Origin of the sequence: Rheinheimera sp. 4Y26, from assembly GCF_025245835.1 — a bacterium.
Taxonomy (GTDB): Bacteria; Pseudomonadota; Gammaproteobacteria; order Enterobacterales; family Alteromonadaceae; genus Pararheinheimera.
The window spans coordinates 288,357-331,060 of the sequence record NZ_JAOBWS010000003.1 but is presented as its reverse complement, the minus strand read 5'-3'; the positions used below and the strand labels follow the sequence as shown (position 1 = coordinate 331,060).

Genomic DNA, 42,704 nt, shown 5'->3' with positions numbered 1-42,704 from the left:
CATTTTGAGATCTCCATTGGTTCCATTTTATTGGAAATCTCATCAATGTCATGGTCTTAAATTTGGGGGAAAGGTCAGAGGTAATGGAAGCCCGTATCGAAATTCACAATCCTTCTTTCCTATTAAGAGAGTTACTTGAGAGATTCCGTGAATTTAAGTTCGCCGAAAATTTCGATATGAAGGCGGCTCTTACTTCAGAGATCGAATTTGTCTTTGGCCCGCCGGGAACAGGTAAGACGACCCATCTTGCTGATAAGGTGCTAATTCCTAGAATGATTGGGAACGATAAGCAAAGAATTATCGTGTTAACTCCAACCAACAAAGCGGCTGATGTACTGACAACCCGCATAATAGATTGCATGGGTGATAATACAAGTTATGTGAATTGGCTGGTTCGATTTGGAACATCTGCTGACGAACGAATCGAATCCGCAGGAGTTTGGCGCGACAGATCGTTCGATATAAGAGCTTTAGACCGTTCAATAACTGTCACGACGATTGCTCGTTTTTCCTATGATGGTTTTTCCGGCGAAAACGGCTGTAAGCTTTATGACTTGGATTGGGATGTTATTGTTATAGATGAGGCTTCTATGATTTCACTAGCAAGCATCATCTATCCTCTATACCGGCAGAAACCTAATAAATTCATAATTGCCGGGGATCCGTTTCAAATTGAACCTATTGTTTCTGTTGAGCAATGGAGAGATGAAAATATCTATACTCTCGTTGGTCTGAACAAGGTAGGATCTTTTTCGAGACCACATACAGAACCTCACGATTATCTGATAACAAATCTTGAGACACAGTACCGGAGTATCCCAGCTATCGGGGAGTTATTCAGTCGTTTCACTTATAATGGTGTTCTGAAGCATCATCGTGATTCCAAGTCCCAGCGACAGCTAAGCTTCAAGGGCTTCAATTTAAAACCTATCAATCTAATCAAATTTCCAGTAAGTAAGTATGAGAGCATCTATCGACCAAAGAGGCTGGAAAGTGGCACTCCTTATCAGACATATTCGGCGTTGTTTACATTTGAGTTTGTTCGTTGGTTAGCAGATCAAATCGAAACAAATAGTACTGGAACGGTTCGAATCGGCATCATAGCTCCCTATCGTGCCCAAGCAAGCCTCCTAAGTAGACTTAATGACTCATGGATTAAAAAGCCAGATGTTGTGGATGTTCACGTTGGAACGATCCACGGGTTTCAAGGGGATGAATGCGACATTATCATCTCTGTTTTTAATCCTCCACCGACAATCTCAAAAGACTCTCGGATGTTCCTAAACAAACAGAATATCCTAAACGTAGCTATAAGCCGGGCGCGAGATTATTTGTTTATTGTTATGCCAGATTCGCAAACCGAGAATGTTGAAAATTTGCATATGATCAATGAGATAGAGAAACTCGCGATGCAAGGCGGTGAGTTCAGTGACTACTTGACCCATGAGATTGAGGAGATTATTTGGGGCAATCAGAAACACCTCGAAGATAATACTTTCTCGACTGGTCATCAGATGGTGAATGTTTATCGGAAACCCGAATACTACTACGAGGTACGAAGTGACGAGTCGGCGATTGATGTCCAAATACATGAGAGGATAGGTGATTAAAATGGCCGCTCTGCGTCATTCGCTTAGTTGATACATTCCAAAGTTATATTCAAGACATGCCGATTGATGTGGGTATATTTAGCGCATTTTCAAAGGTCATTGATTAATGTGTCGGTTTAAATATCTCTATTAATCAATGTCTTATGATTTCTTTTGAGGTTAACCAACCTATTTAAAATTCTAACGTTCGTCAATGCTAGTGAATGCTAAAAATTAACCAACTTCATTAAAAAGAGATGGTCTTGAAACCCTTTAATTGCTGACGTGTCCTTAACCAACTTATTAATAGATTCACAGGAGTCAGAGCCAATACCTTACAGCGGTTTTGCTCTGACTCTTCATTCCTATTGCTCACTGGTATTTACCCTCCGCCGCTAATAACTTTGGTAAGTAAATGTGATATAACCTAATATAAAGATTTTTTGTTCGCCTATTAACTACAAACTAAATCTTAAAAAACTAACCGCTGCTATTACATCAATTTATTGATAAAACTAAGCTTCAATTTTTAAAACAAATTCCTTCACAAATTCTACAAACTTTTTTGTAGGTTCTGAGGTAAGCAAAACTTGTTCTGTAAATAAATTCGATTGCCCAAGTACTACATTTAAAGAAGAGCCAGGCTTATCCCTCTGTCCCATAACAGTAATAATTGCTTTCTGCTTTTTAGCTTTTTCCGCAACTGCACGTTGTGGAGAATTATTTTCGGTGTCCCATTGAAAAACTTCGCTAAGATGTTGATCTGCTTGTGAAACTTTTTCTGGGTAGTTGCTCTGAAGCATAGGTATCAGCAAATCCTCTAGTGTTCCGACATTTTGTTCGTTGCCCCAAACATAGAGAGACTTATCTTCAATTACTCTTCCTGAAATATATCCGCTGTCTGCCCAATCTGAACTCATGAAATTACCATCAGAAATATCAGATAATTCCTGTCGTAATTTTGTTGCTATTTGTTCAACTGTCTGAATATCTGCATCATATAGAAAAAGATATTTAATTGAACTCGTAATACTTGTGGCATCATCATAGAATACATTAGCTACATTGACTAACGGAACTAAGCGTCGAATAAATTGTTTAATTTTCTCATATTCATCTTTACCTCCAGAATTGAAAATAAATACATAATGATTCTCTTTTGACATTACTGTGTCGGGAAGAAAAAATTTATGAGCCATACTAAGTGAAAAATCATCAGCTGCATGGCTGTTAATTATATTTTTAAATAATTTTCCAAATGGGTAAGGCATTTCTGAAAGTTTAATATTCTCGTTTTTAAAAGCTAACAGGCGACTAAATACTAATTTAACAAATGCAGAATCGTGAGGTCCCTCACAAAAAAGTACTAAGATATCCTTTTCCATACTTATTTTGCCTTCCTTAAATCAACATCACCTGCCTCTAATATTTTTCTATACATCTCTCCACTAAACTCTCGTACAATAGTGTTACCGCTGTCTTTTCTTACAAAAGCGTGAAAGCTAAAGTCGCCATCACATTCATTTGGAATGTTTGTTATAAATGAATCAATACATTCCTTACTGTGAGATGTAAGAAACACTTGGACGTTGAATTTTGTGGCCAAAGAATGAATAAATGGGACAAATGTAGATAGCAAATCTGTGTGGATCGCGTTTTCAAATTCGTCGATTAAAATTACTCCATTTTCGCAAGAAGCGAATAGCAACGAAGTGAAAAATATCCTTTGCAAGCCTTCTCCATACGAAGTTAAATCTATAGATGTGTCAAAGCTATCATCCGTTACTAAAAAACGTTGAAACTCGTCTACCAATCTAATGTCCTTTATGCTTGGTATTATCTTCTCTCTTATAAATTTGAATATTTCTGGTAAAAGTTTCGACTGAACACTTTTATGGTAGTAGGCCGTATAATGATGCGCCTCATTCAAAAAGAATGGGCTGCTAAACGCTACTTTTGCTAACAATTTTATTGAGTCAGCTTGAGTTTCTCTGTCTCTACCTTGGTAGATGCGCACCATTGCTTCTTGTTGCACAGATTCATATGAAGAAAGCATTTCAATTGATTTTAGATATCTTGTTCTATCAACATCTCTGCTTTCTTCGTAAAGAGGGCGAATCTCAATTGAACTTTGCTTCTGATCAAAAACACCTTCGACGTGTATGTTATTGGTTATTTGATCTGCTAGCCATTTCGCTGGTATGTGGTTTTCAGTGATTTTAGCTCGTCTTCGAATTACGTCGATAAGACCGTTAAAATCATTTTGTTTACAAAGTAAGTATACGGCTTCTAGAAAAGTTGTTTTTCCTGAATTGTTTAATCCTGCGAACAAGTTTATTTTAGAAATTTTATTAACTGACACGCCTGATAATGATTTGTAATTTATTATTTTAATTGAAGAAAAATGGCTGTCAATTTTATCGTAAAAAACAGATTTTTGTTCCACTCCAATAATGTTACTATTTCTTGATTTTTCGACAATTGTTCTTAATTTTCCTAAGGCCTCTTCTAAAACAATAGTTTGATCTGAGGATATAGATAGCTGGCTTAGTGTGTCTACATCACTTACTACAGATGATATTGCATCTTTTATTTTTTCTTTAAAAATAAGATCACTTGTTCGGAATGCTTCATTAAGGTTTCTATATTGTTTTAGTTTATCCAGCGCGCTAGGATCTTTTATAATCTTCGATAGGGTTACAATATCATCTCGCCTAGTTATTACAGGATCTAAATAGTTCAATGATTTACCAGAGTACTCACTGTCTGAATCTTCTAAATCTTCGTCAGTTTCTCGAGACATCCAACTGAAGAATAGTTCTGCATTCTCAGAGCTTTTTGCTATGCCATTAGTTTCGTCCCATCCAATCCAATCTTTTAAAGCTGTATTTCTTGCAGCCTCCCTAAATATTGGAAACATGGACTCATTAAACTGATCTCCATAATCAGAGCTTATATATTGATTAGCAATTGCAAGGGCTCTAATACTGCGTCTAAGTTCCATTTTGCTAATAGCTATTCGTTTACAGATTTCGTCCTCTGGCATGCCATGCTTTAAAGCTAGTGCTTCAAGTAATTTGGCTTGGTTCCATTCACCCCATTTTCTATTTCCACTAATGTGTTTTAATCCCATTAATGTTAAATGGTGAACTTCGTCAGCATCATCATACAAGACGACAGGTACAGAACTGAATAATGAAGGGTCAAGTTTTCCAAGATCAATACTTTTTGTTTCATGCTCGTTCTGTAGTATCTTTAAGGCGGCGATACGTCTATTACCTTCTACAACAACGTAACCATTGTCGATTCGTCTTACTTGAATTTGATCTACAGGTAAATAACCATTTGATTTAAAGCTATCAATTAAGTCCTGCACATTTTGATTTTTTTCACCAATGACTAGACGTAAAGTTCGGCCCGCAACATCTTTATCTTTCACTTTGTCGTCAGTGACATCTACCTGCTCTTGTTCATGAATTAACCTAAAATTATTGGGGTCTAAATAAAGATTTTTAAGGCTAACCTTCCGTGAATTGGAGGCAGAAATAGCAGCTTCATCTGACATTTTAAAACTCCAGAATGCGTAACATTTAATGTCTGTCAATACCTATTTTATATCAGAAGCATATTGTATTTGATGTTGAAATCATAGTCTTGCAGTTAAGAATTACCGCCTAGCATTGACTGTAGTGACACGCTGAATTCTGCAACCTAATTAAAGGTGTTATGAACTACTTGGTCAGCAATTGGCACAAACCAGACAACCAAATCCACAAGCCCGCGCTTTTCCTCCCCGTGCAGTGAGCCGTGGTTTTGGCCGGTTTTGAGGTTTTAAGCCGACAACTTTTTGAGCGGGGTGACGTTAGCAGCCGCTGCCCCGTGGTTTTAAAAAGCAGGCGGCGCCTCAAAAGCGAGTCAAAACCACGGGCTTTCGAACGATCCCGGGGTCGTTTTTTATGTCACTTTTTGTCGATACAAAAAGTGACTCGCCCGCGGAGGCGAGTCTCCGCTGCTACAGCGCCCTCAGCTGCAAGCTGAAAATCAAAGCCAAACCGCAGGCCAAACCTTCCACACAATAACTGGTTACAACTCAATAATTGCCCGCACCATCACCCTCACCCTATAGTGGTTAAAACTTATATTCAGTGGCCTTTCCCAAAATTTAAAACCATGTACAGCGTTGGTAATATTCTCATTTGTAACACTTATTTGTGAAAAAATGGCGATGGTGTTGCATGGCGCAAAGGTTAAATATGGCAAACCCTGGCATCAGGATAAATTATCACTGCGATAAAACCAGCCCCAGCTTTGGGGTGTTCGCAGTCTGCAAACAGGAGTATTGACGTGATAAAACTGCTAAACCTTGCCCTGGCTGGTGTTGTTGCCGGCACTATTTTTATGGCCAATGCCGATGCTAAGCAAGCGCCCAAGCCGGAAGCAGCAGCTGAGCCCAATCAGCTGTACAACACTGTGGCCGAACTCGACACTTTGGTGTTTGCTGCATTTAACCGCTGTGCTGAGCCGGGGCAACTTGATAAACATGCTGGTTTTTTTGCACCGGACGTGGAGTTTTACCATGACAACGGCGGTGTTACCTGGACCAGGGACGAGATGATTGCTGGCACCCGCAACAATGTGTGCGGCAAGTTTAGTCGTGAGCTGGTGGCAGGTAGTCTGAAGGTGTATCCCATTAAAGGTTTTGGCGCCATAGCACAGGGTTCACACCGTTTTTGCCAGTTCGCAAGCGGTAAATGTGAAGGGCTGGCAGATTTTACGATGATCTGGCGCGAGCAAGAAGGCAAATGGCAGCTTACCCGGGTACTGAGTTATGGTCACAGGCCTGCGCCTTAGCTGTTCGCTGAAAGTGGTTCGCTGAAAGTGGTTTGTTGAAAGTTGTTTTGTGACAGTTGATGTTGATGTTGATCCGGCATCAGTGCGCAGGGGCATTTTTTGTTTGCCAACAAAAGCTCTTCACAGCAGATATACAGCAGATATAAAGGAGGCTGAATTTTGAGACTCAAAGGAAAAATTGCTTTAGTGACAGGCGCTGCAAGGGGCATAGGCGAGTCTATTGCACTGCATTTTGCTGGCGAAGGCGCTTTTGTTTATGTCACTGATATTGACGAGGAGAATGGCGAAAAAGTTGCCCTGGCCATAGGGCAGTGTGCCAGATTCCGCTTGCTGGATGTGCGGGATGAGCATGGCTGGCAAAAACTGACAGCGGACATTCTTCAGGAGCACGGCCGGCTTGATATTGTGGTCAATAACGCAGGTATTACCGGTTTTGAAGAAGGTTTTGTGCCGCATGACCCTGAACATACCAGCTTAGCTGCCTGGCGCAAGGTGCACGAAACCAACCTGGATGGCGTGTTTTTAGGTTGTAAGTATGCAATTAAAGCCATGCGCGCCACGGGGCAGGGTTCCATTATTAATATTTCTTCGCGCTCTGGTATTGTCGGTATTCCAACAGCTGCTGCTTATGCATCCAGTAAAGCGGCGGTGCGCAATCATACAAAAAGTGTGGCTTTGTATTGTGCCCAGCAAAATTTAACAGTGCGTTGTAACTCCATTCACCCTGCGGCAATTCTCACCCCAATGTGGGAGCCCATGCTCGGCAATGGCCCGGACAGAGCAGCTAATATGGCGGCTTTTGTGCAAGACACGCCATTGCGGCGTTTTGGTTTACCAGCGGAAGTTGCTTGTGTTGCTGTGATGTTGGCGTCTGATGAGTCCGCTTATCTGACAGGCACAGAAATTAATATTGATGGTGGTATTCTGGCAGGTTCAGCCGGAACGCCAGCCAAATAACGGCTGACAATCATCAGCTGCTGTTTTGTGTCTGCATCTATGCTTGTTTGCCGGTGAAAGCTGCCGAAGCCAAGTAGAACCTGCTTCGGGCTGATGGCAAAAAAACGCGAAGTTCGGATCCAACCTTCAGGGCACGCAAATAACAAAAGCACCATGCTTGTTATTGACAGCTTAATTTGTTATCTGTATGTAAATATTAGCTTTTTACCTGCCGGTAAATTCTGTTTAGCCAATTTAGCTAGACATGACCGCTGTTTGATAAATAAGGACATTCAATGAAACATTTATTTGTGCTGCTTTTTATGCTGCTGGCCTTGGGCTGTGCCAGCACAAAAAACAGCTTTGTATTTGACGGCACCACGGCAAAATCCACAGAGCAGGGGGTGGTTTATATGTCTAAGCGCTTAAAGCCAGCGCAGCACATCGAGTTTTTAATGGCATTGCTGGCCATCCAGTTTTCTGATGTAAATAGTGCCTATGACGTGATTGATGATCCAACCATGATCAACCAATTTAACTACGCGGTGATTGGTAAAAAAATTCACGGTTTAACCTATACCGAAGTATTGGCATTAGCCAAAACCTCGCCCACTAAAGTGTCGGTAGCGCAGTCAGCAATACAGGATAAATAACAGGCACTAAGCCGCTATAAACTCACGCTTTGGCCCACAAAAGTGCTGTGTTGATACTGTTTTGTTATCTGCACAGCCACAACGGCTTCACCCAACTGTAGTCGTTATGCTGGTTATACTGCTGTAGCTGCGGCTATCAAGGCTCTTCGGTTTTTTCAGTAGTTCAGACGTTTGGCCGCGCCCCCCAACTTTTCAGCATAAAGGAAACCATAATGAGCCAACGTATCATTGAAGTTGTGCCTTATGATGAGAACTGGGTGAAACTTTTTGCAACAGAAAAACAGTTGTTGCAACAAGCACTTGGCGCTAATCTGCTGTTGGTTGAACATATTGGCAGCACTGCTGTGCCTGGCCTTGCTGCCAAACCCATTATTGATATTCTGCTTGAGGTGGTGTCTGTTGCCGCATTGGATGGGCAGCTTGCGGCTATGCAGGCGCTGGGTTACCAGGCCAAAGGTGAGCATGGCATTGCCGGCCGGCGGTATTATCAAAAAGGGCAGAGCAGTCGCAGCCATCATGTACACGCTTTTCAAAGCGGTGATGAACATTTGTTACACCACAGAGCTTTTAAAGCCTATTTGCTGGCACATCCGGCTATTGCGGCTGAATATGCACAGCTCAAACAGCAGGCGGCCAGACAATGCCAGCATAACAGCGAACTTTATATGGCCTATAAACAGGATTTTGTGTTGTGGCACCAGCAGCTGGCACTGCTTTGGTACCACAGTTAATGGCGCTTTTTGCCATTAAAGCCGATAAAAAAGAAAAGGAAGTGTGATGAACTTTGCCCAAAACCCCAATTTTTATCTGCGTTTGGCAGGTGTGGCTTATCTTGCCAATATTGCCCTTGGTTTATTTGGTGAAACTGTGGTGCGTGGCACTTTAGTGGTGGCCGGGGATGCTGCGGCCACCGCCGCCAATATTGCCAACTCGCCCGGTTTATGGCGCGCCGGTATTGGTGGTGATTTGTTAATGCAGCTGCTCGATATCCCTTTGATTGTGCTGTTTTATCTGCTGTTAAAGCCGGTGCATCATGGCCTGGCCATCACCGCCACTTTATTTAATATTGTGCAAACTTCGGTGCTGGCGGTGAATAAACTGGCGTTAGTGGCACCTTTGCTACTGCTTGCCCCTGCTGCTCAGGCAGCGATGCCGGCCGAGCTGCTGGCGCAGCTAACGGCCTTTTGGGTGAAAATGCACAGCCATGGTTTTGGTATTGGCCTGATCTTTTTTGGTGTGACCTGCATCATTCGGGGTTATCTGATTGTTAAGTCTGAATTTTTGCCTGCATTTTTGGGTTATTTACTAATAGCAGCAGGTGGCAGTTATGTATTAAATAGCGCCGCCCAACTACTGGCGCCGGATCTTGCTACTTTGTTATTCCCCTGGGTGCTGGCACCTTCTTTATTGGGTGAGCTGGCTATTACTTTGTGGTTCTTATGCTGTGGCCTGAAGACAGCAGCCTGGCAAGCAAAGCTAAATAGTCCTGCAGCAGTGCTGGCTAAGTAACACAAAGCAGCGGAGGAACCAGAAAGCAAAGGCGGCAGTGGAGCAACCGCCATATATTGCTGGCCGGCTGAAGAAGCTTTTGGGCCAGCGGTGTTTTAAGTGTAGTATGTTGTTTTTTAAATGGATTTAACCGGAGGTTTTATGAAATTAGCCGCAGTAGTGATGCTGGCGTTATTGTCAGGCTGTGCTGCGATGCAGGGCAGCGCAGAGCGTACTCGGGCCAGCACTATGGATATTATTGCCGCTGCAGCAGCGGCAGCGCCTGAAGGGGTGGTGGGAGAGTATCAGCTCAGCATTCAGGCTGCCGGCACTGATGGCCGGGCAGTTTATTTAAATACCGAACTGGATTATCGCGACCAGCGCAATATTACTATTGCAATGAGCCCGGCAGTGGCTGCAGCTCTGGCCGGTACTGATGCAGCTTCGGCCCAACAATATTTTGTTGGCAAAAAGTTGTTGGTCAAAGGCCAGGCGCGGCGGATGAAAATTGACTTTATGTCGCAGGGTAAGCCAACGGGTTTGTATTATTACCAAACCCATATCAGGGTGAAAAAACCGGAGCAAATTAAGCTGTTATCTGACAAAGCAGCCTGATACCGGCACAGGCCTTCGCCAGAATATGGCTTTAGCCAACATAAAAAAAGGCATCGTTCAACGATGCCTTTTTGTTATTGAACGCTGCTGTTTGTTTACAGCAAAACGGTCGGCTCAACCCAATTGTTGCAGCTGTTGGGCTGCGGCTTTTTGGTCAAATACCCCTTTCACTACCTGCCAGCTCACTGCTAAAGCGCCGATAATAAAAATCACGTCGCCGAAAGTGCGGATCCAGCGCAGTGCATGCAAAATGTCACTTTGCATAAAGGCTTCACTGCGGGCGTACCATAAACCTTCGGTGGCGCTGGCATAAAACTGAATAAAACCAATTGGTAGCAGGCTGGTAAATAACATCAGCACCAGGCCGCCGTTCATCCACCAGAACGCGGTTTTCATCAGCTTTTCATCGAAGGCCAGCTGTGGCCGGATATAACGCAGGATCAATAAACAAAAACCCAGCGCCAGGAAACCATAAACCCCAAACAGCGCAGCATGAGCGTGGGTTGGCGTGGTGTTTAAACCCTGCAGGTAATATAAAGCGATTGGTGGGTTGATCATAAAACCCAATACACCGGCGCCGAGCATATTCCAAAACGCCACAGCAACAAAAAACATCAAAGGCCATTTAATATCAGCCATCCAGGGCGCTTTGTGTTGTAAACGCCAGTTGTCCCAGGCTTCATAACCCAGCACCACCAAAGGCACGACTTCCAGCGCACTAAAAGTGGCACCCACCGCCATGACAGGGGTGGTGGTACCGGAAAAATACAGATGGTGGAAAGTACCAGGAATACCACCGAGCATAAATAACGAAGCTGACGCCAGGCTGGCACTGGTGGCAACAGTGCGCGACACTAAGCCCATGCTGCTGAAAATAAATGCCAGCGACACAGTGGCAAACACTTCAAAAAAGCCTTCTACCCACAGATGTACCACCCACCAGCGCCAGTATTCCATCACAGATAAATGGGTGCGCTCGCCATAAAACAAACCAGCGCCATAAAACAGCCCCACACATATTACCGAAGCGGCAAAAAGTGCCAGCAGGTTTTTATCGCCCGGTGCTTTAAAGGCCGGTACCACAGCACGCAGCATCAGCACTAACCAGAACAATACCCCAACATATTTAATAATTTGCCAGAAGCGGCCAATGTCGATGTATTCATAACCCTGATGGCCAAACCAGAAACTTAAGTTCGCCGGCATGATCTGCATAATGGCAAAGTAGTTACCGGCAAAAGAGCCTGCCACCAGCACCACCAGAGCCCAGAACAGCACATCAACCCCAAGTTTCTGATATTTAGGATCTTTACCGCCGTTAATAATGGGCGCTAAAAATAAACCTGCCGCCAAAAAGCCGGTGGCAATCCAGAACATCGCCGCCTGAATATGCCAGGTACGGGCCAGGCTGTAGGGCAACCATTCGGTGGTATTTAAACCATAAAAACCATCACCTTCGACCGTGTAATGCGCGGTAAAACCACCCAACAGCACTTGTAGGGTAAATAACGCCACCACCACCAGAATATATTTGCCCAAAGCCCGTTGTGACGGTGTCAGTTTTAACCGGGCTATAGGGTCCAGTTTGGGCGCGGCTGGCTCTTCTTCATCATGCTGGCGTAAAAAGGCCCAGCCCCAAATCAAACCACCCACACCTGCGATCAGCAAAATAATACTGACCAGCGACCAAATCAGGTTTTCTGCTGTGGGTCTGTTATCAATCAGCGGCTCATGGGGCCAGTTATTGGTATAAGTGGCGCCTTTGGCAGTGCGTTCTGTGCTGGCGGCCCAGGCAGTCCAGAAGAAAAACTGCGTGAGCTCTTGCCGGCGTTCCAGCGAGGGCAGGGTATTGTTTTTCATTGCATAATTGGCGCGGGTTTGCGCAAGCGCCGCATCGTCGCCAAATAACGCCAGATAATGGGCGGCGGTTTGGGTGATGGCCTGCACCCGGCGATCACTGAGCAGCAGCGTATCGCTGTTTTTGTCATAAGTATTAGTGCGATAGGCCTGCTTTAACGCAAATTTCAGCTGATGTTGCTGCGCTTCATTCAGGCTGGCATAGCCGGTGCCAAATTCAGCCTGAGCGGCCAGCTCCAGCCAGGCAGTGAGCTCACGGTGCAGCCAGTCGGCTGTCCAGTCCGGCGCCTGATAAGCACCATGGCCCCAGATAGAACCCAGCTGCATACCGCCCACAGATTGCCAGGCGGTCTGACCGTCTAAAATGCTTTGTTCGGTCATCAGTACCTGACCGGTTGAGTCCACTACTTTGGCCGGAATAGGTGGGGCGGAACGATAGACTTCAGCACCAAAATAACCCAGCACTGAAAAGGTAATTGCGAGGATGGCGATTAACAGCCACCAGAGTTTACGATAGCCGGCCATAAAGACCCCCTGCAGTGTGATAAAGATGCGGACTGTTCATATGGTATTCCTGTGTTGTTTTTTGCGCCGGGGGTTCCACGGCTAAGCTGCTTTGGCAATAAACAGGCCAGATATTAAGATGTTGAATCTGCTTGGTATTTTCATGGTTTTATGCAGGTCGGGGTGTTTTTTACCTTGCTGCAGCCGGGTTTTTTATACCCTGCTGTGGTGAAAAATACCCTGCCGGCGATGCTCGCTGCGGCTTTACCTATTTGGCGATATAGGCCACTTAAGCTGAATGTTTTAAGGTGGCGCAAAAGTAGTGTGTTGTGCAGGTCTTGCCAGTGTGCGGGCCTTGCTAGTGAGCAGGAATTGCCAGCATGCAGGGCTTGCCAGCATGCAGAAAACGGTTGCTGCATAAGTAGCGATGTTGCAGTTGTACTTCAGTGCAGCCAAAGCAGCAGGCCGGAAAATAACAGGAAACAACAATGCAGTATTATCTTGAAATAAAACAAATTCATATGTTGTGTGCTTATCTGAGCGTCAGCCTTTTTATCGGCCGTTTTTTGCTGGATATGTGGATGCCCATAACAGGTGGCTTTAAGTGGCGCGCCAGTAAACTACGTTTTGTGCCTCATCTGGTGGATACCATGCTGCTGACTATGGCATTAGCACTTTTGGCAGTTGGCCCCTGGAAACCTTTTATACATCATTGGCTTGGCATTAAGATTTTATTATTAGTCTGTTATATTCTGTGCGGCAAAGCGGCGCTGACGTTAAATTATGCAAAAAGCACCAGACTGGGTTTTGCCTTGCTGGCGGTGCTGCTGCTTGCTGGTATTTTTTACCTTGCCAGGTTCAAGCCACTGTTATTTTAACCTGTGCAGCTGCTATGTTAGTCGGAACCCTTTCACTGTTGCCGCTTGGCATACAAGGAATAACCTGATGAATCTAATGCTAAAAATTTCTGTGGTGTTGCCAGTATTTTTGCTCTTGGCATCTTGTGCCGAAATAAAAGATACCGGCCGCGCCATTGGTCATGGTACCCGGGATGTAGCGAAAAAAGTCGGCCATACCACCCGGGATGTCACCAAAAAAATTGGTCACACTTCAAGAGATGCAGTGAAAGCTGTAGGTGAGAAAACCAAAGAAGTAGTGAAAGATATAAAAGATGAAGATGACAAGACTGATCAATAACATCAGTAGTCTGATTTTGAACTGTTTTCAGGAAAAACAAAATAAAACAAGGAGTTGTGATGCGTTATTGGATATTACCGGCGCTATTATGTAGTGCAACTGTTTTTGCAAACAGCCCGGAGCAACTTAACAGCACACCTGAACAAACAATGGCTACATTATGGCGCGCTTTGTCGCATGAACCCGGAGTTGCTGCTGACGTAAAAAGTCTGCAGGCCATATTTCACCCCGATGCCGTGGTCTTTGGCGCTACCTATAAAGAAGGCCAGCCAAAGTTAAGCCAAAGCAAAGCCACTGAGTTTTTGCAGGGAATGGGCAAAGCCAGACCCAAAGGTTTTTATGAATGTGAAGTGAGCCGCCAGCTGGTACAACACGACCTTTTTGCCACTGTGTACAGTGTGGTGGAATCCAGAACAGATAAAAACGCCAAAGCCGCTGATTTTGTTGGAGTCAACAGCATTCAGCTTTATAAAGCCGATGCCGGCTGGCAAATTTTGGCTTTGTATTATCACGTCGGGCAGGCCGATGTGCCGGTTGCGCTGGGGCAGGGCAAGTCTGGCCTTTGTTTATAAGCCAGAACGATGGACAGCTGCATAACAGCTGCATAACAGCAGTACCTTGCTGGGTTGGCGGTGCACATGCCGATACTGATGGCTTCAGGGCTGACGCCAAACCCAGAAAAGCTATTTTTTCATTAACTTTCCACAAGCTGCTGAGTGCGTATCGTCGCCAGCGCGCGCTGCCCGGTTGCGCTGTAGCAGGCTGTTGTGACCTGGTTTGTTGGCCGGCTGCATTGAGAGCATATCAATGGACGAATTAAAACTAGTGCTGGAGCGTGAGATTGGTGCTGCCGCCGGACAGGCCGGAGCTATTGAGCCATGGCATAGTTTCTGGCATTACAGGCCGGAACTAAACTTTCCGCCAAGAACTATCCGGGAGCTGGCGGATTATCAGGGCGGTAAACACCTTGCTCTTGCCTGCACTCAGACGGATCTGAGCGCTGCAGCTCAGAAAAAATTACTGCATTCCTGGTGTGAATACCTGCCACAGCTGCAGCAGGTTGAGTTTTTGTGGTTGCAGTCCAGAGTGCCTCAACAGTTGTTTGATGCAGCCTGTGCCATGCCAAAGCTGAAAGGTTTGTATATTAAATGGGGTGGCATGACCTGCGCTGCTGCGCTCAGTGCTGCCAGACAATTAACCTATCTGCACCTTGGCAGCACACCGTCGTTGCAGCCGCTGGAGGTGCTGTCTGAGTTAACGCAACTCCGATGGCTGGAGCTTGAGAATATCAGGGCGAGTCATGATCTGTCGTTTTTAACTCCCCTGACAGCACTGCGTGGTTTGTCATTAACCGGTGATTCAAACAGCTTAAAAACTTTAAAGCTCAACTCTGTTGCGCCTTTGTTGTCGCTGAAACAACTGCAATGGTTGCAACTACAAACTGTTGATATTGAAGATCAATCGCTGGAACTTATTGCCATGCTGCCGGCGCTGAAACAGCTGCTGTTAAGCAATACTTTTCCAATGGCAGACATTGCCCTGCTGGCCGGACGACGACCCGATATTCACTGTGATTTGTTTCAGCCATGCAGCGAAATGGTGAGCTGGACAAAATGCAAAAAATGCCAGAATGCCACTATGGTGATGCTCACCGGGAAAGGCACCCCCTGGTTATGCACCAGTTGTGATGGGGCGCGTATCAGCCGCCACCAGGATGAATTCCGGCGTATTGTGCAAAACGCCGCACTCTGAGCCTGGCAGCCGCACAGAGATGGCCAGAGGCTGCAAAGCAGGGCTGAGGTTGTGATATTTGCCGGTTGCTGCCAGTACACTTGATAATTGCCTGCTGCTCCCCAATTAGAAAGCAAGTTATTGTTTATTTGAGAAAAAATAATGGCAGTGATGCAGCAGGCTTCTGTTGGAGTGCAGATTGTTGGTGATGTGCTCTTTTGTACTATTGTGGTGTTGATGCTGCTGTTGCTCTGTTGGCTGCTGGTCAGGTTGGTGCGCTGGGCCAAACGCCGCAGTGCCGGGGCTTATTTAATGCTGGCGTTTTTACCGCTGATTTCGTTATTGCCTATTCCTCCGACCGAAATTAAAAAACTGCAGCAAATTAAACAGCAGCAGGTAAAGCAAAAAGATGAAGCGGGCGAGCCGCCAAAAGCATAAAACAATCCCTTATCCGGCAGTTAAATCCGGCAGCTAAATCCGGCAAAAAAGCCGGCAGCTGGAGCGGGTGAGCAAAAACCGGAAAATAACGCCTGCACTTTATTTCAGGCTGATTAGTTTCATCACTGCGGCCAGCACAAAACCTTGATCTGAACACCCCGGCAAGTGTTGGTGCCAGCCCGGCTGTTCATCGGATCTGACTTCCTACTTCAGCTGAAAATTGTTGATAAAACCAACAAAGCATATTGACCGGTGCCTGACAGGCTGGCACAGTCAAAGCTATTGCTGACCTTATCTTCGCTCTCCACCTTTGTTGTTGCTTTTATCGCAACATATTGATGATTAAAAGGATTTACTCTATGAAAGATTCACTGAATGCTGCTCAGACCGATATGCGTTTTGCCTATTGCAGCGGCGCTGCAGGTATGTTGGCGTCGTCTTTGATTTGGCTTGCCAGCGCTGGTGTGGTGATATTTTATTCGGCGCAGCAGGCGCTTTGGGTATTGCTGATTGGCGGTATGTTTATTCATCCGCTTGGTGTTGTTATTGCCAAATTAGCGGGGCGGCCCGGCAATCACAGCAAAGGCAATCCGCTGGCGGGCCTGGCTTATGCCAGCACTTTCTGGCTGATTTTTAGTTTGCCGCTTGCTTTTGCTGCTGCGCAGCTACGTATCGAGTGGTTTTTTCCGGCCATGTTGCTGGTGATTGGCGGCCGTTATCTGGTGTTTAGCAGCTTATTTGGCATGCGGTTATTCTGGTTTTGTGGTTTAGCGCTGGCGGGGGCCGGTTTTGTGCTTGGCCAGTTTGCTGCAGCACCTTTGTACGGCGCCCTGGCCGGTGGTGTGATTGAACTGCTGTTTGCGCTGCTGATTTTTGTGCAGGATAAAAAAGAAGCACAACAAAACAGCGCTTTTGCTTTGCACAAATTTCAGCCTGAAAGTTAACATGCGAAGAGAACCGGCGATATCTCCATACTGCCAGAAGGCGCAGACAAAAAGTTTGTCTGCTGTTCGCCGCAATAAAAAAGGGCAAAACGTTGTTTTGCCCTTTTTTTGCTATGGCTGCCACAGCAATCACTGAGTTGGCAGTTACACCAGTTTGCAGTGCATTCTTTGCAGTGCACTCGTTGCAGTGCACTCTTTGTAGTGAACTCTTTGTAGTGAACTCTTTGTAGTGCACTGGCATCAGTTGCGGTGCAGTGACATCAGCGAGTTGTGTTTTTTAGTTTGTGCTTTTGGCAGACTCCGCTGCTTTGGCTTGTTTTACCATAGCCCGTACGTCGCTTAACAGCTGCTGCGCGTCATAAACCACCCCGTCTTTAATGGTGTAACGTACACCCTGAGTGCGCTCTGGCTGGTTGTTGGCATTGAGCTGGTAATGGCCTGTGCCATACAACACTTTAAAATTGGCCAGCGGGTTCTCTGCCACTATCAGCATGTCGGCTTTTTTACCCGGTACCAGACTGCCAATTTCATCGGCAAGGCCCAGCGCCTGTGCACCATTTAAGGTGGCAGCCTGGATCACTTCCAGTGCATTTAAACCTGCTTCGCGTAATAGCTCCAATTCCTGAATAAAGGCAAAACCATAAATTTTATAGATATAACCGGCGTCTGAGCCTGTGGTAATACGACCACCATGGTTTTTAAAGTCGTTTAAAAACAACATCCAGATGCGGTAGTTTTCACGCCAGGCAATTTCCTGATCAGTAGTCCAGTCAAACCAGAACGAACCATGGGCGTCACGATTGGGCTGAAAAAATTTGCTTAAGGTCGGCAGGGTATAGTCCTGATGCCAGGGCGCGCTGCGCTGCGCTTCGGCATTGCGGGTGGCTTCGTAAATGGTGAGCGTTGGGTTAATGGTAAAGTTCAGTTTAATCAGCTCATCCCGCACTGCATTCCAGCGCTCAGAACCGGGCGCTGCTGCTTGTTTCCACAGCTCGCCGGCCGCGGCAAAACGGTCTTGTTCGTTCTGATAGTTATAATGCGCCGGATAGTTTTGAATGACCTGACCGGTAAAGAGTGCTTCCGGTAAACCATACCAGTGCTCCATTGAGGTCAGTCCCATTCTGGCGCTGTCCAGCACATTGGTGCGCATCACGTTGAGCTGGGCATGATGCATCATGGTGCCAAGTTTGAGTTTGCCGGCTTCATCCAGTGCCGCAGCAATAATGGCCGGAGTGGCACCAAAAAACTTAATACCGGCGCCACCGGCTTTTTTCACACCACGCACCCAGTCCCGCGCCTGCTCCGGGCTGAACACAGGTTTTTTCAGGCCCTGACCAAAACCGATATAAGGCACAATACGAGGCGCCACAATGCGGTTTTCGTTGGAGGCTTTGACATGTTTTAAGGTCCAGTCGAGGCCGTTAAAACTGCCGGGCTCCCGCACTGTGGTAATACCGTGCGCCAGCCAGAGTTTAAATACATATTCGGCCGGAATGCCAGGGGCAGAGCCACCAATATGGCCGTGCATATCAACAAAACCGGGCAGAATATACATGCCGCTGACATCCAGCTCTTTATCGCCTTTGGTAGCAACGGGCCTGCCTTCGGCTTTCACCGGCAAACCCGGATTTCCCACCACCACAATTTCGGCGATACGGTCGTTTTCAATGACAATATCAACAGGCCCCTGCGCTGGTGCGCCTTCACCGCTGACATAAATGCCACCGCGTAAAATCAGCCGCTGATAAGGCCCGTCGCCGCGGTCGCGTTCTGGTGCTGAAGGCGTACGCTCGGTTGAGCTTGCTGCCTGGGCCGGTAATAAACAACTGAAAACCAACAAAAATAGGGTGCCAAACAGGCGTGGACGGGCATTATTTTTATACATAAAAGTTCCGCTGCGTTGTGATTGTAGTTATCCAGGCCAGTGTGGCAATAGCCGCCATTTGTGGCAACCCGATACGGTTAACAGAGCCGCTGCTGCGATAAAACGAGCCAGAATGTCATGCTTTGCGTTTTATTGTGATGGCTCACTGGCGATGAAGCTGTTGTTTTCCCCTTAGCTGTAGTGCCTCAGATTGCATTCTTCGCCGGCGCTCAGTACATTGATAACTGCTGTTTTTGTTGCAGGCCTCAATGTCTGCTATTTTATTGATTTCACTATAAAACGAGGTTGTTGTGCGCTTAATCACGCTGATATTGCTGTTTGTTGGCACTGCCGCCCAGGCCAAGGTCGAGTTGTGGGAAAATTATGTGTATTACCCGGTAAATGCCAGCAGCAAACAAGAGCTGATAGCCGCCACCGCAGCCCACACGCCCATCAAAAAAGATGGCCTCAGTGATATTGCCGACAGCAGTTATGCCATTCAGTGGCGCTTTTATGTCAAAAACTGGAACCGGCAATGTCGCATCGACAGTTATGTCACCGATCTGAGAATTGAAGTGACCTTGCCAAAACTGCAGGTGTCGACCACAGAGGTACAGGACTTGTGGGCGCGCTGGTATCCAAATTTATTGCGTCATGAAATGAAGCATGTGGCTATTGCTAAAAAAGCCGCCAGCGATATTGATGATGCCCTGAGAAGTCTGGGTTCCAAAGCCAACTGCAAGGTACTGGAGCAGGAAGCCAATGCAGTTGCCAATACCATTCTGGAAAAAGCCAAAGCAGCGCAGCTGGCCTACGACAAAGAAACCCGCTACGGGGAAACTGAAGGCGCTTCGTTGCAGAGCTTATAATTGACCTTTGTGTGATTTAACGTTTGATACAGACCACTAAAGCGTTGCCGGAATCTGGCTCAAGCGGCAGGATTTTCTCAAAGTCGTGCTCCAGCATCACCACCTCAAAGTCAGGCGCAAGCAGGGCTTGAAGCTCAGCAAAACTGACCGCCACCATAGGGTGGTGGTCTTGCCATAACTCAGTCACGCCTTGGGTGGTTTTCTGAATTTTCAGCCTGAGCTGCTGCTCGTCACCGGACCCTTGATAAAACCAGCCGGACTCAAACACAAAATCGCTGTGCTGATGGCGGGCGTGCTGACGTAATAAAGCGCTGTTATCAATTTTGTGTTTATCTACCGCGCTAAAACAAAACACACCACCGGATTTGAGCGCAGGGACTACATGGCGCAAACAGGCTGTTAAACCCTCAATATTGCCGCTGTAATGCAAGGAATATAAAAAACAGGTAATTAAATCAACAGGTTCGCTTATGTTAAACGCACACATATTCTGCTGTATAAATTGCGCCTCTGGGCAGCGCAGCTTCGCAATATCCAGCATCGGCTGATTTAAATCCAGCCCGGTGCACTGATAACCGGCCTTTAAAAAATGCTGAATATGCGGCCCTGTGCCACAGGCTAAATCCAGATGGTTCAGGCCGCCACTGCCAAAAAACTGATGCAGGCGCATCGCAGCTTCACTTTGGCGCTGATAGTCGATGTCGGCACACATTAAATCGTAATAGCCTGATAAATCAGTATATAAAGCGTTAAAAGACATCGGGTGGCGCTCAGCGGCAATAAAATTCAGGGCGCGCATTTTAACCGACCAGAGTGCTGATGCGAAGTAGATACGAGGAATATCAGGAATGAGTGCCGATGCGAAGTATTTTGCCGCTTTTGTTTGTGTTGCAAATACCGCACAAAGCACCAGGTAGCCGCATGCATTTTGGCGACTCAGGCCAAAATGCTACCAATCCACAAACAATAGCTACGACTGACGGGCGCAGCCTCTTGCCGCTTCCGTGGTTGCGCTTGCACTATAAAGCTCAGACTGTGCTCTGCTGTTGCAGCGCCTTTGCATCACAACAAGAAGGATAAAAAATGCGATATTTATTTTCTGCAAAAACTGTGTTGGCCATCAGTATTGCTGCGGCCCTTATGGCCTGTCAGCCAGCCAGTGATCCACAAAACAACAGCGCCAATAGCGCAGGCGATAAGATTGGTAATGGCGCGCCAGCGCCGGCAGCTGAAGTTCAGGTAAGGGCACAGTCAGAGTCTAAGCGGTTAAATCAGTGGTTTGAACAAAAATACGAGCAGCAGCTGCAAATGAGCCCACTGCGCCTGACAGCCCTTGGCCGTAAAGAAAAATACGACCAGGTGGACGATATGACTGCTGAAGCTGAGCAAAAAGAGTTGTTGTGGTTTGAAGCCACAGTGGCGGAGCTTAAAACACAATTTGATTACAGCAAGCTGGATGCCGAAGCCAAAACTTCTTACGACTTATGGATTTACCAGTTTGAACGCGCCAAAGAAGCAGCAGCTTACCGTGGTCACAGTTATTGGTTTAATCAGATGCGGGGTATGCATTCGTCGTTACCCCAAATGTTGATCAACTTTCACAAAGTAGACAACAAAGCAGATGTACAGGCTTATATCAGCCGGATTGGCGGTGTTGCCAAAGCCATCGCCGATTTACAGCAAAGAGCCATCAGCTCAGCCAAGGCCGGGGTGCGCCCGCCACGTTTTGCTTATGAAGGTGCGCTGGTGCAGGTAAATAATTTACTGAAGGGTCAGCCTTTTGAGCAGCAAGGCGCGGACTCGCCGCTGTGGAGTGATATCAACAGCAAAATTGACGCGCTGGTTAAAGCTGACAAATTATCTAACGATGAAGCGACTGAGCTTCGCAATAACGCCAAAACGGCGCTGACCAGCCAGTTCCGTGCTGCTTATCAGGCGTTGGCGCAATATTTACAAACTGAAATTGCCAGCATGCCAAAGGACGCCCATGGCGCTTCAGCCCTGCCGGACGGTGTGGCTTTTTATAATCTGCGTTTACAGCAGTCGACCACCACAGCGCTGACCGCCGATGAAATTCATCAGATTGGTCTGGATGAAGTTGAGCGTTTAACCAAAGAGATGAACGCCATTAAAGACAAAGTGGGTTTTACAGGTGATTTAAAAGCGTTTTTCCACTTTATTAAAACTGACAGCCAGTTTGTTTATCCGGACACAGACGAAGGTCGCGAAGCTTATATCAAAGACTCTGAGGCGTACCTGGCTTTTATCGGCGAAAAATTACCGCAGTATTTTGGCATTTTGCCCAAAGCCAAGCTGGTGGTGAAAAGGGTAGAGGCCTTTCGTGAGCAGCCGGGTGCGGCGCAGCATTATTCGGCCGGCACGCCAGATGGCTCAAGGCCAGGTGTGTATTACGCTCATTTGTCGGATATGAAAGCCATGCCAAAAAATGAAATGGAAGCCATTGCTTATCATGAAGGCAGCCCTGGCCATCATATGCAAATTTCCATCGCTCAGGAGCTGGAATCTGTGCCCAAGTTCCGCACCCAGGCACGTTTTACTGCTTATTCCGAAGGCTGGGGTTTGTACTCAGAATTGCTGGCCAAAGAGATGGGCGCTTATCAGAGCCCCTATTCTGACTTTGGCCGTTTAGTCACTGAAATATGGCGCGCCGTGCGTTTAGTGGTCGACACCGGCATGCACGCCAAAGGCTGGACTGAACAACAAGCCATTGATTATTTTCTGGAAAAAACGCCTGTTGCCAAAGCTGCCGTAGTGTCTGAAGTGCGCCGTTATCTGGTGATGCCGGGGCAGGCCACTTCTTACAAAATTGGTATGCTGAAAATTCTGCAATTAAGAAGTCAGGCGCAGCAGCAGCTGGGTGATAAGTTTGATATCCGCGCTTTTCACGACACAGTGCTGAACGGCGGTGCCTTGCCGCTGGAACTGTTAGAAAAACGGGTGCAACAATGGGTGGACAGCGTTAAAGCAAGCAGTGTTTAATCTGTAACGAACACAGGCGGCGTGTTTACGGCCGCCTGTGTTTTGCCTAAAAATCAACATGGAGTTTGAACAACAAGGAGGTGACTGATGTCAGCACAAACAACAGAGCAGACAACAGAACAAGCGATAGAACAAGTTGCAGTGCAGGGCCGCTGTTTATGCGGTGCTGTACGATTTCGGGCTCTGGCAGGCACAGCAATGGACGCCTGTCATTGTGGCATGTGCCGGCGCTGGGGCGGCGGGCCGCTGCTGGCGGTCAATTGCGGCAGTTCGGTCGAGTTTGAAGGCACTGAAGCCATCGCTGTGTATGGCTCATCAGATTGGGCAGAACGGGCGTTTTGCCGCAGTTGTGGCACCCATCTGTTTTATCGTTTTATTCCGGACAACAGGTATATAGTGCCGGTGGGGCTGTTAACACCACAGCATCCATTTGTATTTACGGAACAAATTTTTATCGACCACAAACCGGCATATTATTGTTTTGCCAATTCAACGCTGGAGCTGACCGAAGCTGAAGTTCTGGCGCAATACGCCGAACCAGACGTCTGATACTGATAGTCTGCAACTGAAGCTGCTGTGCCTCAAAGTGCACAGCAGCCTGTTTTTGCCTCGACAAATAAAGTTTTTATCAGATCGCAGAGTTGTATTGCTGTTGTGCTGTGTAATAAGGCGTGAAATGCGCTGAGACAGGCCACGACCGGATAAATCCGGCGAGCGTCTGAATCGAGATTTAGCAACTGGTATTGGCGGCAATATCAACACAACAGGCATCACCTTTGCCCGGTTTATTTGTTGCTAAAACCACAGCCTGTCATGAATTTTTTTTGTGGTTGTACCACTTTAATCAAGTTTCTTTGCCAAGCTCAGTGCCATTGTGGCCGTTGGTTCAGGCCGGATTGTGATGCGGTTCCGGCTGAATTTCCAGGCACTGTCAACAGCATCTGAACCGGAAAATCCGGTTTAGGCAGATATCAGCAAAAGGAGCATTTTGCATGTCCCATCACACCATAGAATTACATCGTGTTTTAAAGGCCAGTCCGGAAATGGTTTTTCGTGCTTTTTTGGCACCTGCTGCTCTTGCCAAATGGTTGCCGCCTCATGGTTATGTCTGCACTGTTGAGCATTTGGATGCGCGCGAAGGTGGTTTGTTTAAAATGGCTTTCACCAATTTCCGCTCCGGCCAGAGTCACAGTTTTGGCGGCCAGTATCTGGAATTAAAACCTGGTGAACTCATTCGTTATATCGACAAGTTTGACGATCCGAACTTACCGGATCCGATGGAAGTGACAGTGACTTTAACTGCCGTCAGTTGTGGTACTGAGCTGAAAATTCGCCAGCAGGGCGTGCCGCAAGTGATCCCGGCTGAATCCTGTTATCTTGGCTGGCAGGATAGTTTAGCGATGCTGGCGTTGCTGGTTGAAGCTCAGTTGCCGGAACAAAGCTGAAAGCTGCAGCTATACAGACCTGAAATAGCCACAACCTTGTTGTTTGAAAAGTTAATAAAAGGTATATTTTTCGCTTGACCGGTCAGCTGATGGCCGGTTTTTTTATGACTTTTCAGTTTAGTTTTTTGTTTCAGGGAGGATTTGTGGGTCATCATCTTTGGTTGCAGCAACAACTTGTTTTTACATCACATTTAAATAATGCCCAGTTGGCTGAAATTGTACTGGAAGCCAAACAAAGCACTATGTGGCTGCGTTATATAGTGCGGCTGATGCCCTGGCTGATCACTGTGTATTTGCTGGCATTAAGCCTGATGTATTTTAATCAGCGCAGTGACGCCGGTTTTATCAGCTGGTTGACAGTGGTCACGTTAATCTCAGTGGCCGGCCTTTGTAGTTATTATCTGGAACAAAAAGTAGTGCGGGCCAGATTGTTGGAATTGTTGCACCGACGCTGTTAATTTCAGCGGGCAATGGCGCTTAAAAACCTGGTGATGAGGTGGTGGAACGTGGATAACGCTGTAGTGACGCAGATCAGGTTGCGACCAGCGGCAGAGTCAGATGCCGCTGCTATTGCTTTGATATACAACCATTATATTGAACACAGCACAGTGACTTTTGAGCAAAGTTGCTTAACAGACAACGAGATGCTGCAGCGGATGCAGGCCATCCTGAGCTCGGAATTACCCTTTTTAGTGCTGGAAAAGCAGGGGCTGGTGCTGGGGTATGCCTATGCCAGCCCCTGGCGTGCCCGGATTGGTTATCGTTTTTCAGTCGAATCCAGTGTGTATCTGTCGCCCGGTAGCGCAGGTTTGGGGTATGGCAGCCTGTTAATGCAACAGCTATTACAACAATTAACTCAGGCCGGCTATCATGCAGTTATCGCCGGTATTGCCTTGCCAAACGACGCCAGTGTGGCGTTACATGAAAAATTTGGCATGACAAAAGTGGCGCACTTTTATCAGGTGGGTACCAAGTTTGGCCAATGGCTGGATGTTGGCTATTGGCAGTTGTTGTTGCCAAATCCTAAGCAGGATTTTGGGCAGGATGCTGAGTGCCCAACAACAGCTTAATACCAGCGAAGTTTCAAACTACAGTGGGTTACAGCAGGAGTGACTGATGTTAAGGATCCGCCAGGCAACTCTCAGTGATACCTCCGCCATCAGTGCGCTGCTGCAGGATTTAACCCGCCGTTTTATTGCGCCCGACTGTAGCAGTGAAGGTGCTGCTTTGTTGCTGCAATCGATGAGCGACAGCGCTATTGCCGGTTATATTCAGCAAGCAAACTTTGATTATCTGCTGGGTGAACTGGATGGGGAGCTGGTTGCAGTGGTCGCCACCCGTGATAACAGTCATTTGTATCATTTATTTGTGGCAAGCCACTGTCAGGGGAGGGGCTATGCCACCCAGCTTTTTGCTGAGGCAAAAAAGCGTTGTTTGCTGCGTGCCAATACCGCAATCTTCACTGTTAATTCTTCTTTATATGCACAGCCGCTTTATCAGCGACTGGGTTTTGTTGCAGTTGGCGGTCAGCGTAATACACAAGGCATCAGGGATGTGCCGATGCAACTGGTGCTGAAGTCGCAATAACAATACTTTTTATGCCCCGCAGTGGTTTGACTTTTGTTGCCACACAAGGTTGGTGTGGCTTCGGGCTTCGGTAAGCTCAGCCCGGTTTTACGCCGAAGCAAAGGTAGTGCATCTGCCTGATAAGCGGAGTTTTCTTTTTTACAAAGGCCCTCGTCTGCAATTTTGCAGCACTTTTTTATCTTGTTTTATCTGATGCAGCTGTTCGGCTGCGGTTTGTGTACAACATTGCTGTTTTGCACCGCTATGCCGGTTTTTTTCCTGACTTTGTGATATTTGATAGCAAAAACTGCTCTTACCAGTGACGGCTTGTTGGCTTTATATTGAAATTATTCGCTGAATAATTGACGGTTTAATCATTTTTTAGAAAGTTCTTTGATAATTTTATTTTCATAAAAGTAACAATTGGTTCTTTTATCTGGCTATTTCTGTTTTTTGAAAGCGCTTTTTTGCAACATAACCGGCCTGTGCTGCCAGTTATTTTTACATATTGTTTATTAATTGTTTTTTTATGGTGTATTTTTTATTTTTTTATACCCTGTTTTGTGTTTATTTATGTGTTTTTTGTGCTTCTGGATATTGTTTTTTGTTTGTTCTACAGTACGGAATGATGTTTAGTTGTACAAGAACATATGGAGAAGTAAATGAATGGAGCGTTGTTGTCTGTTCGTTCAGGTAAAAAGAGTAAAGGATTTACGTTAATTGAAGTGATGGTCACAGTAGTGATTATTGCCATTATTGCTTCAATCGCTTTTCCTGCATACCAGCAAATGGTGCTGAGGTCACACCGCTCAGATGCCATAGATACGCTTGCCACCACAGCACAATTGCTGGAACGTCGATTCACCGAAACCAACAGTTATACCGGTCTGGTGTTACCTGCCACCAGTACTAATGGTTATTACACTATCAGTGCAAATGTCACTGCAGCCAGTTATACCCTGACAGCAACAGCCACCGGACGTCAGGCTAAAGACACTGAATGCCTGACTTTTACTATTGATAATACCGGCCAGAAAACGGCCACTACTGCCGGAGTTTGCTGGTAATGAAAAGCCAGGGGGCTAAAGGCCACAAAGGGTTTAACCTGATTGAACTGCTGGTGACGCTGGCGGTTTTGGCGGTCATTCTTGGGATCGCCATCCCTTCTTTTATGGATTTGATCCGCGACAGCAAAGCCAGAAGTCAATCGAATCAAATTTTAAGTTATCTGCATTACGCCCGCTCCGAAGCGGTGAAGCGCCAGCTTAATGTGGAAGCGCGGATGACAGAGGTATCGGGCGGTTGGAACCTGCAGGTTTTTCGTACCGACAATAACGAGCTGCTGCGCCGGTTAGACGTTTCCGACGAAAACGTGGCGCTTGGCGGCGACCAAAACGTCATCTTTGACAGCCGTGGCAGGCCGTTACAACAACGTTGTATTGGTGTCATTGTGGATGAAAGCACCAAATACAGCCGGCAGGTAACAGTGTTGCCTGGCGGAAAAATTGCAGTGGAGGCAGGACAATGTCAATAACAGCTGGCGTTGTAAAACAAGGTGGTTTTAGTCTGCTTGAAGTGTTGATTGCTATGTTGATTCTGGCATTTGGCGCTTTAGGTTTAGCAGGTTTGCAAATGAAAACTTTGCAGTCCAGTCATTCCGCTTATCAGCGGGGTTTAGCCAATATCATTGCCGCCGATACAGTAGAGCGTATGTGGGCCAATGCGGCTGCAGCAGCGCCTTTAACTGTGCTGCAAATTCAGGCTCAGGTGCAGCAGCGCTGGCAGCTGACCAATGACAATAACGTCACTTTGCCAGGTCTGGTGACCACTATTGTTGAACCTGCAGCAGGCGATACTTTGTATACGGTGCAAATCACCTGGGATGAAACCCGGTTTGATGACGAAAACACCTCTTTTTCTTATTCATTCCGGCTTTATCCTTAGGAGCAACTGATGTATTTGCAGCGACAATTTACATATCAGGCCGGGGTGACGCTGGTTGAACTGATGATCAGTCTGGCACTGGGGGCTATCCTGTTATGGGGCGTGACCTCTGTGATGGTGTCCGGCCATTTGTCTTACAGCGAAGCGCAGCGTTTTACCGCTTTGCAAGGCGATTTTTCTTATATTAACGACTCAATTTTAGTCGATAGCCGCGGTGCAACCGGCGTAGCCACTGCCAATAACGGCACTGTGTTAACCCTGACAACTGCCGCTGGTACCGTCGTGTATCAGCGTAATAATAACAATGAGCTGACACGTCAGCTTAATGCCGATCCAGCCTCTATTGTGGCTGAAAATGTTAATTTTTTTACGGTCGCTTGTTTAGACCCGCTGGGGGCTGCTGTGGTATGTGGCAGCGCAGTGCAAATTGAAACCACGGTTGAGTTGACAACCAGCCGTGGAGATGAGGATCGCCAGCATCGTATTTCGTTTCGCTCTGCGCTGCGAAATGCGGTATTGCAAAGTAAATTTCAGCCAGCTGCGGGGGCATGAATATGAATCATAGTCAGAAAGGCTCGGTGTTGATCATTTCGTTGTTACTGCTGATGGTAGCAACTTTGATCAGTGTGGCCGGCATCAGTTCGATGCAAATGAACGAACGTATTTCTTCGAATCAAAAACAGGTGTCTGAAGCTTTTATTGCGGCTGAAAGTGGCCTGATTGAAGTGAAAGCATTTTTTGATAATGAAGACAACAATGGGCTTTGGGGCGACCCGGATGCGGTGATCAAGGCACTGCAGGATGCAGAGCGGGGTCTTGGCAATAATGTTGAATGGCAAATTGAGACGATAGATTTTGTCAGTAAACCAGGTTTTGTCCGGGTGGTCAGTGTAGGAACCGTGACTTCTACCGGTATCGAACGCAAGGTGCAGGCCTATTATCAGCCGAAAAAAGCCTCGGGTAATCTGGGTGCGATGAATATCATCGGGGGTATCAAAATTTTTGATACTGCCAACAGTAACAAATTTCAGGTTATTGGTGAAAAAGACAGTGCAGGTAAAATCATAGGCCCGGCGCTTGCCACCAATACTGACAGCAACTACGACAAAATTGTCGATGACATTGAAGCCAAAGACCGGATGGACAACTACCAGGGCGGTATCAAGGTGGTTGATTTTGATGACCCGTTCGGTGATCCGGAAAAAATGAACGATTTTATCGAGTCGATTAAAGCGCAGTATTACGCTATGCCATTGGCCGAGCGTGGTGTAGCACCCAATAACATGGGTAAAGTGGGCGATGAACGTATTACCTATGTAGCCGGCAATATCGAATTTAAAGGTCAGGCTACAGGCGCCGGTATTCTGGTTATTGACGGTAACCTGACCATCAGCGGTAACCTGCTTGATTTTGAAGGTTTAGTGGTGGTGCGGGGTCAGAGCTTCCAGATGAACGGTGGTGGTAACCGCGACTTAAAAGGCTCTATTGTGTTCGCCAACCCGAAAAAAGATGCGGTGACAGGCGAGTGGAGTTTTGGTGAAGCCGAAGCGACCTTTGTGTTTGATATTAACGGTGGTGGTAATGCCACTTTCCAATACGATTTAGACGCCCTGACCAAAGCCCGCGATTTATTAAAAGACGATGGTAAAGCCAAAGAAATGTGGCAGTTACAAAGCGGGCCAGGCGCCAGCGGTAATGCCAGCATCAGCTCCATGTCATTATGGAGTGAAGTGATAGACGGCTATTAACTATTCACAATCGCTGTGATAACCAATAAAAAAACCGCCTGCTGGCGGTTTTTTTTCTGCTTTTAAGCTTTAAAAAAGGCATTATGCCGGCTGAAAGTTTAGCTTACAAATCAGTTTTAGACCTTGGTGGGATAAGCGGTTATGCTGGGTTTACTGCAGTTGATGCAGTGCCCATTTTCTGATGAATTCTTAAAAAACTGCAGCTTTGCCTGCAACAAAAGTTCAATCCAGTAACAACGCAAAAGGATAACAAAAGTGCGCCAATCATTATTAGCCCTCAGTATTGCTGCCTTATTGGCAGGTTGTAACCCGGCTTCACAGGCTCCGGAACAAACCACATCACAACCAGCTGCACCACAGGCTGCTGCTCCTGCTGCTGTTGCAGAACAAAATGAAACGGAACGTTTAAACAAATGGTTTGAAGCCAAATACGAAGAGCAGCTGCAAATGAGCCCGTTGCAGCTGACTTTCCTTGGCCGCAAAGAAAAAAATGACCAGATTGATGAGATGACCGAAGAAGCCGAAGACAAACAGCTGGCCTGGCTGGCGGCATCTGTGGCTGAGCTTAAAGCGCAGTTTGATTATGAGAAGTTAGAGCCAGAAGCCAAAACTTCATATGATTTATGGATTTATCAATACGAGCAGGAAGCTGAAGCGGCCAAATTCCGTGGCAACCGTTATGTGTTTAACCAGATGCAGGGTGTGCATGCCTTGTTGCCGCAACTCTTGATGAACTTCCATAAAGTAGATGATGTAAAAGACATGGAAGCCTACGTAAAACGTATTGGTGGAGTGGCCAAAGCCATTGCTGATTTACAGCAAAGGGCGGAAAAAGCAGCAGCTGCCGGTGTACGGCCACCCCGTTTTGCTTACGAAGGTGTGATTGAGCAGGTGAATAATCTGCTGACCGGCGCACCTTTTACTGAGTCGGATAAAGATGCGCCTTTGTGGTCTGATGTCAAAACCAAAGTAGATGCGCTGGTGAAAGCCGATAAACTGGATGACAAAGCGGCACAACAGTTATTGGCTGACGCTAAAACTGCGTTAACCAGCCAGTTCCAGCCAGCTTATCAGTCGCTGCTGGGCTTTTTAACCAGCGAGCTGGATAAAGCCGACAAAATTGCCACTGGTGTAGCCAAGCTGCCTGATGGTGTGGCTTATTACAATCTGCGGTTAAAACAATCCACCACCACAGCATTAACAGCTGAGCAAATTCATCAGATTGGTTTAAATGAAGTGGAGCGTTTAACCAAAGAGATGATCGCCATTAAAGACAAAGTAGGTTTTAAAGGCGAATTATCTGAGTTTTTTAAATTTATTAAAACCGACGCGCGCTTTTTCTATCCGGACACCGATGAAGGCCGCAATGCCTATTTAAAAGATTCAGAAGCTTATTTAGATTACATCAACAAAAAACTGCCTGAGTATTTTGGCATTCTGCCAAAAGCACCGCTGGTGGTAAAAAGGGTAGAGGCCTTCCGCGAACAACCGGGCGCAGCGCAGCATTATTACCCTGGCACACCGGACGGTTCACGCCCAGGTATTTATTACGCGCATTTGTCTGATATGAAAGCCATGCCCAAAAATGAAATGGAAGCCATTGCTTACCATGAAGGCAACCCTGGCCACCATATGCAGATTTCGATAGCGCAAGAGTTAAAGTCGGTGCCGACCTTCCGTACTCAGGCCGGTTTTACTGCCTATTCGGAAGGCTGGGCGCTGTATACCGAACTGCTGGCCAAAGAAATGGGCGCTTATAAAGACGATTATTCCGACTTTGGCCGCTTAATTACCGAAATGTGGCGTGCGGTACGTTTAGTGGTAGATACCGGCCTGCACTCTAAAGGCTGGACAGAGCAGGAAGCTATTGATTATTTCAAAGCTAAAACACCGGTCGCCGAAGGTGCTGTGGTGTCTGAAGTGCGCCGTTATATTGTATGGCCAGGGCAGGCTACCGCCTACAAAATTGGCATGCTGAAGATTCTCGAGCTGCGGGAAAAAGCCAAAACAGAGCTGGGTGATAAGTTTGATATCCGCGCTTTTCACGACACAGTCTTAGGTGGCGGTGCATTGCCACTGGACGTGCTGGAAAAACGGGTGAATAACTGGGTGGCTTCGGTTAAAGCACAGCCTGTTGCGGCGGGTTGATCTGCGATTGTTAGCCTCTGCGCTGTGATAGCCTCACCGCTTTTATAGGCAGTGAAGCCATCTGAGTTATAGCTTGGGCTTGTTGTGAGGAAGGCGTATTGCTTAGGCTGTACGCCTTTTTTATTGCCTGGGCAGGCAATACCCATATGCCTGGCGTTGTTTGGTTGGGTTTTGTTTGGCGACACAAAAGCCTGGCAGCTGAAAATAAACCGCTGTGTTCAACCTCATAGGTAACACATTTGTTCAAATACATAGGTAACAGTTGAGCTGTGTTATGCCAGATGTCGGTTGGTTGATGCCTGCAGCATGGCGTTTTAATAGCGGTTTCGCCGCAGGGCGAGCTACTTTCTTTGCTGACAAAGAAAGTAGCCAAAGAAATCACCCCGGTGTGCCTTCGAAAGCCCGCTAAAAATCAAAAGTTTGAGGCGCCGCCAAAACTCGGCAAGCGCTACCGTCGCTTGCCTCAAACAGTTGGCGTCTTAAAACCTCAAACTTTCAATTTTTATCGGCTCGGCAAAACGGGGAGGGAAAGGCGTTGGTCTGACGATTTAGTTTTTCGCGTTTATACAACCGGGCCGGTTTTTCCTGTTGTAAGTGATTTGTTGCAATTTAACTATGCGGGTTTACCCACGCTTTCACGCTAACCAAAAATCGCAGCTGTTATAACTACTTGTCGTAAATCATATTTCTGTGTAGCTTTGATGCATATTGGAACGAAAGAAGGGATAAACCACGATTTAAAGCGTGGTTTATCCCGTTGATTAAGTTGTTAGCATTTCAGGATGGTAGGTGTTCATTTGATAGTTCGTGAAGCAAAGCCCGAAGATGCTTTAAGATTGTCGAAACTGTATAACCAGTTGGTTAGTAATCCTGCGGTAAATGTAGAGCCAGAACAAATACAGGCTCTTTATGACGATTCGCGCTCAAAGCTATTTGTCTGTGACTACCAAGGTAATGTTGTCGGGAGTGCGTTAGTTTCATTGTGCTCTGATGTTATGTTTCGTAACCAGCCGTTCGCTGTAGTAGAAAACGTTATTGTTGATGTTGTTGCGCGCGGGTTGGGTGTTGGTACTGCTTTATTTAAAGCAATTGAAGTTTTTTGCGTTGGTACAAACTGCTCTAAGATCATGCTTCTTAGCTCTTCGCAGCGGTTAGATTCACATGCATTTTTTGAAAAGCAGGGTTTTAAAGGGGAAGTTAAGCGCGGCTTTGTTAAGTATCGTTCTGCATTTACCAGTGCAGGGTAAAATGCTAACAAGCGCCTTAAACATCGCGGCCTTCGTCCGCTGGACTCGCAACAAGTTGCTCGCCGTTTAGGCGATAGTTAAATTCTGTTATTCCTAAACCTTTTCCCAAACAAAAAACCGGCCGCAGGCGGGGCCTCCCTGGCTTTGCCTGTGGCCGGTTTTGTTTGCGCTTTATCGACAATTAAAAACCACCTTCTGGTCGGTGGTTTTTTACTTATCAGCTTTGTTGCCGGGAGTTTGCCGCAAAGCTGATTTTTTTACCCCTTAGAACGAATACCTGACCACCAGTGAGGCGGTGCGGGCGTCCTGCAACTCGGTGGCAATGTTCCAGTCCGGGTTGGCGGCGAAGCTGCCGTCTTTGTTGGTAATTTGTGCCACTTCGTTCACTCGGATTGGGGTGTCGAAGTTAAACAGGTTGTAAATGGTGCCTTTTACTGTGAAGTCGCCGCCTTTAATGGTGGTGGCGTAAGTAACAGAGAAGTCCAGTTCATATAACCAGTCGAGGCGGCCAGCACTGCCCCTTGGCGCCGGAGTGCCGTCCCAGTCATAGAATGACGCTTCGTCATACCATTGGCTGGCACACCAGTCGGCCCATAAACCAGCTTCACAGGTATCGACCCCTGTTGGGTGAATACTGAACTTGTTGCGCGGCTGGCCTGAGGTGGCGCGTGCCACTAAACCCAGGCTCCAGTCGTCATTGAGCTGATATACACCACTGAATTTCAGCGCATGACGACGATCATTGGGCAGGTTACCAGCAGCGTGGTCCATTAAGTCGGCGTAGTCATAAGAGGTGGTCCAGCCCGGATCGGCCTGGCCATTGTCGGAACGCACCAAACCTTCGGTCATGCCCCAGCTATGTGACCAGACGTAAGAGGCAAATACGGTCAGATCATCAGTTGGCCGGCCTTCGAGGGTAAATTCCCATGCCAGATAACGGCGTTTTGGAATGGGCAGTTTTAAATCGTCGGCGCTTAGTTCAACCCGCTCTTTGGTGCCGTCTTTGTCAAAGTCATACAAAAAAACCACGTCTTTGCCCGGGTTAATCAGGGTATAAAAATAACTTTCTTTGCTTTTGTTATTCACATTATTTTGTTTGAGCCACTGTGCCACCACAGGACCTAAATCTGAGTCTTCAATCGATTGTTTTAAATCGCGGTATACAAAACGCACACCGCCTTTGAGCCTGTCGCCCAACTGCTGCTCATAACCTAAAGTCCACTCGTCTGAATACATTGGGCCCAGGTTATTGGATGCAATACGCTCAACATCCACTTCGCCACTTTGTACTGTGTCGGTGGCCACCAGAGCGCCCAGTTCAGGTGAACCGTCGGCTTTAAGTTTGAGCGTGCCATCGGCGTTTAATGCGCCTGGCTGAAAGTAAAAATGCACATCTTTCTGGCCGCTGGCCTGTTTGATATTCATATTGGCGGCAATAGGCTGGAAATAACGGCCTGCGGTGGCAAAAACTTTCTGCTCACCATCGCCCACCGGGTCCCAAATCAGCTGTAATCTTGGTGCCAGCTGGTTTTCCAGTTTGGCATAGGTTTGGCCAGTGCTGGCGGTGTTTTCAAAATTGCTGTATCTCAGGCCAGCATTGAGTGTCAGGCCATCGTTAATTTGCCAGCTGTCCTGAATATACAAGGCTCTGGAATTCACTTCGGTCTCACCACCGGTGTCGCGCTGGCGCTGCTGAATATAAGTGCCTTTTGGTAAACCAATACGTGCAATAGCAGAGTAAGTGCGGTATTCCCACCAGCCGCGGGCATCACCCACGCCGTTTTGAAACTCGAGGTAATCTACACTCAGCTCTTCGCTGTCGATACCGGCCTGCAGGGTATGGTTATCGAGCTGATAAGTGACGTCAAAACGCAGTTGGTCGCGCTGATACTCTTCACTGATCAGGTTACTGGTACTCCAGTTGCCGTATCTTTCGCCGTTCAGATTGACATAGTCCCAGATGCCGGGCAGGGCGTTGGTTGGTACTGTGGCACGACTATCTTCTACCCGGCCTATGGTGGCAGCAACAGATAAGTCGTCCGTTAAAAAGCCCTGATAGCGGGCAGAATACATGTTGCCGCCTGAGGTGCGGGCAGTGGTGCCTGTGTTATTGCCGATGCCGGCGTTTTTGCTCCAGGCAAATTCACGGTAGGTTTCATCGGCACTGTTATCAAGGGCGGTAAATGTCAGGCTGTGATCGTCCGTCAGATACCAGTCCAGGTTTACAAACCAGCGGTTTTCGTCTTTGGTGTAATCGGTAAATAAAGTACCGGCCGAGTTAGCATATTCGTTGTTGGATTCGCGCGGGTTAAACAGGGCGTAGAAAAACATTTTGTCTTCTAACAAAGGACCACTGACCCAAACGTTGGCTTCCTGAAACTGGTTGCTGCTGTCTTCGTTATTGATCGACATGGCGCCATTGGGTTTGTACACCGTTTGGTGTGGACTGTTGAGGCTGGCCGGGTCGTAACGCAGTTCAGCGCCGTATTGCAGATCATTTGTGCCTGAGCGTGACACCGCATTCACCACACCACCGATAAAACGGTCATATTCTGCGGAAATACCGCCGGTTTTGACCTGAGTTTGCGCTATGGCTTCCCAAGGCAGGTTAATAGAACCAATGCCGGTGCGCAGCGCGCTGATATTCATACCATTTAAGAAATAGCCGTTTTCGGCAGAGGAAGCACCGCCAAAGCTGGAGGCGTCAAACTGTGCGCTGCGGGCAACGCCAGGTGTTAACAAAGCAATATTTTCAAAACCAGTGTTCACCGGCATTAAATCTAAAGTGTCGGCGTCTATGGTGAGGCCGGCGGTTGAGTCGCTGGTGTCAATCTGCCGCATGACGCTTCCTGCCACTGCAATACGTTCAATATCAGCACCGCCTTGTTTTAACACCGGCGTATACACCAGGCTCTGGCCCAGGCTGATGTTAATTTGCTCCATGGCAACAGGCGCCTGACCAGGCTCGCTAACCAGCACCTGATAACGGCCAACCGGCAAACCACGCAGCACATATTCACCTTTGGCATTGGTTTGCACTGAACGGGTAAATCCCTGCTCCAGATGTTTGACCGTGACAGTAGCCTGAGCCAGTTGCTGACCTGATGCTGTGGTGACCACACCTTTTAACAAACCGCTGGTGTTGTCCTGCGCCTGAGCCGGCACTGTATGCAAAGCAAAAGCTAAGGCGCTTGCCAGAACAGACAAGCGTAAGTTGTTGATATTGCGACTGTGTTTCACTTTCAATCCTTATTATATTGTATTAAATATATTGTATACCATTTAAGGTGATCAGCATCCTAGATTAAAAAAGCATCAGTTGTAAAGGGTTTGTGGTGTGGGTTGCTGCTGGTGTTGTATTTTTGTGGGTGCTTTTAGCAGCTTTTATGGCGGGGGGCTTTTGCGGCATTTAAAAAAAAACACGTCGTAAATATATTTAAATCATCATGTTATTGAGTTTTTGCCGGGCGCTTGTGATGGAGGTTCATGAGGTTGTGTAGAGGCTTTGATCGGACCAGTACGCAAAGGCGGATTAGGTTATGACGGGTTATGACAGGTAAGCGTGGTGGGATGAACATCACCTTGTGGCGGCACCAGATGACATCAAATCACCCTTGTGCCGCTTCTTTGATGCAGTGGCAATCAACAACAAGTCATGTCGCCGCGCATCAGATGCAATAAAGTTTGTACCATTTGTGTTGTGCTTTGCCCCCGGTGATGCAGCACGTTTGAACACACTACAAGACAGATGTGGTGTTATTTGGGGCAGGCAGGGTATTGCTGCAGGGTTGCGGATGCCTGTTGTCGCAGCAACTGCTGAGTTGCGGCAGTTAATGCGATATTGGCGATATAGGGCAATTGATCGGCCGGCGAGTTTGTAATCACCTCATATAACACCAGGGCACTTAACATGGCACCTTGCAGATTGGCATGATTACCATCCCGTTCATGCAGTTGGATGTCGGGCTGTCGGGTTATCAATTGTTCCCAGGCATAAGGGATAGGGGCAAGACAAGAGGGATGTTGTTGCTGTACTTTTTTCAGGATGTTGTAAATTTGGGTTCCTTCAGCAAAGTTACCCATTTGGGCATGCTCAGGATAAAGCACCGGGGTTGTTTGTTTGGTTTTGGCCAATTCAACCCAGGCGGCGGTCAGATCAGTTGGGTAATCGTACAGGCCAGACGTCGAATATTTTTGTCCCTGCAAAATCAGATGAGTCCATTTGCCATTCTCAACTAAATTCCGGCTTTCAGCCTGATAATAACGTTCGTCAAGGTAACTGCCACCAGGGGCAGTGACGACCGTCACCTGACTAGTAGATTTGCCCGCCTGGATCAGCTGCGTCAGCAATTGGGAAAAGTTATGACTGCGCATATGGCTGTTACCAAATAGCAAAACCTGATAATGCTGTTGCTGGCTGTTGTCGGGCAGAGGTTGGGCTGGCAAGGTTGCAGCGGGTGGGGTGATTTCAGCTGCTGCAGGGGTGGTGCTGTTGTCACTGCCACAAGCCGTGAGTGTGAGCAATACGCCGGAAAATAACCCTATGTAACGCATTCTATTTCTTCGCATAAACAATCCTTTGTTGAAAAGCACTCTGTTGTCATCGTATCGGCAAGAGCGGCAACCTTTAAGTAACAATAACCCCGGATCTGGTTTGATGAAACCTTTTTGTGACACAGTTTTGTTACTTCGTAGTCAAATAGTACTTTTTATCATCAAGGCTGCTGCTGAAAAGCTGCGTGCATTTGACAGATTTAGTTGACACTGCTTGGAAATTGACGATGCTTAAAGGATTGCATCTGAAACAGAACCAGGATTGTTGCGTTGACAGAGCCAGCAGTATCACGACCGAGGACTATAAGCACTATGGCAGGGCAGGAAAAAGCTGCCAAAATGCGTTGGCTCTGGTTTGGTTTTTTTTATCTTCTTTTTGCCTTTATTACCATGTACCTGTTCCAGACCATCAGTGTCTGGCCTTCTGCAGGTGTTGCTGTTGCTGCTTTATTATTGTACGGCTACCGGATGGCCTGGCTGGTATTTATTGCTTCAATACTGGTGGTGCTGGTTTATTTTGCCAGCTTGCAGCAGTCGCTCTGGTCCTGGCAGGTGCTTGTTATCACCTTGCTGACAGCCACTGGTAATACCCTGGGGGCTGTGGTTGGCTTATGGCTTTGCGGACATGTGAGTTCCATGGCTCAGTCTTTTGCTGATTTACAATGGGTGTTAAAACGCTTTTTGCCGGCCACAGCCCTTTGTGGTGCTGTGGCTGCTGTGTTTGGCGTCGGCAGTTATTGGCTGATTTCTTTACCCTGGCCACATGGTTATTTAAACGGTGTAGTGAACTGGAGCGTCAGCAATATGGTGGGGGCGCTGGTGGTGGCGCCACTTTTGATGTGTCAGCAGTTGCAGCCTGGCTGGCGTCGCAATTTACGTCAGGCGAGGCTTAAACTGCTGGCCTTGTTGTGTTTGTCTGTGACGGCGTTTTTTTTGTTTGGCCCAGGCCAAATCTGGTTGCCGCCGGCTTTTTTACAACCCGCTTTATTATTAATCCCCTTGCTGTTTGTCACTTTAACCGCCAGCCCCTGTGTGGTGTTTTTATTTCAGGTGATGACTTTTTTACTGGTGTGGGTCGGCACCACGGCAGGCTATGGGCCCTTTATTTCAGAGAACCCGACTGACACCGAAACCGCCATGCAGTTATTTTGCGGTTTTCTGGCTGCAGTCATTTTAGTGATCCAGGCTTTATTAGCAGAGCAGCGCAGGCTGCGTAAAATCTGGGCCACTGAACTGTTAAGCAGCAAAAGGCTGTTAGAACAAAGGGTGGAGGAACGCACCCGGCAGCTGTCGGAAGCCAACCGGCAACTGGAACTGTTAAGTGTGACCGACGCGCTGACCGGCCTTGCCAACAGAAGACGTTTTGACAGTTATCTGGCCGCAGAATGGCAAAGAGCCAGCCGGTTGGGCCAGAAGGTCGGTTTAATGATGCTGGATGTGGATTGGTTTAAAAACTACAACGATCAATACGGCCATTTGCAGGGCGACGAATGTTTGCGTCAGATAGGTCAGTTGCTGAGGTTGGGTGCGCGCCGGGCTACCGACTTAGCCGCCCGTTATGGTGGTGAAGAATTTGCGCTGGTGGTACCGCAGGCAGAAATCAGCTATCTGAAACAACAAGCAGAACTGATGCGGGTGGCTTTTGCATCATTACATATTCCGCATCAGGGCTCGCCGCTTGGACATGTCACTGTCAGCATCGGTATTGCGGTGCTCACCCCTATGCCACAACAGGAGCCGGAATTGTTAATTCAACTGGCCGATGAAGCTTTGTACCGGGCTAAGCATCAGGGCAGAAATCAGGTGGTGCTTGCCGATGAAGGGCAACAACGCAGCCCGGTGCAATAAAAACGCAAAAAGCTGCGCCAGCTCAGGTTCTGGCCTTGCTGCCTGTGGTACAAATCGGCCATGATGTTGATATCCCAGAATAAATTCAGAGACTTGGCATGGCAGAGTTTGATGTAGTTGCAGTGCGGAACTTTTTGCTGGCACTGGCCATCGGTGCTTTGGTTGGCATTGAACGTGAAAAACACAAAACCACTGAACACCCGGGCACCTTTGGCGGCTTGCGCACTTTTATTCTGATAGCCCAGGTGGGCGCTGTCAGTGCCTGGTTATCTATTCATCTGCAAAGTCCCTGGTTATTTATCAGTGCTGTGCTGGCGTTGTCTCTGGTGGTGATCACCGCTTATGTGCTGGAAAACCGGCAGCAACCAGCCGCACTTGGCCTCACTACTGAAATCAGCGCTATTACCGTTTGTTTATTGGGGGGGGCCGTGATGTTTGGCTATGCCGAACTTGCGGTGGCACTGGCCATTTTAACCTCGGCCATTTTGACCTTTAAACAGCCGCTGCATGGATTGGTCAGCAAACTCGATACCACAGATTTATATGCCGGCAGTAAATTATTGTTGGCGACTTTTATTATTTTGCCCTTGTTGCCTGATCACGCCATCGATCCCTGGCTGGCACTGAACCCCTATAAACTCTGGTTATTGGTGATTTTAATTTCCGCTTTATCATTATTGGGTTATATCGCGATACGGCTATTAGGCTCTGGCCGTGGCACTGCGTTGGCAGGTCTTGCCGGTGGTTTGGTGTCCTCCACTGCGGTCAGTATGAGTATGGCCAGGCAAAGTAAAACCGAAATCGACAGCGATGCGGCCGATAAACTGGCAAGCGGTATTCTACTGGCCTGGCTGGTGATGTTTGTGCGGGTGATGGTCACTGTCGCCCTGGTGTATTTGCCTCTGCTGGCGCAGATTTGGCTGCCTTTTAGCCTGATGGCTTTGTTTACTGCCGCTTTGGCTGGTTTTTTTTACTGGCGGGGCAATGCCGGGCGGCAAATTAAACAGCGTCAGGACAACCTCAGTAACCCTTTTAGCCTGTGGGAGGCCAGTAAATTTGCTTTGTTATTTGCGCTGGTGTTATTGGCGGTGAAGCTGACACAACACTATGCGCCTGCTGAAGGTTTGTATCTGGTGGCGGCTCTTGCCGGTTTAACAGATGTGGATGCCATTACCTTGTCCATGACTGAACTTGCCAGGCAAAACAATCAGTTAAATTTGTCAGCTGCTGCGTTACTTGTGGCAGCGCTCAGTAATACCCTGGTCAAAGGTCTGCTGGTGATGACACTTGGCAGTGTGCTGTTAAGACGTAAATTAATACTGGCTACCAGCCTGATTTTGCTGGTGGGCATGTTGATTGTCTGGTTGGGTTAAGTCCGTTAAAAGCCGCTATCAGGCCAATAGGTGTAGTGGACTGCCCCCCAGATATTGGCTGGAATATAAGCTGCAGGTATGGCCCGACTTTCTCATTTAAAACCATAACTTAAATAACAAAGCCGGTAAAAAGCTCAGACTGACGCTGAGCAAAGTGCCCAGCAGCACATATTCGGTCAGTTTGGTTTCGCTGCTTCTTGTTAAATCGCCAAAACGGAATACTGATTTGGCGGCCAGTAAAAAGCCGACACCGGCGTATTCTTCCAGCAGTACAAATGTCAGGATCAACACTCTTTCCAGCATGCCGATATGATGGCCGGCTGCAGGTAAGGTTTGGGGGCGTTGCTGATTGGGCAGCGCACTGTGCCAGCTTTGCAGCAGCAGTTGAATTAGTACCGAACTGGGTTTGAGCACCCATAAATACGCCAGCAGCACAGCAAGGTAAGCAGGCTGGTAAAACTGCTGCCATGCCGATTGCAGCGCAGTAAAACCATCACAATAATAACCCCAGACCAGCAGGAGCATCACCGCATGCAGCAGTTGGTCCAGTAAAAAAACGCCAGCGCTGTTTTTGGCATAAGATTTTGTTAAATCAATCAGATAATGACTCAAACCCAGAGCTGCAGTTGCCAGCAGTGCAGGGCCAAAGTGCCAGCCCCAGCCATAACTGTGATTCCACCACAACAGCACCAGCAGATAACCACTGCTGTGCACCAGGCTATGTGCCACTAAAGCGCCGGAGCGTAAACGGCGTTGCCGGTCTGTGATCCAGCTTTGGGGTTGCAGGTAAAAATCGGCCAGCAGGTGTACCGCAAATAAGGCTGCAAGTAGCAAAAACTCAGTGTTGAACATAGTCAGAGATCCAGTGGTGGCAATGTTGCAAAAAGTCGTCAAATAACAGGTAACTGGCCTGATTTAATAAGGCCGTGACATTGGCTCTGGAGCTATTGAGCTCGCTGGCCAGATTTTTATGGGATTTATCTTCGGCCAGAAAATACAGCAACAGCACCTGAGCCTGTCGTTTGGTCAGCTGCATCAGCCGCTGGTCGGCAAACCTGAACAATAAATCAAGCGGCTGTTTGCCCGCAGCGTCATACAGGCTCCAGCGCTGCTGCGACAGCCGGTCCAGTCCGGTGCCTGACAAAGTAAAGACCGGCCCTGTGGCGGTTTTGATATCGGCCCTTAAATTATCGGCGGCGCCTATAGCAATACAAAGCCTGGCATCTGTACCTTCAGTAATTAAGTTCAGTCTGAGCAATAAAGCGGCGCGCACCGCCTGGCTGGGGTCTGTAAGCAACAACTGAAAGGCATCCCCACGGTAGATACTAAAATGCTGGGGTTCAGTACATAACCTCAGGCTTTGGTCGAGTAAATACAACAGCCGGTCATAATCTGTGCTTTGGTAACTGGATGATTTCACCAGATCGCCTGTGATCACTGCAAAAACGGCCATTTGTGTCTCCATGCTGCCGGATTCTTCTGTTATTATCGTCAGATGTAATCATTATAGCTTACATCTAATAATGTAAGCTAATTTGATTTCTTTTTTATTTGTATGCTGTTTTGCTTACCTAAGCGAGTGCAGTTGCAGATCCGGCTACGCCTTTACTGTGGTAGCATAAGGCTTTGTTTGTATCCAAAGAGCCAGCCGATGAGTATTGCCAACCGGGCCTCTGAAATTACCTTACCCCCGATTAATCCGGGTTGTGCCAACCTGCTGGAATTTTTATGCCTGCAGTTTCCGCGTATTTCCCCCGACATTTGGCAACAGCGTTTTGCGCAAGGAAAAATTCACTGGTTTGGTGGTGAGGTGGTCAAAGCCGACACTGCTTTTAGTCCAAGCCGGCGCTTATGTTATTACCGGGAAGTCACAGCAGAGCCGAAAATTCCTTTTCGTGAAACGCTGGTCTATCAGGACGAGCATATTCTGGTGGCCTGTAAACCACATTTTTTGCCTGTGACTCCGGGTGGCGATTATGTGAACGAATGTCTGCTGGAAAGGTTAAAACAACAACATCAACTGCCGGATTTAGTTGCGGTGCACCGGCTTGACCGTGAAACCGCTGGTTTAGTGTTGTTTAGTAAAAAACCAGCAAGCAGAGCTGCTTATTATCAGCTGTTTGCCAGCGGACAAATTCAGAAAAGTTATCTGGCAGTGGCGGCTTTGCCAAAAAGCCAGTCAGTGGAAGGGAGGTCGCAGCTAACGCCAGGGCAAGAGTGGCTGATAGAAAACCGCTTGGACAAATCTGAACCCAGGTTTTTAATGCAACAGGTCGCGGGGGAGGTGAATGCCCG

40 protein-coding genes (1 of these 40 only partly in view) are annotated in these 42,704 nt (G+C 47.2%); 31 read left to right on the top strand and 9 right to left on the bottom strand.

Annotated features, from left to right (window positions below):
* Positions 1-83 precede the first annotated feature (83 nt).
* On the top strand, positions 84-1,610 hold the full coding sequence (locus tag N3Z11_RS06765; protein ID WP_260656396.1) for an ATP-binding protein: 1,527 nt from the start codon (positions 84-86) through the stop codon (positions 1,608-1,610).
* A gap of 494 nt (positions 1,611-2,104) precedes the next feature.
* Here the strand turns inward: N3Z11_RS06765 and N3Z11_RS06760 are convergent, their stop codons facing one another.
* On the bottom strand, positions 2,105-2,974 hold the full coding sequence (locus N3Z11_RS06760) for a DUF3226 domain-containing protein (protein WP_260656395.1): 870 nt from the start codon (positions 2,972-2,974) through the stop codon (positions 2,105-2,107).
* Between the two features lie 2 nt (positions 2,975-2,976).
* Complete coding sequence (locus N3Z11_RS06755) at positions 2,977-5,154, bottom strand: AAA family ATPase (protein ID WP_260656394.1); 2,178 nt, start codon at positions 5,152-5,154, stop codon at positions 2,977-2,979.
* A 779-nt stretch (positions 5,155-5,933) separates the two neighbouring features.
* Between N3Z11_RS06755 and N3Z11_RS06750 the strand changes: the two genes are divergently transcribed.
* The 6 genes from N3Z11_RS06750 (at position 5,934) to N3Z11_RS06725 (ending at position 10,132) form a co-directional block, all read left to right on the top strand.
* Positions 5,934-6,440, top strand: coding sequence for a nuclear transport factor 2 family protein (locus tag N3Z11_RS06750; protein WP_260656393.1), 507 nt, complete (start codon positions 5,934-5,936; stop codon positions 6,438-6,440).
* Between the two features lie 159 nt (positions 6,441-6,599).
* The gene (locus N3Z11_RS06745; RefSeq protein WP_260656392.1) at positions 6,600-7,397 is read left to right on the top strand and encodes a glucose 1-dehydrogenase; all 798 of its coding nucleotides are present in this window, start codon (positions 6,600-6,602) and stop codon (positions 7,395-7,397) included.
* Between the two features lie 275 nt (positions 7,398-7,672).
* On the top strand, positions 7,673-8,029 hold the full coding sequence (locus tag N3Z11_RS06740) for a hypothetical protein (protein WP_260656391.1): 357 nt from the start codon (positions 7,673-7,675) through the stop codon (positions 8,027-8,029).
* Positions 8,030-8,241: 212 nt separating this feature from the next.
* A complete protein-coding gene (locus N3Z11_RS06735; RefSeq protein ID WP_260656390.1) occupies positions 8,242-8,760 on the top strand; it encodes a GrpB family protein in 519 nt (172 codons plus the stop codon).
* 46 nt (positions 8,761-8,806) lie between these two features.
* Entirely contained in the window at positions 8,807-9,538 is a 732-nt protein-coding gene (locus N3Z11_RS06730) for a DUF4386 domain-containing protein (protein WP_260656389.1), read from the top strand.
* A gap of 141 nt (positions 9,539-9,679) precedes the next feature.
* On the top strand, positions 9,680-10,132 hold the full coding sequence (locus N3Z11_RS06725) for a hypothetical protein (protein ID WP_260656388.1): 453 nt from the start codon (positions 9,680-9,682) through the stop codon (positions 10,130-10,132).
* A gap of 114 nt (positions 10,133-10,246) precedes the next feature.
* On the opposite strand, the gene N3Z11_RS06720 is transcribed toward N3Z11_RS06725, so the two are convergent.
* Entirely contained in the window at positions 10,247-12,514 is a 2,268-nt protein-coding gene (locus N3Z11_RS06720) for a nitric-oxide reductase large subunit (RefSeq protein WP_260656387.1), read from the bottom strand.
* Between the two features lie 467 nt (positions 12,515-12,981).
* On the opposite strand from N3Z11_RS06720, the gene N3Z11_RS06715 reads away from it, so the two are divergent.
* The 6 genes from N3Z11_RS06715 to N3Z11_RS06690 all read left to right on the top strand — a co-directional run bounded on the left by N3Z11_RS06715 (position 12,982) and on the right by N3Z11_RS06690 (position 16,803).
* Positions 12,982-13,371: a SirB2 family protein gene (locus N3Z11_RS06715; protein WP_260656386.1), complete on the top strand. Its 390-nt coding sequence runs from the start codon at positions 12,982-12,984 to the stop codon at positions 13,369-13,371.
* Between the two features lie 67 nt (positions 13,372-13,438).
* Positions 13,439-13,690, top strand: a complete 252-nt coding sequence (locus N3Z11_RS06710) for a hypothetical protein (protein WP_260656385.1) — start codon at positions 13,439-13,441, stop codon at positions 13,688-13,690.
* A 149-nt stretch (positions 13,691-13,839) separates the two neighbouring features.
* Positions 13,840-14,262 carry a hypothetical protein gene (locus N3Z11_RS06705; protein WP_260656384.1) on the top strand — a complete coding sequence of 141 codons (423 nt, stop codon included), beginning with the start codon at positions 13,840-13,842 and terminating at the stop codon, positions 14,260-14,262.
* Between the two features lie 235 nt (positions 14,263-14,497).
* Positions 14,498-15,442, top strand: coding sequence for a hypothetical protein (locus N3Z11_RS06700; protein ID WP_260656383.1), 945 nt, complete (start codon positions 14,498-14,500; stop codon positions 15,440-15,442).
* Positions 15,443-15,583: 141 nt separating this feature from the next.
* Positions 15,584-15,859: a hypothetical protein gene (locus N3Z11_RS06695; RefSeq protein ID WP_260656382.1), complete on the top strand. Its 276-nt coding sequence runs from the start codon at positions 15,584-15,586 to the stop codon at positions 15,857-15,859.
* Positions 15,860-16,218: 359 nt separating this feature from the next.
* Complete coding sequence (locus tag N3Z11_RS06690; RefSeq protein WP_260656381.1) at positions 16,219-16,803, top strand: DUF7010 family protein; 585 nt, start codon at positions 16,219-16,221, stop codon at positions 16,801-16,803.
* 277 nt (positions 16,804-17,080) lie between these two features.
* On the opposite strand, the gene N3Z11_RS06685 is transcribed toward N3Z11_RS06690, so the two are convergent.
* Positions 17,081-18,688 (bottom strand): amidohydrolase family protein, encoded by a 1,608-nt coding sequence (locus N3Z11_RS06685; RefSeq protein ID WP_260656380.1) that lies wholly within the window; start codon positions 18,686-18,688, stop codon positions 17,081-17,083.
* A 290-nt stretch (positions 18,689-18,978) separates the two neighbouring features.
* On the opposite strand from N3Z11_RS06685, the gene N3Z11_RS06680 reads away from it, so the two are divergent.
* A complete protein-coding gene (locus tag N3Z11_RS06680; RefSeq protein ID WP_260656379.1) occupies positions 18,979-19,536 on the top strand; it encodes a DUF922 domain-containing Zn-dependent protease in 558 nt (185 codons plus the stop codon).
* 16 nt (positions 19,537-19,552) lie between these two features.
* Here the strand turns inward: N3Z11_RS06680 and N3Z11_RS06675 are convergent, their stop codons facing one another.
* Positions 19,553-20,335, bottom strand: coding sequence for a class I SAM-dependent methyltransferase (locus N3Z11_RS06675; RefSeq protein WP_313771339.1), 783 nt, complete (start codon positions 20,333-20,335; stop codon positions 19,553-19,555).
* A gap of 284 nt (positions 20,336-20,619) precedes the next feature.
* Between N3Z11_RS06675 and N3Z11_RS06670 the strand changes: the two genes are divergently transcribed.
* From N3Z11_RS06670 to N3Z11_RS06605, 14 genes are all read left to right on the top strand, one after another.
* Positions 20,620-22,536, top strand: a complete 1,917-nt coding sequence (locus tag N3Z11_RS06670) for a DUF885 domain-containing protein (protein ID WP_260656378.1) — start codon at positions 20,620-20,622, stop codon at positions 22,534-22,536.
* Between the two features lie 87 nt (positions 22,537-22,623).
* Positions 22,624-23,085 (top strand): GFA family protein, encoded by a 462-nt coding sequence (locus tag N3Z11_RS06665; protein WP_260656377.1) that lies wholly within the window; start codon positions 22,624-22,626, stop codon positions 23,083-23,085.
* Positions 23,086-23,528: 443 nt separating this feature from the next.
* Entirely contained in the window at positions 23,529-23,981 is a 453-nt protein-coding gene (locus N3Z11_RS06660) for an SRPBCC family protein (protein WP_260656376.1), read from the top strand.
* Between the two features lie 143 nt (positions 23,982-24,124).
* Complete coding sequence (locus N3Z11_RS06655; RefSeq protein WP_260656375.1) at positions 24,125-24,439, top strand: hypothetical protein; 315 nt, start codon at positions 24,125-24,127, stop codon at positions 24,437-24,439.
* A gap of 48 nt (positions 24,440-24,487) precedes the next feature.
* A complete protein-coding gene (locus N3Z11_RS06650; RefSeq protein WP_260656374.1) occupies positions 24,488-25,051 on the top strand; it encodes a GNAT family N-acetyltransferase in 564 nt (187 codons plus the stop codon).
* A gap of 46 nt (positions 25,052-25,097) precedes the next feature.
* Positions 25,098-25,568 (top strand): GNAT family N-acetyltransferase, encoded by a 471-nt coding sequence (locus tag N3Z11_RS06645; protein ID WP_260656373.1) that lies wholly within the window; start codon positions 25,098-25,100, stop codon positions 25,566-25,568.
* A gap of 641 nt (positions 25,569-26,209) precedes the next feature.
* Positions 26,210-26,614 carry a type IV pilin protein gene (locus N3Z11_RS06640; RefSeq protein WP_260656372.1) on the top strand — a complete coding sequence of 135 codons (405 nt, stop codon included), beginning with the start codon at positions 26,210-26,212 and terminating at the stop codon, positions 26,612-26,614.
* Positions 26,614-27,081 (top strand): GspH/FimT family pseudopilin, encoded by a 468-nt coding sequence (locus N3Z11_RS06635; protein WP_260656371.1) that lies wholly within the window; start codon positions 26,614-26,616, stop codon positions 27,079-27,081. Before N3Z11_RS06640 ends, N3Z11_RS06635 begins: the two co-directional genes overlap by 1 nt.
* Positions 27,072-27,491, top strand: a complete 420-nt coding sequence (pilV, locus tag N3Z11_RS06630) for a type IV pilus modification protein PilV (RefSeq protein ID WP_260656370.1) — start codon at positions 27,072-27,074, stop codon at positions 27,489-27,491. The genes N3Z11_RS06635 and pilV overlap by 10 nt, the downstream gene beginning before the upstream one ends.
* 9 nt (positions 27,492-27,500) lie before the next feature.
* On the top strand, positions 27,501-28,043 hold the full coding sequence (locus N3Z11_RS06625) for a PilW family protein (protein WP_260656369.1): 543 nt from the start codon (positions 27,501-27,503) through the stop codon (positions 28,041-28,043).
* Positions 28,040-29,239: a pilus assembly PilX N-terminal domain-containing protein gene (locus N3Z11_RS06620; RefSeq protein ID WP_260656368.1), complete on the top strand. Its 1,200-nt coding sequence runs from the start codon at positions 28,040-28,042 to the stop codon at positions 29,237-29,239. Before N3Z11_RS06625 ends, N3Z11_RS06620 begins: the two co-directional genes overlap by 4 nt.
* A gap of 255 nt (positions 29,240-29,494) precedes the next feature.
* Entirely contained in the window at positions 29,495-31,387 is a 1,893-nt protein-coding gene (locus N3Z11_RS06615; protein WP_260656367.1) for a DUF885 domain-containing protein, read from the top strand.
* A gap of 350 nt (positions 31,388-31,737) precedes the next feature.
* On the top strand, positions 31,738-32,031 hold the full coding sequence (locus tag N3Z11_RS06610) for a hypothetical protein (protein WP_260656366.1): 294 nt from the start codon (positions 31,738-31,740) through the stop codon (positions 32,029-32,031).
* Between the two features lie 138 nt (positions 32,032-32,169).
* Complete coding sequence (locus N3Z11_RS06605) at positions 32,170-32,634, top strand: GNAT family N-acetyltransferase (protein WP_260656365.1); 465 nt, start codon at positions 32,170-32,172, stop codon at positions 32,632-32,634.
* Between the two features lie 264 nt (positions 32,635-32,898).
* Here the strand turns inward: N3Z11_RS06605 and N3Z11_RS06600 are convergent, their stop codons facing one another.
* Together N3Z11_RS06600 and N3Z11_RS06595 are read right to left on the bottom strand one after the other, a co-directional pair.
* A complete protein-coding gene (locus tag N3Z11_RS06600) occupies positions 32,899-35,874 on the bottom strand; it encodes a TonB-dependent receptor (RefSeq protein WP_260656364.1) in 2,976 nt (991 codons plus the stop codon).
* A gap of 516 nt (positions 35,875-36,390) precedes the next feature.
* Positions 36,391-37,203, bottom strand: a complete 813-nt coding sequence (locus tag N3Z11_RS06595) for a hypothetical protein (protein ID WP_260656363.1) — start codon at positions 37,201-37,203, stop codon at positions 36,391-36,393.
* A 324-nt stretch (positions 37,204-37,527) separates the two neighbouring features.
* On the opposite strand from N3Z11_RS06595, the gene N3Z11_RS06590 reads away from it, so the two are divergent.
* Positions 37,528-39,036 carry a diguanylate cyclase domain-containing protein gene (locus tag N3Z11_RS06590; protein WP_260656362.1) on the top strand — a complete coding sequence of 503 codons (1,509 nt, stop codon included), beginning with the start codon at positions 37,528-37,530 and terminating at the stop codon, positions 39,034-39,036.
* A gap of 98 nt (positions 39,037-39,134) precedes the next feature.
* Complete coding sequence (locus tag N3Z11_RS06585) at positions 39,135-40,409, top strand: MgtC/SapB family protein (protein ID WP_260656361.1); 1,275 nt, start codon at positions 39,135-39,137, stop codon at positions 40,407-40,409.
* Positions 40,410-40,505: 96 nt separating this feature from the next.
* On the opposite strand, the gene N3Z11_RS06580 is transcribed toward N3Z11_RS06585, so the two are convergent.
* Positions 40,506-41,261: a DUF3307 domain-containing protein gene (locus N3Z11_RS06580; protein WP_260656360.1), complete on the bottom strand. Its 756-nt coding sequence runs from the start codon at positions 41,259-41,261 to the stop codon at positions 40,506-40,508.
* Positions 41,248-41,862 carry a hypothetical protein gene (locus N3Z11_RS06575; RefSeq protein ID WP_260656359.1) on the bottom strand — a complete coding sequence of 205 codons (615 nt, stop codon included), beginning with the start codon at positions 41,860-41,862 and terminating at the stop codon, positions 41,248-41,250. The genes N3Z11_RS06580 and N3Z11_RS06575 overlap by 14 nt, the downstream gene beginning before the upstream one ends.
* Positions 41,863-42,060: 198 nt before the next feature.
* On the opposite strand from N3Z11_RS06575, the gene N3Z11_RS06570 reads away from it, so the two are divergent.
* On the top strand, positions 42,061-42,704 hold the 5' portion of the coding sequence (locus N3Z11_RS06570; RefSeq protein WP_260656358.1) for a pseudouridine synthase. The gene runs 298 nt beyond the window's last position; the window shows 644 of its 942 coding nt (coding positions 1-644); the start codon lies at positions 42,061-42,063; the stop codon falls past the right edge of the window.

Coding starts and splice junctions, on each gene's coding strand:
- N3Z11_RS06710 (WP_260656385.1), top strand. CDS start 13,439: ATGAATCTAATGCTAAAAATTTCTGTGGTGTTGCCAGTATTTTTGCTC.
- N3Z11_RS06700 (WP_260656383.1), top strand. CDS start 14,498: ATGGACGAATTAAAACTAGTGCTGGAGCGTGAGATTGGTGCTGCCGCC.
- N3Z11_RS06735 (WP_260656390.1), top strand. CDS start 8,242: ATGAGCCAACGTATCATTGAAGTTGTGCCTTATGATGAGAACTGGGTG.
- N3Z11_RS06590 (WP_260656362.1), top strand. CDS start 37,528: ATGCGTTGGCTCTGGTTTGGTTTTTTTTATCTTCTTTTTGCCTTTATT.
- N3Z11_RS06755 (WP_260656394.1), bottom strand. CDS start 5,154: ATGTCAGATGAAGCTGCTATTTCTGCCTCCAATTCACGGAAGGTTAGC.
- N3Z11_RS06665 (WP_260656377.1), top strand. CDS start 22,624: ATGTCAGCACAAACAACAGAGCAGACAACAGAACAAGCGATAGAACAA.
- N3Z11_RS06705 (WP_260656384.1), top strand. CDS start 13,840: ATGGCTACATTATGGCGCGCTTTGTCGCATGAACCCGGAGTTGCTGCT.
- N3Z11_RS06640 (WP_260656372.1), top strand. CDS start 26,210: ATGAATGGAGCGTTGTTGTCTGTTCGTTCAGGTAAAAAGAGTAAAGGA.
- N3Z11_RS06620 (WP_260656368.1), top strand. CDS start 28,040: ATGAATATGAATCATAGTCAGAAAGGCTCGGTGTTGATCATTTCGTTG.
- N3Z11_RS06720 (WP_260656387.1), bottom strand. CDS start 12,514: ATGGCCGGCTATCGTAAACTCTGGTGGCTGTTAATCGCCATCCTCGCA.
- N3Z11_RS06595 (WP_260656363.1), bottom strand. CDS start 37,203: ATGCGAAGAAATAGAATGCGTTACATAGGGTTATTTTCCGGCGTATTG.
- N3Z11_RS06585 (WP_260656361.1), top strand. CDS start 39,135: ATGGCAGAGTTTGATGTAGTTGCAGTGCGGAACTTTTTGCTGGCACTG.
- N3Z11_RS06690 (WP_260656381.1), top strand. CDS start 16,219: ATGAAAGATTCACTGAATGCTGCTCAGACCGATATGCGTTTTGCCTAT.
- N3Z11_RS06765 (WP_260656396.1), top strand. CDS start 84: ATGGAAGCCCGTATCGAAATTCACAATCCTTCTTTCCTATTAAGAGAG.
- N3Z11_RS06575 (WP_260656359.1), bottom strand. CDS start 41,862: ATGGCCGTTTTTGCAGTGATCACAGGCGATCTGGTGAAATCATCCAGT.
- N3Z11_RS06675 (WP_313771339.1), bottom strand. CDS start 20,335: ATGCGCGCCCTGAATTTTATTGCCGCTGAGCGCCACCCGATGTCTTTT.
- pilV (WP_260656370.1), top strand. CDS start 27,072: ATGTCAATAACAGCTGGCGTTGTAAAACAAGGTGGTTTTAGTCTGCTT.
- N3Z11_RS06635 (WP_260656371.1), top strand. CDS start 26,614: ATGAAAAGCCAGGGGGCTAAAGGCCACAAAGGGTTTAACCTGATTGAA.
- N3Z11_RS06625 (WP_260656369.1), top strand. CDS start 27,501: ATGTATTTGCAGCGACAATTTACATATCAGGCCGGGGTGACGCTGGTT.
- N3Z11_RS06660 (WP_260656376.1), top strand. CDS start 23,529: ATGTCCCATCACACCATAGAATTACATCGTGTTTTAAAGGCCAGTCCG.
- N3Z11_RS06670 (WP_260656378.1), top strand. CDS start 20,620: ATGCGATATTTATTTTCTGCAAAAACTGTGTTGGCCATCAGTATTGCT.
- N3Z11_RS06725 (WP_260656388.1), top strand. CDS start 9,680: ATGAAATTAGCCGCAGTAGTGATGCTGGCGTTATTGTCAGGCTGTGCT.
- N3Z11_RS06685 (WP_260656380.1), bottom strand. CDS start 18,688: ATGTATAAAAATAATGCCCGTCCACGCCTGTTTGGCACCCTATTTTTG.
- N3Z11_RS06580 (WP_260656360.1), bottom strand. CDS start 41,261: ATGTTCAACACTGAGTTTTTGCTACTTGCAGCCTTATTTGCGGTACAC.
- N3Z11_RS06645 (WP_260656373.1), top strand. CDS start 25,098: ATGTTAAGGATCCGCCAGGCAACTCTCAGTGATACCTCCGCCATCAGT.
- N3Z11_RS06740 (WP_260656391.1), top strand. CDS start 7,673: ATGAAACATTTATTTGTGCTGCTTTTTATGCTGCTGGCCTTGGGCTGT.
- N3Z11_RS06730 (WP_260656389.1), top strand. CDS start 8,807: ATGAACTTTGCCCAAAACCCCAATTTTTATCTGCGTTTGGCAGGTGTG.
- N3Z11_RS06605 (WP_260656365.1), top strand. CDS start 32,170: ATGGTAGGTGTTCATTTGATAGTTCGTGAAGCAAAGCCCGAAGATGCT.
- N3Z11_RS06760 (WP_260656395.1), bottom strand. CDS start 2,974: ATGGAAAAGGATATCTTAGTACTTTTTTGTGAGGGACCTCACGATTCT.
- N3Z11_RS06715 (WP_260656386.1), top strand. CDS start 12,982: ATGCAGTATTATCTTGAAATAAAACAAATTCATATGTTGTGTGCTTAT.
- N3Z11_RS06695 (WP_260656382.1), top strand. CDS start 15,584: ATGGCAGTGATGCAGCAGGCTTCTGTTGGAGTGCAGATTGTTGGTGAT.